This is a genomic window from Thioalkalivibrio versutus, from assembly GCF_001999325.1.
Lineage (GTDB): Bacteria > Pseudomonadota > Gammaproteobacteria > Ectothiorhodospirales > Ectothiorhodospiraceae > Thioalkalivibrio > Thioalkalivibrio versutus.
This window is the reverse complement of sequence record NZ_MVAR01000003.1, coordinates 14,377-70,684: the sequence shown is the minus strand read 5'-3', so window position 1 is coordinate 70,684 and position 56,308 is coordinate 14,377. Positions and strand designations below refer to the sequence as shown.

57 protein-coding genes and 2 tRNA genes (1 of these 59 cut by a window edge) are annotated in these 56,308 nt (G+C 65.5%); 26 read left to right on the top strand and 33 right to left on the bottom strand.

Annotated elements, in window-relative coordinates:
- The 6 genes from flgE to B0684_RS00805 all read right to left on the bottom strand — a co-directional run.
- A protein-coding gene (gene flgE / locus B0684_RS00835) for a flagellar hook protein FlgE (RefSeq protein WP_018650014.1) crosses the window boundary here: on the bottom strand, positions 1–997 show its 5' portion. It extends 254 nt beyond the left edge of the window; only the first 997 of its 1,251 coding nucleotides appear in the window; its start codon is at positions 995–997; its stop codon lies off the left edge, out of view.
- A 43-nt stretch (positions 998–1,040) separates the two neighbouring features.
- The gene (locus tag B0684_RS00830; RefSeq protein ID WP_018650013.1) at positions 1,041–1,715 is read right to left on the bottom strand and encodes a flagellar hook assembly protein FlgD; all 675 of its coding nucleotides are present in this window, start codon (positions 1,713–1,715) and stop codon (positions 1,041–1,043) included.
- Positions 1,716–1,725: 10 nt separating this feature from the next.
- Complete coding sequence (gene flgC / locus B0684_RS00825; RefSeq protein WP_018169962.1) at positions 1,726–2,145, bottom strand: flagellar basal body rod protein FlgC; 420 nt, start codon at positions 2,143–2,145, stop codon at positions 1,726–1,728.
- Positions 2,146–2,472: 327 nt separating this feature from the next.
- Positions 2,473–2,880, bottom strand: coding sequence for a flagellar basal body rod protein FlgB (flgB, locus tag B0684_RS00815; protein WP_018169963.1), 408 nt, complete (start codon positions 2,878–2,880; stop codon positions 2,473–2,475).
- A 216-nt stretch (positions 2,881–3,096) separates the two neighbouring features.
- Positions 3,097–3,912 carry a CheR family methyltransferase gene (locus tag B0684_RS00810; protein ID WP_018145462.1) on the bottom strand — a complete coding sequence of 272 codons (816 nt, stop codon included), beginning with the start codon at positions 3,910–3,912 and terminating at the stop codon, positions 3,097–3,099.
- Between the two features lie 203 nt (positions 3,913–4,115).
- Positions 4,116–5,054, bottom strand: a complete 939-nt coding sequence (locus tag B0684_RS00805; RefSeq protein WP_018169964.1) for a chemotaxis protein CheV — start codon at positions 5,052–5,054, stop codon at positions 4,116–4,118.
- Positions 5,055–5,576: 522 nt separating this feature from the next.
- Here B0684_RS00805 and flgA point away from each other — a divergent pair.
- From flgA to B0684_RS00785, 4 genes are all read left to right on the top strand, one after another.
- The gene (gene flgA / locus B0684_RS00800) at positions 5,577–6,254 is read left to right on the top strand and encodes a flagellar basal body P-ring formation chaperone FlgA (protein WP_018169965.1); all 678 of its coding nucleotides are present in this window, start codon (positions 5,577–5,579) and stop codon (positions 6,252–6,254) included.
- A 139-nt stretch (positions 6,255–6,393) separates the two neighbouring features.
- Positions 6,394–6,708 (top strand): flagellar biosynthesis anti-sigma factor FlgM, encoded by a 315-nt coding sequence (flgM, locus tag B0684_RS00795; protein ID WP_018176643.1) that lies wholly within the window; start codon positions 6,394–6,396, stop codon positions 6,706–6,708.
- A gap of 15 nt (positions 6,709–6,723) precedes the next feature.
- Entirely contained in the window at positions 6,724–7,209 is a 486-nt protein-coding gene (locus tag B0684_RS00790) for a flagella synthesis protein FlgN (RefSeq protein WP_018169967.1), read from the top strand.
- A gap of 82 nt (positions 7,210–7,291) precedes the next feature.
- Complete coding sequence (locus tag B0684_RS00785) at positions 7,292–8,008, top strand: flagellar brake protein (RefSeq protein WP_018176642.1); 717 nt, start codon at positions 7,292–7,294, stop codon at positions 8,006–8,008.
- An 83-nt stretch (positions 8,009–8,091) separates the two neighbouring features.
- On the opposite strand, the gene B0684_RS00780 is transcribed toward B0684_RS00785, so the two are convergent.
- From B0684_RS00780 to B0684_RS00730, 11 genes are all read right to left on the bottom strand, one after another.
- Positions 8,092–8,168, bottom strand: a tRNA-Pro gene (locus tag B0684_RS00780).
- Between the two features lie 242 nt (positions 8,169–8,410).
- Positions 8,411–8,767: a MerR family transcriptional regulator gene (locus B0684_RS00775; protein WP_018140933.1), complete on the bottom strand. Its 357-nt coding sequence runs from the start codon at positions 8,765–8,767 to the stop codon at positions 8,411–8,413.
- Complete coding sequence (locus tag B0684_RS00770) at positions 8,751–9,050, bottom strand: integration host factor subunit alpha (RefSeq protein WP_018140932.1); 300 nt, start codon at positions 9,048–9,050, stop codon at positions 8,751–8,753. The genes B0684_RS00775 and B0684_RS00770 overlap by 17 nt, the downstream gene beginning before the upstream one ends.
- A 3-nt stretch (positions 9,051–9,053) precedes the next feature.
- Entirely contained in the window at positions 9,054–11,414 is a 2,361-nt protein-coding gene (gene pheT, locus B0684_RS00765) for a phenylalanine--tRNA ligase subunit beta (protein ID WP_018650012.1), read from the bottom strand.
- Entirely contained in the window at positions 11,414–12,442 is a 1,029-nt protein-coding gene (gene pheS / locus B0684_RS00760; protein WP_018145455.1) for a phenylalanine--tRNA ligase subunit alpha, read from the bottom strand. The genes pheT and pheS overlap by 1 nt, the downstream gene beginning before the upstream one ends.
- Before the next feature lie 189 nt (positions 12,443–12,631).
- Positions 12,632–12,991, bottom strand: a complete 360-nt coding sequence (rplT, locus tag B0684_RS00755) for a 50S ribosomal protein L20 (protein WP_018145454.1) — start codon at positions 12,989–12,991, stop codon at positions 12,632–12,634.
- A gap of 20 nt (positions 12,992–13,011) precedes the next feature.
- Positions 13,012–13,209, bottom strand: coding sequence for a 50S ribosomal protein L35 (rpmI, locus tag B0684_RS00750; RefSeq protein ID WP_017942014.1), 198 nt, complete (start codon positions 13,207–13,209; stop codon positions 13,012–13,014).
- A 102-nt stretch (positions 13,210–13,311) separates the two neighbouring features.
- Positions 13,312–13,806, bottom strand: coding sequence for a translation initiation factor IF-3 (gene infC / locus B0684_RS00745; RefSeq protein WP_463606919.1), 495 nt, complete (start codon positions 13,804–13,806; stop codon positions 13,312–13,314).
- Positions 13,807–13,852: 46 nt separating this feature from the next.
- Positions 13,853–15,769, bottom strand: a complete 1,917-nt coding sequence (gene thrS, locus B0684_RS00740) for a threonine--tRNA ligase (protein ID WP_018145452.1) — start codon at positions 15,767–15,769, stop codon at positions 13,853–13,855.
- A 150-nt stretch (positions 15,770–15,919) separates the two neighbouring features.
- Positions 15,920–16,906 carry an MBL fold metallo-hydrolase gene (locus B0684_RS00735; RefSeq protein ID WP_018169973.1) on the bottom strand — a complete coding sequence of 329 codons (987 nt, stop codon included), beginning with the start codon at positions 16,904–16,906 and terminating at the stop codon, positions 15,920–15,922.
- Positions 16,907–17,068: 162 nt separating this feature from the next.
- A complete protein-coding gene (locus B0684_RS00730; protein WP_018176639.1) occupies positions 17,069–17,773 on the bottom strand; it encodes a TVP38/TMEM64 family protein in 705 nt (234 codons plus the stop codon).
- Between the two features lie 60 nt (positions 17,774–17,833).
- Between B0684_RS00730 and B0684_RS00725 the strand changes: the two genes are divergently transcribed.
- The gene (locus B0684_RS00725; RefSeq protein ID WP_018176638.1) at positions 17,834–18,820 is read left to right on the top strand and encodes a serine/threonine protein kinase; all 987 of its coding nucleotides are present in this window, start codon (positions 17,834–17,836) and stop codon (positions 18,818–18,820) included.
- Positions 18,821–19,055: 235 nt separating this feature from the next.
- Here the strand turns inward: B0684_RS00725 and B0684_RS00715 are convergent, their stop codons facing one another.
- The 4 genes from B0684_RS00715 to B0684_RS00700 all read right to left on the bottom strand — a co-directional run bounded on the left by B0684_RS00715 (position 19,056) and on the right by B0684_RS00700 (position 21,660).
- Complete coding sequence (locus tag B0684_RS00715) at positions 19,056–19,826, bottom strand: HvfC family RiPP maturation protein (RefSeq protein ID WP_018650010.1); 771 nt, start codon at positions 19,824–19,826, stop codon at positions 19,056–19,058.
- On the bottom strand, positions 19,819–20,703 hold the full coding sequence (locus tag B0684_RS00710; protein ID WP_018650009.1) for an HvfB family MNIO-type RiPP peptide maturase: 885 nt from the start codon (positions 20,701–20,703) through the stop codon (positions 19,819–19,821). The genes B0684_RS00715 and B0684_RS00710 overlap by 8 nt, the downstream gene beginning before the upstream one ends.
- Complete coding sequence (locus tag B0684_RS00705; RefSeq protein WP_018650008.1) at positions 20,693–20,989, bottom strand: HvfA family oxazolone/thioamide-modified RiPP metallophore; 297 nt, start codon at positions 20,987–20,989, stop codon at positions 20,693–20,695. The genes B0684_RS00710 and B0684_RS00705 overlap by 11 nt, the downstream gene beginning before the upstream one ends.
- 74 nt (positions 20,990–21,063) lie before the next feature.
- The gene (locus B0684_RS00700) at positions 21,064–21,660 is read right to left on the bottom strand and encodes an HvfX family Cu-binding RiPP maturation protein (protein WP_018650007.1); all 597 of its coding nucleotides are present in this window, start codon (positions 21,658–21,660) and stop codon (positions 21,064–21,066) included.
- Positions 21,661–21,864: 204 nt separating this feature from the next.
- Between B0684_RS00700 and B0684_RS00695 the strand changes: the two genes are divergently transcribed.
- The gene (locus tag B0684_RS00695) at positions 21,865–22,791 is read left to right on the top strand and encodes an AraC family transcriptional regulator (protein WP_018650006.1); all 927 of its coding nucleotides are present in this window, start codon (positions 21,865–21,867) and stop codon (positions 22,789–22,791) included.
- A 21-nt stretch (positions 22,792–22,812) separates the two neighbouring features.
- Here the strand turns inward: B0684_RS00695 and B0684_RS00690 are convergent, their stop codons facing one another.
- The 7 genes from B0684_RS00690 to sdhC form a co-directional block, all read right to left on the bottom strand.
- A complete protein-coding gene (locus B0684_RS00690) occupies positions 22,813–23,670 on the bottom strand; it encodes a NifU family protein (RefSeq protein WP_018176632.1) in 858 nt (285 codons plus the stop codon).
- A gap of 52 nt (positions 23,671–23,722) precedes the next feature.
- Positions 23,723–23,977, bottom strand: coding sequence for an FAD assembly factor SdhE (locus tag B0684_RS00685; RefSeq protein ID WP_018938539.1), 255 nt, complete (start codon positions 23,975–23,977; stop codon positions 23,723–23,725).
- A 64-nt stretch (positions 23,978–24,041) separates the two neighbouring features.
- Complete coding sequence (locus tag B0684_RS00680; protein ID WP_018169984.1) at positions 24,042–24,743, bottom strand: succinate dehydrogenase iron-sulfur subunit; 702 nt, start codon at positions 24,741–24,743, stop codon at positions 24,042–24,044.
- A 57-nt stretch (positions 24,744–24,800) separates the two neighbouring features.
- A complete protein-coding gene (locus B0684_RS00675) occupies positions 24,801–25,163 on the bottom strand; it encodes a TraR/DksA family transcriptional regulator (protein ID WP_018145439.1) in 363 nt (120 codons plus the stop codon).
- 106 nt (positions 25,164–25,269) lie between these two features.
- Positions 25,270–27,045, bottom strand: a complete 1,776-nt coding sequence (gene sdhA, locus B0684_RS00670) for a succinate dehydrogenase flavoprotein subunit (RefSeq protein WP_018650005.1) — start codon at positions 27,043–27,045, stop codon at positions 25,270–25,272.
- 10 nt (positions 27,046–27,055) lie between these two features.
- The gene (gene sdhD / locus B0684_RS00665; RefSeq protein WP_018169987.1) at positions 27,056–27,394 is read right to left on the bottom strand and encodes a succinate dehydrogenase, hydrophobic membrane anchor protein; all 339 of its coding nucleotides are present in this window, start codon (positions 27,392–27,394) and stop codon (positions 27,056–27,058) included.
- Entirely contained in the window at positions 27,391–27,771 is a 381-nt protein-coding gene (sdhC, locus tag B0684_RS00660) for a succinate dehydrogenase, cytochrome b556 subunit (protein WP_018650004.1), read from the bottom strand. Before sdhC ends, sdhD begins: the two co-directional genes overlap by 4 nt.
- Positions 27,772–27,949: 178 nt before the next feature.
- On the opposite strand from sdhC, the gene ygfZ reads away from it, so the two are divergent.
- The gene (ygfZ, locus tag B0684_RS00655) at positions 27,950–28,996 is read left to right on the top strand and encodes a CAF17-like 4Fe-4S cluster assembly/insertion protein YgfZ (RefSeq protein WP_018169989.1); all 1,047 of its coding nucleotides are present in this window, start codon (positions 27,950–27,952) and stop codon (positions 28,994–28,996) included.
- A gap of 3 nt (positions 28,997–28,999) precedes the next feature.
- Positions 29,000–29,164, top strand: coding sequence for a hypothetical protein (locus B0684_RS13845; RefSeq protein WP_018140916.1), 165 nt, complete (start codon positions 29,000–29,002; stop codon positions 29,162–29,164).
- A gap of 63 nt (positions 29,165–29,227) precedes the next feature.
- On the opposite strand, the gene B0684_RS00650 is transcribed toward B0684_RS13845, so the two are convergent.
- From B0684_RS00650 to B0684_RS00635, 4 genes are read right to left on the bottom strand one after another with little or no spacing between them, the layout of a single operon-like run.
- Positions 29,228–30,661: an FAD-dependent oxidoreductase gene (locus tag B0684_RS00650; protein WP_018650003.1), complete on the bottom strand. Its 1,434-nt coding sequence runs from the start codon at positions 30,659–30,661 to the stop codon at positions 29,228–29,230.
- Positions 30,661–31,041 (bottom strand): DUF302 domain-containing protein, encoded by a 381-nt coding sequence (locus B0684_RS00645; RefSeq protein WP_018176625.1) that lies wholly within the window; start codon positions 31,039–31,041, stop codon positions 30,661–30,663. Before B0684_RS00645 ends, B0684_RS00650 begins: the two co-directional genes overlap by 1 nt.
- Positions 31,042–31,096: 55 nt before the next feature.
- Positions 31,097–32,236, bottom strand: a complete 1,140-nt coding sequence (locus B0684_RS00640) for an acyl-CoA dehydrogenase family protein (RefSeq protein WP_018650002.1) — start codon at positions 32,234–32,236, stop codon at positions 31,097–31,099.
- Between the two features lie 34 nt (positions 32,237–32,270).
- Positions 32,271–32,819: an OsmC family protein gene (locus tag B0684_RS00635; RefSeq protein WP_018145431.1), complete on the bottom strand. Its 549-nt coding sequence runs from the start codon at positions 32,817–32,819 to the stop codon at positions 32,271–32,273.
- A 415-nt stretch (positions 32,820–33,234) separates the two neighbouring features.
- Here B0684_RS00635 and B0684_RS00625 point away from each other — a divergent pair, with 415 nt between their 5' ends.
- From B0684_RS00625 to B0684_RS00585, 9 genes are all read left to right on the top strand, one after another.
- Entirely contained in the window at positions 33,235–34,089 is an 855-nt protein-coding gene (locus B0684_RS00625) for an ABC transporter ATP-binding protein (protein WP_018650001.1), read from the top strand.
- 43 nt (positions 34,090–34,132) lie between these two features.
- Positions 34,133–35,416 carry an ABC transporter substrate-binding protein gene (locus B0684_RS00620; RefSeq protein ID WP_018650000.1) on the top strand — a complete coding sequence of 428 codons (1,284 nt, stop codon included), beginning with the start codon at positions 34,133–34,135 and terminating at the stop codon, positions 35,414–35,416.
- Complete coding sequence (locus tag B0684_RS00615) at positions 35,413–36,252, top strand: ABC transporter permease (RefSeq protein WP_018145428.1); 840 nt, start codon at positions 35,413–35,415, stop codon at positions 36,250–36,252. Before B0684_RS00620 ends, B0684_RS00615 begins: the two co-directional genes overlap by 4 nt.
- Before the next feature lie 198 nt (positions 36,253–36,450).
- Entirely contained in the window at positions 36,451–38,100 is a 1,650-nt protein-coding gene (locus tag B0684_RS00610; protein ID WP_018176621.1) for a sigma-54 interaction domain-containing protein, read from the top strand.
- Positions 38,101–38,288: 188 nt separating this feature from the next.
- On the top strand, positions 38,289–39,743 hold the full coding sequence (locus B0684_RS00605) for a CmpA/NrtA family ABC transporter substrate-binding protein (protein WP_018169997.1): 1,455 nt from the start codon (positions 38,289–38,291) through the stop codon (positions 39,741–39,743).
- Positions 39,744–39,746: 3 nt separating this feature from the next.
- Positions 39,747–40,595: a nitrate ABC transporter permease gene (gene ntrB / locus B0684_RS00600; RefSeq protein ID WP_018169998.1), complete on the top strand. Its 849-nt coding sequence runs from the start codon at positions 39,747–39,749 to the stop codon at positions 40,593–40,595.
- Positions 40,596–40,624: 29 nt separating this feature from the next.
- Positions 40,625–41,536 (top strand): ABC transporter ATP-binding protein, encoded by a 912-nt coding sequence (locus tag B0684_RS00595; RefSeq protein ID WP_018169999.1) that lies wholly within the window; start codon positions 40,625–40,627, stop codon positions 41,534–41,536.
- Between the two features lie 34 nt (positions 41,537–41,570).
- On the top strand, positions 41,571–42,017 hold the full coding sequence (gene cynS / locus B0684_RS00590) for a cyanase (protein WP_018170000.1): 447 nt from the start codon (positions 41,571–41,573) through the stop codon (positions 42,015–42,017).
- A gap of 126 nt (positions 42,018–42,143) precedes the next feature.
- Positions 42,144–44,609, top strand: a complete 2,466-nt coding sequence (locus B0684_RS00585) for a putative bifunctional diguanylate cyclase/phosphodiesterase (RefSeq protein ID WP_018170001.1) — start codon at positions 42,144–42,146, stop codon at positions 44,607–44,609.
- A 48-nt stretch (positions 44,610–44,657) separates the two neighbouring features.
- Here B0684_RS00585 and B0684_RS00580 read toward each other — a convergent pair.
- A tRNA-Ala gene (locus tag B0684_RS00580) sits at positions 44,658–44,733 on the bottom strand.
- 251 nt (positions 44,734–44,984) lie between these two features.
- Here B0684_RS00580 and B0684_RS00575 point away from each other — a divergent pair.
- From B0684_RS00575 to B0684_RS00535, 9 genes are all read left to right on the top strand, one after another.
- On the top strand, positions 44,985–45,770 hold the full coding sequence (locus B0684_RS00575; protein WP_018649999.1) for a 3',5'-cyclic-nucleotide phosphodiesterase: 786 nt from the start codon (positions 44,985–44,987) through the stop codon (positions 45,768–45,770).
- 162 nt (positions 45,771–45,932) lie between these two features.
- Complete coding sequence (gene phoB / locus B0684_RS00570; RefSeq protein ID WP_018145420.1) at positions 45,933–46,622, top strand: phosphate regulon transcriptional regulator PhoB; 690 nt, start codon at positions 45,933–45,935, stop codon at positions 46,620–46,622.
- Positions 46,623–46,637: 15 nt separating this feature from the next.
- A complete protein-coding gene (gene phoR / locus B0684_RS00565) occupies positions 46,638–47,960 on the top strand; it encodes a phosphate regulon sensor histidine kinase PhoR (protein WP_018649998.1) in 1,323 nt (440 codons plus the stop codon).
- Between the two features lie 300 nt (positions 47,961–48,260).
- On the top strand, positions 48,261–49,235 hold the full coding sequence (locus B0684_RS00560; RefSeq protein WP_018649997.1) for a PstS family phosphate ABC transporter substrate-binding protein: 975 nt from the start codon (positions 48,261–48,263) through the stop codon (positions 49,233–49,235).
- 212 nt (positions 49,236–49,447) lie between these two features.
- Positions 49,448–51,718 carry an ABC transporter permease subunit gene (locus B0684_RS00555; RefSeq protein ID WP_018649996.1) on the top strand — a complete coding sequence of 757 codons (2,271 nt, stop codon included), beginning with the start codon at positions 49,448–49,450 and terminating at the stop codon, positions 51,716–51,718.
- Positions 51,719–51,745: 27 nt separating this feature from the next.
- Entirely contained in the window at positions 51,746–53,413 is a 1,668-nt protein-coding gene (gene pstA / locus B0684_RS00550; RefSeq protein ID WP_018649995.1) for a phosphate ABC transporter permease PstA, read from the top strand.
- A 201-nt stretch (positions 53,414–53,614) separates the two neighbouring features.
- Positions 53,615–54,445: a phosphate ABC transporter ATP-binding protein PstB gene (gene pstB, locus B0684_RS00545; RefSeq protein WP_018649994.1), complete on the top strand. Its 831-nt coding sequence runs from the start codon at positions 53,615–53,617 to the stop codon at positions 54,443–54,445.
- Positions 54,446–54,456: 11 nt separating this feature from the next.
- The gene (gene phoU / locus B0684_RS00540) at positions 54,457–55,179 is read left to right on the top strand and encodes a phosphate signaling complex protein PhoU (protein WP_018145414.1); all 723 of its coding nucleotides are present in this window, start codon (positions 54,457–54,459) and stop codon (positions 55,177–55,179) included.
- A 99-nt stretch (positions 55,180–55,278) separates the two neighbouring features.
- On the top strand, positions 55,279–55,884 hold the full coding sequence (locus B0684_RS00535; protein ID WP_018649993.1) for a DsrE family protein: 606 nt from the start codon (positions 55,279–55,281) through the stop codon (positions 55,882–55,884).
- The last annotated feature ends 424 nt before the right edge of the window (positions 55,885–56,308 follow it).

Here is a 56,308-nt window from a genome sequence, read left to right as displayed (position 1 = left end):
AGCTGGCCATCGCCACCTGCCCCAGTACCGTCGACTGACCATTGGTGAAGCGGGCAAAAACCACCCCGGAGTCATCGATATCCACGCCCGTCAGGCGCCCGGAGGCGAAACCGTTCTGGTTCAGGTCATTGACCGCAAAGTCCCCACCGAACTGCGTGGTTCCGGAAAAATCAATGGTCGTGTTGAGTGCGTCCGCACCGTTTTCGAATTGTCGATCGGTCGCGAAGTCGAATTCTTCACCGCCGACCAATTGACCATTCGAATTGAACTGCAGAGTATGCGAATCGCTTTCGAAAAACTGCGCCCCCCCCGCACCGTCCAACCCATCACTCACACGGACATGGGTTTCCCACTCGAGGTCGTCGGTCTTAACAAAATAGATCGAGGCATCTCGGGCCGTGCCGAGAGAGTCGTAGACCGTCAGAGAGGTAGAGAAGTTATAGCTTTCCGGATCATCAAAGCTGAAATTATCAGCCACCAAATTTTCGGCATCCGAACGCAGGTTCACCAATGTTTCGATATCGGTGGTCGCGTTGGGTGGTGCCGCGCCGGTCTGCAAGCGGATATCCTCTAGCTGCCCGGTATTGAAATTCGGGTCGGCGGTGTTGGCATCCTGCGGTGGATAGCCCTGCAATTGCTGGCCCTGGTTGTTCACCAAAAAGCCGTCGCGATTGACCTGGAACTCCCCGGCGCGGGTATAGGCCGTGCTGCCCTGGTCGTTCAGGACGAAGAAGCCCTCGCCGTTGATGGCCAGGTCCAGGCCGTTCTCGGTGAACTCGGTCCGGCCCTGCGAGAACTGCTGGGTCACCGCCTGCAGGCGCGTGCCGGAGCCGATCGCCGTCTGACTGATGCCACCGAAGCTCTGGGCAAACACGTCACCGAATTCCGCCCGCGAGCGCTTGAAACCGGTGGTCCCCGAGTTCGAGACGTTATTGCCGGTGGTCTGCAGGTCGGCCTGGGCCGCGTTCAGTCCGCTCAATCCGATATTGAAGGGCATGGGGTGTTTCCTCCGTTAGGGTTCGTTCGACGCGCGCCGGCCGTTAGCCGCCAATCCGCCGTACATCCGAAAAGCTGATCTCGCCCAGGCCTTGCACGGTCAGTGCCAGCCCGGAATCGTTACCCACCGCGACGCTCTCCACGCGGGCATCCAGGAAGGTATCCACGGCCTCGGACTGGGTACCGGAGCGGGCCGTGGCCTTGAACTCGTAGACGCCCGGGGGTGCGAAGGTCCCGTCGTCGCGCATGCCGTTCCAGCTGAACTCCTGCAGGCCGCTGCCGGCGGCGCCCAGGTTCATGCGGCGGATGCGCTCGCCGTTCGGGCTGTAGACGTCGATCTGCAGCTCCTCCGTGGAGCGATCCAGGTCCACCGCACCCTTGATCAGGCCGTCCGGACCCAGCTCGCCGAATTCGACGGGAACCAGCACGTCCTTGCCTACCAGGGATGCCGCCTGCAGCGTCTGGTTCTGCCCCAGCGACTGCGCCAGCTGCTGGAACGACTTGGACAGCTCCTCGATGCCGGTTACGGTCGAGAACTGCGCCATCTGGCCCAGGAAGTCGCCGTTGTCCATCGGCTCCATCGGGTCCTGATTCTCCAGCTGGGTCGTCATCAGCTTGAGGAAGTCGGACTGGCCCAGGCGGTCCATGTCCTTGTCCTGTTTCTGCTCGGGGCGCGAGAGGCCCAGGCGATCCAGCAATTCGGGGGATATCTGTGTCATCGATGGCTCCCTAGCCTTGACCGATCTGCAATGTGCGCTGGAGCAGCTGACGCGAGGTCTCCATCACCTCCACGTTGGCTTCGTAGTTGCGCGAGGCGGACATCATGTTGGCCATCTCCTCCACCACGCTGATGGCCGGACGGAAGATGTAGCCCTCCTCGTTGGCCTGCGGGTGATGGGGTTCGTAATGCGCATGCGGCGCCGCCTGCGACTCGGTCACGCCGGCCACCCGCACGGAGGTCGACGAACCGTTCGGGTTGGCCTGGTCCATCACGCTCTGGAACAGCACCTGCTTGGCGCGATAGGCCTCGTCGGGGTTGGTCGCGGCGGTGTTCGCGTTGGCCAGGTTCGAGGCCACGGTGTTCAGGCGCACCGACTGCGCCGACAGCGCCGAGGCGGAGGTATTGAACAGGCTGAAAAGGTTGCTCACGACATCGATCTCCCGATCAGGTCCGCGTTAAGGAAACACTGATTGATGTACACGCTCGCGCTCGAGTCCCTTTTGCGTGCGAACAAGGCGCGGTGACTGCCGTGCAGTCATTCTGCACAAAGGAACCGCAACGCCGTTCCCGCGCCCGTTTTTGATAACAACGGGCGGCCGCCCCCCTACTTTCCATGACTTGCGGGGGTTGGCACCCCAGGTTCCCCGATCCTGCGTTGCGGCACTTGCCGGTAGAACCACTACCGGCTGCGCACCGCGCCTTGGCTCGGAAAACCTGGGGTACCAACGCGAGTGTGTACATTAATCAGTGTTTCCTTAACGATCGCCCCGCAGGGCTTCGCGGATGCCGGAGACCCGGCGATTGAGGAATTCCAGACTGCTCTGGTACTGCACCGCGTTCTCGGCAAATGCGGCCCGCTCCATCTGCGGGTCCACCGTGTTGCCATCCAGCGACGCCTGCGAGGGGACGCGGTAAAGCGCCTCGACCTGCCCGTTCATCGCGCCGGCGTTGGGGTCGAGATGCGCCGCCTGACTGCGCGCCATGGGCAAGGTGTTGCCGCCGCCGGCCGCGGATTCGAGCACCGCACGAAAATCGATATCCCGCGCCTTGTAGTTCGGGGTATCCGCGTTGGCGATGTTGGAGGCCAGCAGCTCCATGCGCTGCGCCCGCACATTCACCGCCTGCGGAGAAATACCCATCGCCTTGTCGAGAGAGAGACTCATCGCTTCCGTCCTGTCCGCCCGTGGCGGACCCTCGCTTGGAGAACGGGGCGCACCGATTGCGACCCTTCGCAGGGGGACTGAAGCAATCGTTATGCCATTCTCGAGCGGCGTGCCTTAGGGGCGCAGGCACAGCGGGCAGCCAGGGGAAGGGATGGAACGACTCGCCGCCCGCATTGCACGGGCGTTCCCGGGAATCAGCCCCGGGGCTGGATTACGTCAGGACTTCAGACGAAGTACCGAGCCGTACTCGGTTCGTACGGTCTCGAAAGCCTGGGTATAGGGCCCTGCGGTCTCGGAAGCGCCAAGAAACAGATACCCGCCCGGATTCATCTGCCGGGCGATAGCGTCAAGAACCTGTCGCTTGGTGTCGCCCGAGAAATAGATCAGCACGTTGCGGCAGAACACCAGGTCGAACTTGCCCAGCGCCGCATAGCTGTCGATCAGGTTGAGCTTCTGAAAGCGACAGCGCCGCTGCACATCCGGGATCACCTTGTGGCCATCCGCGACGGTCTCGAAGAAGCGCGCGCGCCGGCTCTCGCTGAGCCCGCGCACGATGCTCAAGCCGTCGTACACGGCCCGCCGCGCATCGTCCAGGATCTTCTCTGACAGGTCCGTGCCCAGAATGGAGACCGGCACCTTCCGAGCCGGCCGCGACTCCTCCCATTCCGAGACCACCATCGAGATCGTATAGGCCTCCTGCCCACTGGAGCATCCCGCGGACCAGACCTTGATGCTGCCTCCCTTCGCCGCCAGTTCCGGCAGCAGCACGTGGCGCAGGATCTCGAACGGAAAGCCATCGCGGAACCAGGACGTCTCGTTGGTCGTCATCGCATCGATCACGCGGGTGCGCAGGCGCGGATTCGGGGCCTGCCGCATCGCATGCAGCAGTTCCGGGACGCTCTTGAAGTCGAACTCGTCGAGCAGCCGCGACAGACGACTGGAAACCAGGTACTGGCGGCTGTCACCCAACACCAAGCCGCAGCAGTCCTGCAGGAAGCGGGAGAACTCCTCGTAGTCGCGGGAATCGATCACCGAGTCATCCCTGAGCGCTGTCCATCGTGATTAGGCATCCTGATGACGAATCCTTGACCGAGGCCGCTTGGCCGAAAACCGGGGTGATCCCGAAGATCGGATCGAGTATACGGCGTCGCGCGCATGGCACCATACACACCGACTTCCGGCCACCCGTCGCCGCTCCGGGCTTGCCGAGCGGCAACGCGGTTCCGCCCGACCGGTCATTCGGCCTGCTGACTCTCGCGCCCGGTCTGATCCAGTACGGCATTGGCCAGCTCATCGGGATTGAACTTGGAGAGAAAGGCATCCGCGCCCGCGCGCTTGACCATGTCGGTATTGAACTCACCGCTCAGCGAGGAGTGCAGCAGCACCTTCAGGTCCTTCAGCGCGGTGTTGTCCCGGATGCGCGCGGTCAGGGTGTAGCCGTCCATGCGTGGCATCTCGATATCCGAGATCACCATCTCGATCTGGTCACCCACCGGCCCTTCCGCGGCCTTCTGTTCAAGGAAATCCAGTGCCTCCTGGCCATCCTTGAAGACGTCGTATTCGAAACCGAGGCCCTTGATCGCGCCCTCGATCTGCTTGCGCGCCACCACCGAGTCATCGACGATCACGACCTTGCGCCCGCTGGCCTCGCGGGCGTTCTCGCGGATGGATGGCGAGACCTCGCTGGGCAGCGGATTGACGATGGAGAGCACCCGTTCGACGTCGATGATCTCGACCAGCTTGTTGTCGATCTCCGTGACGGCCACGAGGAAGGATTCGCGCCCGGTTCCGCGCGGGGGCGATTTCACATCCTGCCAGTTCACGTTGACGATGCGATCCACCGCCGACACCCAGAAGCCCTGCACCGAACGATTGAACTCGGTGACCACCACTTTCTGCTCCCCGTTGTCGACCGCCCCGACGGCGCCACGCAGGCCCATCGCTCGCGCCAGGTCAATGATCGGCACGGTACCGCCACGCAGCGACGCCACCCCGCGCACCACGCTCATGGAGCCGGGAATCTGACGCAGCGGTGGCGACGGAATCACCTCGCGGACCTTGAAGACATTGATCCCGAAGGTCTGCGACCCGCCCAGATGGAACAGCAGCAGCTCCATGCGGTTCTGCCCCACCAACTGGGTTCGCTGATTCACATCGTCAATGAATTGACTCATCGTGCCGCTCTCCTTGCCCCGATTGCTCTAGGCACCGGACAGGCCTCAAAGGCCAAGTGTGCACCGCGCAACCCCGGCCTGTCATTTGCATTCGCGCGCATGCGCCTGCTGGCGCTGCCTCATGGTGATAACGGCCGCCCGCGACGGGCCTTGAATGCACGCGTGGCGCCGGATGATCAGTCATTGGCACGACATCTGCATGTTTTTGCGTACTGAAACCGCACGCGATTCGCTCGACAACGACGCAAGATCCGTCAAACCCGAGCCATTCGCGCACAGTCCGACGCCCGCACCGACCTGGCTGCGCAGGACAGGACCAAACAGGACCGCAACATGAACCAGCGCCGACACATTTCAGAATTTTCTTCCGCTTCCAGGGAGACGCTGATCCGTTCGCTCGTTCGCGTTGGGGCCCTCTTCGTTCCGGAAAAAGGCGGCCGGTCCGGTGCCTCGCCAGCGAGCGCAATCGACTCGAGCGCAAACGTGCGAACCCTTCCGCGTCTCCTTGCCGGAGTCGCCCTCTTGTTCACCCTGGTGCTGCTGTCTACCAGCGTCCGGGCCGAAGTGCACCCGGTTGACGACATCCGTCACGCCGCCGAGCAGTTCCTGATTCAGGAACTGGGCGTTACCGATAGCGAGGAGGATGTTTCCATCGAGATTGGCCAGCTCGACAAGCGTCTGCGCCTCGTCCCCTGCACGGACGGCCTGGAAGCGCGTTTCCCACCCGGCGGGCGGCGTGACGGCAACACCGCTGTCCATATCCAGTGTGCCGGCCCGGTGACCTGGCAGTTATACGTGCCGGCAACCGTCGAACGGTACGCCGAAGTGCTGGTTGCGAACCGCACCCTGCCGCGCCAGCACACCCTCTCGGCGGGCGACCTGCGTTTCCAGCGAATCGAGACCTCGCGCCATGCCGGCAGTTATCATGAGGAAAAGAATGCCCTGATCGGCCAACAGACCCGCCGCAGCATCCGCCCGGGTCAGATCATCGGCACCCAGCACGTGAGCCCGCGCGAGATCATCAGTCGCGGCCAGCGGGTTACCATCCTGGCAGAGAACGGCTCCATCGCCATCCGCATGCAGGGCGAAGCGCTGGAGAACGGGACGCTCGGCGAGCGAATCCGCGTCAAGAACGCATCCTCCGGGCGCGTCGTCGAAGGCGAAATCCAGGCCTCCGGCCACATCCGGGTAGCGCTTTGAGGCCTCGCCACACCAGGCACGCCGATGATTTTCGAAGCGGACTGTGAAGCCCGTTACACTTTTCCGCCCCCGAGGCCTACAGTTTCAGCACCGCTGGCCGTAAACAATTGCAGCACAGTTACAACGACAGGAAGGCATCATGGATATCAAGGGCCTCAACACGAACAGCCTGCGCCCCGACAGCCAGAATCCCGGGGTAAAGGGTCGCGACGAGTCCGGCAACACGGCGAGCCGTGCCCCGGCCTCCGGTAACGCATCGGCGCCAAACAATGATTCGGTCACGCTCACCGGGGCCGCCCAGGCGATGAATGCCGCGGCCGGCGCGGGTGACACCGCACCCTTCGACGCCGCCCGCGTTGCCGAACTGCGCGAGGCGATCTCCAGCGGCAATTATCCGGTGGACAACCAGCAGCTGGCCGATCGCATGATCGACCTCGAAAGCCTGCTGCGCTAACCCGGTCTATCGCCCATGAATGCCGACGCGCACCACAAACTGCAACGCTCGCTCGAGACCTCAATCCGGCTGGCTCATCAGCTGGAAGAGAGCCTGCTACAGGAGACGCGCGCAGTCGAAGCGCGCCAACCCGATACGCTGCAGGACGTGGTGACCGGCAAGCAGACCCTGCTGCATGAGCTGGAAACCGAGACCCGCAACCAGCAAGGCCTGGTCGAGGCCGCCGGCGAGGCCTTCAGCCCCGAGGGCGTCGCGCGCCTGTTCTCGAAGATGGACGATGGCGTCGTACTGAACGACCTGTGGCAAGCCCTGCGCCAGTCCATCGAACGCTGCGACACTCTGAATCAGGGCAATGCGCGCCTGATCGACCGTGACCGCCAGCGCGTGGAACTCTCCATGCAGATCCTCCGCGGCGAGGAAACCGGCCCCGCGGCCACCTACGACCCCTATGGCCGCGCCCGCCCCGGAAGCCGCGGCGGACGCCAGATCACCCAGGCCTGAGAGCCCGGTCCTGGTGGAGGCTGGCTTTTCGCGGCATCCACCAGTACCTTGCGTCCTCACACTTTCCTAACACTTCGGACGCATGGACGACACCGACTATACCGTCGACAAGCCGGACCGGATTGCCGGCATCCTCAAGGACCTCGACCACAAGCTCACCGTCGTGAGCGTTCGCGTGGATACCGACGGCCCCCTGTACACCTCGGCCCTGGTCCGTCTGGACCCAGCCGCCAAGGAACTCTTTCTCGACGAGCTGACCCCGCCTCGGGCGCACCAGCAGGTCCGTGCCGGCATGGACTTGCGCGTATTCGCGGCGCTGCGCGGGGTCGCAGTGCGATTCGGCACGCATGTAACACGCATCGAGCAGGAGCAAAAAGGCGCGCTCTACGTCTGCACCTATCCGGAGACTTTGCACTACCTGCAACGCCGCGAAACATTCCGCGTGCACATTCCGATGGCACAGCGCCCTCAGATCGAACTCCATGCGAAGGCCTGGAGGGATCCCGTGATCGGCGAGGTTGCCGACCTCTCTGCCCAGGGCATGTGCATCGAGCTGCCCACCACCCTCCTGGATGCGCTTGAGGAGCAGGCGAACCTGGCCTTCGAGAACCTCTTGCTCCCCGATGTCAGGGAACGCCTTTCCGGGAACCTGCGTCTGGCCAACCGTCGCCGCAGCACACGTGATGGCTTCGAGTTTGCGGGCTTCGAGATCGTCGGCATGACCCAGTGGATGGAACGCCAGACCAACATCGCCCTGCTCCATTACCAGCGCGAGGCACGCCGCCGCTCGATGGATTGAGCCTGAGCCCAGGCGACGCCGCAACCTGCAACCCCGAACACAAAAAAGGCCGCTTGAAGCGGCCTTTTTTGATCGTTCCTGTTTGGTCGGGACGGCAGGATTTGAACCTGCGACCCTCTGCACCCCATGCAGATGCGCTACCAGACTGCGCCACGCCCCGAAGCCGCGAACTATATCCGATTCCCCGCCTTCACGAAAGCGTCGGCCAGCCATTGCAGCGAGATCCGTGCAGACCATTCGTGTCACGTACACCGAGAATGGCGCATTGATGCGACTCGCTGCGCTCGTCGCATCCTACAGAGCGGAAATTTCGAACTGGAGTTGGGTTCAGAAGGACACCGCAGGATGCGACGAGCGCAGCGAATCGCATCAATACGACGTCTGGGCGTCCCCTAGGGAGCCTCAGGCGCGCAGAACGCGCAGAACCGACTCGAGCTCGGAGATGGTGTCTTGGATGATCTGCTGGGCCTGCTGACGATCACCCTTGGCCTCGTCGCCGGAGAGCTTCTGACGGGCACCATTGATGGTGTAGCCCTCTTCGTACAGCAATGCGCGAATCTGACGGATCAGGATCACGTCCTGACGCTGGTAGTAGCGGCGGTTGCCGCGCCGCTTGACCGGCTCCAGCATCGGGAATTCCTGCTCCCAGTACCGCAGCACATGCGGCTTGACTTGGCACAGCTCCGCGACTTCGCCGATGGTGAAGTAGCGCTTGCCCGGGATGGCGGGCAGTTCCTGGTGGTTACTCGCCTCCAGCATAGCTCTCTACCCGCTCGCGCAGTTTCTGTCCCGGCCGGAAGGTCACCACACGACGCGCGGAGACCGGAATCTCTTCGCCCGTCTTCGGATTGCGCCCTGGCCGCTGGTTCTTGTCGCGCAGGATGAAATTCCCGAACCCGGAAAGCTTCACGCCCTCGCCGGTCTCCAGCGACTGCCGCATCTCCTCGAAGAACATCTCGACGAATTCCTTGGCCTCGCGCTTGTTGAGACCCAGTTCCTCGTTTAGCGCGGCGGCGAGATCCGCCTTGGTTACAGCTGCCATCGGCTATTGTCTCAAGGTTGCGTTGAACCGGGCCTGGAGATGCTGCACCACCGCGTCGGTGACGCCAGCCACGTCCTGTTCGCCTAGGGTGCGATCAAAAGCCCGTAAAATCAAGCCCAAAGCCAGGCTTTTTTCGTCCGGATTCAAGCCTTTGCCCTGGTACACATCGAACAGGCGAACATCCTGAAGGATCTCCAGGCCAAGCTCGTCGATGGCCGCCAGCACATCGCCCGCCGCCACCGACTCGGCCACCACCAGCGCCAGATCCCGACGGATGGACGGGTACGGCGACAACGGCGAGAACTGCGCCACCGGGGCTTGCACCACGGCAGTCGCGTCCAGATCGAACAGGTAGACCGGCTCCACGTCGAAGCGCTCGCACAACGCCGGGTGCAGGCGCCCGACCCAGCCGATCGGCTGCCCGTCGACCAGTACCCGTGCGGATTGCCCGTCATGCAGCGCCGGATGACGTTCTGCGCGAAAGCCGAGCGCGCCGGCGACGCGTTCGCACAGGCCTTCCACGGTGCCCTTGGCGTCGAAGAAATCGACCTTCTTCGCCTCGCCTTCCCAGGCTTCCGGAGCCACCCTCCCACCAAGCAGGCCGGCCAGTCGCGGCTCCTGCCGCAGACCGGACGCATCCGGAACAAAGCGCAGGCCATGCTCGAACAGGCGCAGGTCCGATTGCTGGCGCGCCTGGTTGTAGGCGGCAGTGGTCACCAACCCGGACCACAGTCCCGGGCGCATCACCGCCAGATCGGACGAAATGGGATTCGCCAGCGCCAGGGGCTCCACGTCCGGGTAGAACGCACTGGCGGCCTCGCGAGCGATAAAACTGAAGCTGATCACCTCATGGAAGCCCTGGCGGGCAAGCCCGTTGCGCAGTGACCGCAGACCCGACTCCGGCGTCACCGGCGCAACCGGCTTCGGGAGTGTCTGCGGCAGGGCGTCATAGCCGTGCACCCGGGCCAGCTCTTCGATCAGATCCTCCTCGCGTTCGAGGTCGAATCGGGCCCGCGGCGCGCGTACCGACCAGCCGCTCTCGCTTGTCTCGATGCGGCAGTCCAGTGCCTCCAGGATCCGCTCGACCTCGGAAGCCTCTAGGGTCACCCCGAGCAAGCGCTGGACACGATCCGGGCGCAGGACGATCGCCTGTTCCGCATGGGAGGCCGGCGTCGCGCCCACTTGCTCGACCGGGCCACACTGCCCGCCGCAGAGTTCCAGCAGCAGCTGGGTCGCGCGTTCCATCGCCTGCGGGACCAGGGTCGGGTCGACACCCCGCTCGAAACGGTGGGAGGCATCGGTATGCAGGCCGTGGGCCCGCGCCCGACCGGCCAGGGCGCGCGGTGCGAAATGCGCACATTCGAGGATCACGCGGGTGGTGCTGGCATCGACCGCGCTGGCGGCGCCGCCCATCACTCCGGCCAGCGCCAGGGGGCCGTCATCACCCGCAATGACCAGATCCTGCGGCGACAATTTCACCGTCTGGTCGCCTCCGAGCAGCGTCAGAGTTTCCCCCTGTTTGCCCTGGCGCACCTGGATCGGGGCGCCCGTGCGATCGGCATCAAAGGCATGCAGTGGCTGGCCCAGTTCCAGCATCACGTAATTGGTCACATCCACGATCGCGCTCAGCGGGCGCACCCCGGCACGGCGCAGGCGTTCGGTCATCCACAGCGGCGTCGCGGCCTTGGCGTCCAGGCCCTCCAGCACCCGTGCGGCATACAAGGGGCAGGCCTCCGGATTCTCGATGACGACGCTCACCCGGGCATCGCTGGCGACGTCCACGCCCGGCATCGCCGGGGCATGCAGCGGCCGGTCCAGCAATGCCGAGCACTCCCGCGCAATCCCGCGCATGCCCAGGCAATCGGCCCGGTTCGGCGTCAGGTCCACTTCCAGGATGGTGTCGTCCAGCCCCAGCGCCTCACGCAGGTCCTGGCCGGCCTCCAACGTCGTCGGCAGCGACATCAGGCCTTCGGCATCATCCGCCAGGCCAAGCTCGCGAGCGGAGCAGAGCATGCCCTCGGAAGCCACGCCGCGCAGCTTGGAGCGCTTGATACGGAAATCGCCGGGCAATACCGCACCGATCACCGCCACCGGCGCCCGCATGCCTTCATGCACGTTGGGCGCGCCACAGACGATGATCAGCGGCTCCGTCTCTCCGGCCTCGACCCGGCACACGCGCAGGCGATCCGCGTCCGGGTGCGGATCGACTGCCACCACATGGCCCACCCGCACCCCACTGAACGCGGGCGCCGCCGCTTCCATCGCATCCAGTTCCAGACCCGCCATGGTCAGGCGATGGCCCAGTTGTTCCGGGGTCTCGTCGATCTGCAGCCATTCCTGCAGCCACTGCACACTGATACGCATTAGCCTGTCTGCCCGAATTGCCCGATGAAGCGGATATCGTTGTCGAAGAACAGCCGGAGGTCGTTCACGCCATGGCGCAGCATCGCCATGCGTTCGACGCCCAGGCCAAAGGCAAAGCCGGTGTACTGCTCGGCGTCGATCCCCACGTGACCCAGCACGTTGGGGTGCACCATCCCGCAGCCCATCACCTCCAGCCAGCCGGTATGGCTGCAAACGCGGCAGCCGTCACCGCCGCAGTGCACGCACTGGATGTCGACCTCGGCCGACGGCTCGGTGAACGGGAAGTACGACGGCCGAAAGCGCGTGGCCAGATCGTCCCGATCAAAGAAGGCCTGAAGAAATGCACTCAACACGCCGCGCAGATCCGCGAACGTGATGTCCGTATCCACGCAAAGCCCTTCCACCTGGTGGAACATCGGGCTATGCGTCAGATCCGAATCGCAGCGATACACGCGCCCTGGCGCGATCACGCGCAGCGGCGGGCGCTCCTGTTCCATGGTGCGGATCTGCACCGGCGAGGTATGCGTGCGCAGCACGCGGTGGGCATCAAAGTAGAAGGTGTCGTGCATCGCCCGCGCCGGGTGATGCTCGGGGATGTTCAGGGCCTCGAAGTTGTGGAAGTCATCTTCCACCTCGGGGCCCTCGGCCACGCGAAAGCCCAACCCGGCAAAGAAGGTCTCGATGCGTTCCAGGGTTTGTGTAATGGGGTGCAGCGCGCCATCGGCCTGACGCCGCCCCGGCAAGGTCACGTCGACCTGTTCGCCCGCCAGCTGTTCCGCCAGTGCGCTCTGCGCCAGGGCCTCCTTGCGAGACTCGATCAGGCCGGCGACCTCGGTCTTGGCCTCGTTCACTTTCTGCCCCGCCGCCGGCCGTTCCTCCGCCGGTAGCTTGCCCAGCTCCTTGAGCTGTGCCGTGAGTGCGCCCTTCTTGCCGAGATAGTGCACCCGGACCTCGTCCAGCGCCTTCAGGTCCGTGGCCCCTTCGACGCGCTCGCGCGCCTCGGCGACCAGCTGTTGCAGTTGTTCCACGACTTCCCCCGACTGGTACGGGCCTCCCCGGCCCCCTATTCGCCTGCAAGGCAGCGGCCCCCGAGTGCGGGCCGCTGCCTTGCAGGCGCCTCGTTTCCTGTTCCCGAAACAAAAAAGGGAGGGCATCGACCCTCCCTTCTCGGGACCCGCCGACACACCGCCGGCGGGCAGTCCTTCAGGCCCTGCGGCTCAGGCCGGCAGTGCAGCCTTGGCCTTCTCCGCGATCTTGCCGAACGCGGTCAGGTCGTGCACGGCCAGATCGGCCAGGGTCTTGCGGTCGATATCGATCTCGGCCTTGTTCAAACCGTTCATCAAACGGCTGTAGGAGAGATCGAACTGACGGGCCGCCGCATTGATGCGGACGATCCACAGCGACCGGAACTGACGCTTCTTCTGGCGACGGTCACGGTAGGCATACTGACCGGCCTTGATGACGGCCTGGTTGGCAACGCGGAAGACGTTCTTCCGGGCGCCGTAGTAGCCCTTGGCTTGCTTCAGGACTTTCTTGTGACGGGCGTGAGCGGTTACACCGCGCTTGACTCGTGGCATGTCTCGATTCCTCGGTCAGTTCAACGGTACGGCAGCAGCTTGCGCACGGCCGGGGCATCCGACTCGTGCACCATCGCCGGACTGCGCAGGTGACGCTTACGCTTGGTAGGCTTCTTGGTCAGGATGTGGCTGCGGTGCGACTGGAACCGCTTGAACTTCCCCGACCCGGTACGGGTGAAGCGCTTGGCCGCACCCCGATTGGTCTTGATCTTCGGCATTACTCTCTCCGGCATTTTGGGCCGTACCCACTGCGGGCCGACCGTTTATGAAAAAGCGATGCGGGTATGCGGAAACCCGATCGCCCTTGTCGTCTGACGGACTTACTTCTTCTTGCCCGTCAGCACCATGATCATCTGGCGTCCTTCCATCTTCGGCCGCTGTTCCACGATCGCGATGTCGGCCATGTCTTTCTCGACCTTGTCGAGCAGCTCGCCACCCAGTTCCTGGTGGCGCATCTCGCGCCCGCGGAAGCGGATGGTCACCTTGCCCTTGTCACCGGCCTCGATGAAGCGGCGCAGGTTGCGAAGCTTGACGTTGTAGTCGCCCTCGTCCGTACCCGGACGAAACTTCACTTCCTTGATCTGGATCTGCTTCTGCTTCTTCTTGGCTTCCTGCGCCTTCTTCGCCTGCTCGAACTTGAACTTCCCGTAATCCATGATCCGGGCCACGGGCGGCTCGGCATTCGGCGAGATCTCGACCAGGTCCAGACCACCTTCCTGGGCCATTTCCAGGGCCTCTGCAGTGCTGCAGACACCGCGATTCTCGCCTTCGGCGTCGATCAGTCGGATCTGCGGACTCGTGATCTGATCGTTCAGGCGGACCGTTTTCGCTGCGCTAATAGCCTTCTCTCCAGTTCAGGGTTCAGTGTTGGCGACTGCCGACCTCCTCCCGGAGGCGTTCGCCGAAGTCCTCGAGGCGCATCACGCCGAGGTCTTCCCCACTCCGCGTACGCACCGCCACCTGCCCATTTTCCATCTCCTTGTCTCCAAGGACCAGCAGGTACGGCACGCGCTTGAGCGTGTGCTCGCGAATCTTAAAGCCGATCTTCTCGTTTCTCAAGTCGGCCTCGACCCGGAACCCCATCGCGCGCAGTGTCTTCGTGACCTCGCGGGCGTATTCATCCTGCCTTTCGGTAATGGTCAGCACCTCGGCCTGCACCGGGGCCAGCCACGCCGGGAAGTGTCCGGCATAGTGTTCGATCAGCACGCCGAAGAAGCGTTCCACCGAGCCTAGCAGCGCGCGGTGGATCATGATCGGACGGCGTCGCTCGTTGTCCTCGGCGACGTATTCCATGTCGAAACGCTCGGGCAGATTGAAGTCCAGCTGTACCGTGGAGCACTGCCATTCGCGGCCGATCGCATCGTGGATCTTGATATCGATCTTCGGACCGTAGAAGGCACCGCCGCCCTCGTCCACCGAATAATCCAGGCCCTTCTTCTCGATCGCCGAGCGCAGCGAAGCGGTCGCGTGTTCCCAGATTTCATCCGAGCCGACCGCATCCTCGGGCTTGGTCGACAGGTTCACGTCGAACTTCTCGAAGCCGAAGGTCTGCAGGACTTCGAGGGTCAGATCGATCACGCCCATGACCTCGGCCTCGATCTGGTCCTCGCGGCAGAAGATGTGGGCATCGTCCTGGGTGAAGCCGCGCACGCGCATCAGCCCGTGCAGCGCACCGGACATCTCGCGGCGGTACACCGTGCCCATCTCCGCCCAGCGCAGCGGCAGGTCGCGGTAGGAATGCAGCCGGTCCTTGTACATCAGCACATGAAACGGGCAGTTCATCGGCTTGAGCTGGAAGGACTGGTGTTCGTCCTCCATCGGCTCGTACATGGACTCGGCGTAGAAATCCGCGTGGCCGGAGGTCTTCCACAGCTCCAGGTTCGCGATATGCGGCGAGACCACGAAGTCGTAACCGGCCTTCTCGTGCATGTCGTACCAGTACTTCTCGATCTCGCGGCGGATGCGCGCGCCCTTCGGGTGCCAGAACACCAGGCCACCACCGGCCTCGTCCTGGATCGAGAACAGATCCAGCTCCTGACCGATCTTGCGATGATCGCGGCGCTCGGCTTCCTTCAGCCGATCCAGATGCTCCTTCAGCTGATCCTTGTTCGGCCAGGCGGTACCGTAGATACGCGTCAGCATCTCGTTGTCGGAGTCACCGCGCCAGTAGGCACCGGCCACCTTGGTCAGCTTGAAGGCCTTCAGCTTGCCGGTGGACGGGATATGCGGGCCCCGGCAGAGATCGACAAAGTCGCCCTGCTTGTACAGCGAGATGTTCTCGCCCTGCGGGATGCTCGCGATGATCTCGGCCTTGTACGCCTCGCCCATGTCGCGGAAGTACTTCACCGCCTCGTCGCGATCCATCAGCGAGCGCTCCACCGGCAGGTCCTGCTTGGCCAGTTCCTTCATGCGCTTCTCGATCTTCTCCAGATCCTCCGGCGTAAAGCCGCGGTCATAGGCGAAGTCGTAGTAGAAGCCGTTCTCGATGGTCGGGCCGATGGTCACCTGCGCGTCGGGAAACAGCTGCTTGACCGCCTGCGCCATCAGGTGCGCGGTCGAATGCCGGATGATCTCCACCCCTTCCGGGTCGCGGTCGGTCACGATCGCCAGCGCGGCGTCTGTGTCGATCTCGTGGCGGGCATCGACCAGTTCGCCATCGACCTTGCCGGCCAGGGTGGCCTTGGCCAGGCCGGGACCGATGTCCTTCGCCACGTCCAGCACGGTGACCGGGTGATCGAACTCGCGGCGGCTGCCGTCGGGGAGGGTTATTGCGGGCATTGCGAGGCTCCTTCGCCGACCCATACGCGGGGTCGAACGTCGCGTATCAGAAATTTGGAGTTGCCGGAAACGACAACGGCGCGAAGCATACCATGTGCCCCGCGCCGTCGGCAGATCTCCCGGGCTGTGGCCGGGATTACCGTGCGGTTGTTACATGTTGCCTTCGATGAACAGGTAGGTCCGGTTCACGTTCGGGCGGTGCCAGTCATCGTAGTGGCGCAGGTGCTTGAACTGTTCCAGATCCGCCAGGCGGTCGACCACCTCGCCCAGCGATTCCCAGTCCTCGATGCCTGCCGTCACCTCGCGCACCAGGAGTTCCAGGTAATCCCCCGTATCCTGGCGTGCCTCGGCCATGTCGGTCGCGCGGCCGTGCCCCGGCACGACGATCTCCGGATCGATGGATTCCAGGTGCCGGAAGGCCTCGAGCTTCTCCACCGGGTTGCTGAAGGGATGGATGCCCAGCATGCGCTCGGTGTAGACGATGTCACCGGTAAAGACGACGTCCTCGCCCGGAAGGTGAACCATGATGTCGCCCGGGAAGTGGGCATCCCCGGCATAGATCAGCTCGAAGTCCACACCGCCCACGGTCAGGGTGTATTCATCGGCATCGATGGGGTTCGGTGCCGGAACCGGCTGGGTGCCCTCCATCGCCTCTTCGCCCACGGAATTGGCCAGCGAGGCGATCTGCCCCTCCCCGCGATCGGCCTGGGTGCTCGCGGTCCGCTGCAGCGCAACCAGCTCCGCCCCCTGCTCGTGGAAGTAGCCGTTGCCCAGCCAGCGGTGGTCCTGGCTGCCCACCGAAATCACGTGCGTGATCGGCTTGTCGGTGACCCCGGCAATCGCCTTCTCCATGCGCTGGGCGACCTGGTAGCTCGGCCCCGAATCGATCAGCACCACGCCTTCGTCGGTCACCACGAAGCCGGTGTTATTGGTGAAACCGAGATTGGTCGGCGTGCGGTTCTCGAGCGAGCCGTAAAAGTAATGAACCCGGTCGGTCAGCTGAATCGGCTCCAGCACCTTCTCGATCGGACGATCCAGCGACTCTTCCTCCGCCTGCACGGCGGCCATGCCGAAGCCCATCAGGCCCAGCGCGAGGAAGGCCACCTGACCCTGGCGCAACAAAACATTCAATGTCATGGAAAACTCCTTGTGTCGTTCGCGCCCCGAGTCGGACAGCGCACGCAATATGTGACGGGATCGTTCGTTGAACTTCGAGATTGTATCCAGCGGTGCGCGCTCCACGGCCGCCTCCCAACGGTAAACCCTATTATATACGCGATGGCAGATACTGCGTGCGTGTTAGTCCGCGCCCGGGTTCTCCAATCGACCCCGCCTGCGGCGCACGGCATTCACCAGCCAGCGCGCCAGGAGCGGAAAAAGCCCCGTGGCAACCAGGGACAGGACCAGCACCGGCGAGAGAATGCCCTCGATGCCATCAAGCCGCCCCAACTGCGTCCCGGCATTCGCGAACACCGCCGTGGCCGGCAGCATCCCCACGAGTGATACCCAGAAATATGTCCAGATCCGGATCGGCAACAGGCCCATCCCGGCGTTGATCAACAGGAACGGGAACACCGGAATCATCCGCAGCGCGAACAGGTAGAACGCGCCCTCGCGCTCAAAGCCGGCATTGATGCGCCCAAGTTGGTGCTTGTAACGACGCTGAACAGCATCGCGCGCCAGCGCCCGCGCCACCACAAAGGTCAGGGTCGCCCCCAGCGTCGAAGCCAGCGACGACAGCACGGTGCCCCAGACCACGCCAAACAGGGCACCGCCGGCCAGGGTCATCACCACGATCCCCGGCACCGAAAAGGCGGCCACCACCATGTACAACAGGAAGAACACCCAGGCCGTGACGAACGGGTGCGCGACCCGCCAGTCCTCCACCTGCAGGCGCGCGACCTGCAGGGTCTCCAGATCCAGACCCGGCCCCATCGCAACCACCAGCCAGACGGCGACGAGACCCACCAGGGCGACAACCAACCCCCAGTAATAGCGATTCAAGCGCGACTCCTCGCGGTCACTTTGCCGGAACGATGCGCGGCAAACCCGTACACTGCAAGCATGCATGCACATCCGTACGACGAACTGAAACCCGGTGTCATCCTCGACGCGGTGGAAACGACCGGTCTGCGCTGCGACGGGCGCCTGCTGGCCCTCAACAGCTACGAGAACCGCGTCTACCAGGTCGGCATCGAGGACACCACACCGGTCATCGCCAAGTTCTATCGTCCGCAACGCTGGACACCCGCCGCCATCCGCGAGGAACACGGCTTCAGCCAGGAACTTGCAAGCCGCGAGATCCCGGTAGTCGCCCCTCTGGCCGATCCTGAAGGCGAAACCCTGCACGATCACGCCGGGTTCATGTTCGCCGTCTACCCGCGCTGCGGCGGTCGCGCACCGGATCTGGAGCAGCGCGAAACCCTGGTCCGCATCGGCCGCTTCATCGCCCGCATCCACGAGGTCGGACGCGCCGCCCGCTTTCACGAGCGGCCCGTGCTCGATCCCGTCCCGCGTGGCGAGGAGGCACGCCAGGCTGTGCTTGACTCCGGCTATCTCCCCCTGGAGCTGGAATCCGTGTACCGCGATCTCAGCGCCGACCTCCTGGGGCGAATCCAGCGGGACCTCGACACGATCGGCCCGGTCCCGCAGCTGCGCCTGCACGGCGACACCCACCCCGGCAACATCCTGTGGACCGACGACGGCCCGCACTTTGTCGATCTGGACGACGCCTGTACCGGCCCCGCCATGCAGGACCTGTGGATGTTCCTGTCCGGCGAACCGCCCGAGATGGCCTGGCAGATGCAGGCCCTGCTGGAAGGCTACGAGACCTTCGTACCACTGGATCGTCGCCAGCTCGGGCTGATCGCCCCACTACGCACCCTGCGCATCCTGCGCCACGCCGCCTGGCTGGCCCGGCGCGCCGACGACCCCGCCTTTGTCGACGGCTTCCCGATCTTCTACACGCCGCGCTTCTGGGAGGATCACATCCTCACCCTGCGCGAGCAGGCCGCCGCCCTCGACGAACCCGCCCTCGACCTGGGTTACTGAGGCCCCGTCTCACCGCAGGTTCCGGATCCGCTCCAGCACCGAGTCACGGGTGTCATCGAGGCACGAGAGCGCCATCAGCAAAGAGACAATGGCACCGCTGTACCGAGGCAACTGCGCCCATATCCGGTGGCGCCTGGGGGACAGCGACTTCCTGCTTCCCTTGCGGCTGCCCTGGACGTTCGTTTCCCATGCCCGGGCGTCCGGGACTGCGACGTGCGCGTCCGGTCCCTCCGCCTCAGGCGGATGCGCGGTCAGTCCGGGTCCCCACGATGGCGCCCAGCCCGCGGTAGTGCTCCAGCAACTGGCGCCCACTGGCCACCAGCTCGTCCGAGAGTTCCAGCCCGAAATCGTCGGCCACCCGGCGGATGTGTTCATCGCCGGTCGCCGGTGTCTCGATCACCCGCCACAGCAGCCGGGCGCCCAGCGGATTCAGCTCGGCAAACCGCACCCGTTCCTCCCCGGTGCGGTACGCCAGCAGGTAGGTCGGCACCTCTCCCGGTTGATCGGGCTGGAAGTCGGCCCCGATCCGGTGCACCGGGTACTCGTAGGCCAGCAGCCGCGCGGCGGCCGAAAACACCGGAACCTGAACCATAAGGTCACCGTCCGGCGTCACATCCGGAGGTTGCGTGGTATCCGCATAGACCAGTTCGGTCTCCACCCGCTCGTAGTGGGCCAACTCGGCCAGGAAGGGCAGATCGCCGGGCTGCGCCGGGCGTTCTTCCGCCAGGTAGCGCACGAACTCCGCCGCCAACTGCGGAAAATACGGCGTTTCGCTGCCATGATCGCGATAGAAGTCGCGCACCAGCTGTTCCCAGGCGGCCGCCTCCAGCAGTCCCCGCAGGACCGGGAACCCCCGGGCCAGCAGGTTGGCCACGTTGTTGAAGAACAGACGCCGGTAGATCGCCAGGCGCCGGCTCTCGATCCCCTCCGGGGCCGGATAGCGCTCCGGGTCACGCAAGTGCCGCGCGAATGCCTCCTGCACCTGCTGGAAATCCGCCTCAGGCATGCAGGAGCCGCTCTTCCTGGCCGGCGCGCGCCCGCAACTGCAGATCCCGAATCCGGTCGGTCTCCGCCAGCAGTTCCTCCAGCGGCGGAAAGTTGAAGTCGCGCTCGAGCAGGGTCGGCACCGGCCCGATGCGGGCATAGGTGGCCTCCAGCAGCGCCCAGACATCGGAACAGATCGGCTGGCCATGGGTATCGACCCGCAGGTCCGGGGCCTCCTCCTCGTGCCCGGCAATGTGCAGGTAGCGCACTCGCTCCAGCGGCATTGCATCCAGGAACTCGGTCGGCTCGTAGCCGTGATTGATGCTGTTGACGACGATGTTGTTCACGTCGAGCAGGAGGTCGCAGTCGGCCTCCTCCAGCACGGCCCGCACGAAGGTGATCTCGTCCAGTTCGGCCCCCACCGGGGTGTAATAGGAGACATTCTCCAGCGCCACCCGGCGCCCGAGGATGTCCTGCACCTGGCGCACGCGATCGGCAACGTAGCGCACCGCCTCCTCGGTGAACGGGATCGGCATCAGGTCGTACAGATGCCCCTGGCCGTCGCCACAGGCGGAGAGATGCTCGCTGTAATCCTCGATCCCGTGGGTATCCAGGAAAGTGCGCAGGTCCTGCAGGAAGGTCTTGTCCAGCGGGCGCGGCCCGCCGATGTCGAGAGACAGCCCGTGACAGACGAAGGGCTGGGCCTCGGTGTATTCGCGAAAGATGCGGCCCAGACGTCCACCCAGGTGCATCCAGTTCTCCGGTGCCGCCTCGAAAAACCCCAGACGTTCCGTCGCCTCCGGGGCCTCGGCCAGCGGGCCCAGCAGGGCCCGCCGCAAGCCGAGCCCGGCGCCGCTGACGCGGGCCGGGTTGGCAGGGTGGACGACCTTAGCCGCCACAGGTCCCCTCGCCACAGGCGCCTTCGGAATCCTTCTCGTCGCCGTCCGAGCCACCGCAGGTGCCCTCGCCGCAGCTGCCTTCACTGTCCTTGGTATCGCTCGCGCCACCACAAGTGCCTTCGCCACAGGAACCCTCGGCCAGCATCAGCGGCGACTGGCCGCCCTGCTGATAGCCGTGGTTCAGGTCGGCCGAGGCAAACACCGGGCTGGTGGCCATGGCCATGCCGATCGCCGCCGTGCCGACGGCACCGGCCAGGGCCTTGGTGGAAAACAGATCGTTCTTCATGGTCGTACTCCTCGTCTTTCGATGATGGATCCGCTAGACCCGTTGTGAAATGGCTGCTGAAACAGCTCTTGGAGTTATCCCCTGCTCATCATCCTCCGACGGATGTAATAGTCGATGCTGACATAGCGTCCCGCTCCCCAGAAGAACAGGACCAGCAGCATCACGAAGAAGGTCGCGGCCATCTCGATCCCATTGTTCACGATCGCGAAGTTTCCGGTCTCGGTCAGCCAATTGTAGTTGCCATGCTCCTGCAAAATGGACTTGGCGCGATCCAGACGCATCTGCGCCTGTTCGACCCCGGAACAGTTGAACAGGCACATCATCGGATCGGAGATCCGCTGCCACCCGTGTTCCAGATGCACGGTCACGGCCGCCACGACCATCGTGATCATCAGCGGGATCGAGAACCAGCGCGTCGCCAGACCGAGCAGCAACGCAAGCGCGCCCAGAACCTCGGCATACGCCGACAGCATCACCATCAGATAGGGGAAGGGCATGCCCAGCCCCCAGTCCGCGTTGCCGTACCACATCACCACGTTCTCTTTCGGCAGGATGCCGTCCAGCTTGTTGGTCCCCGCCATCCAGAACACCGGGGCGAGGTAGAGCCGCAACAGCAAAGGCGCCAGGAAGTCCGCACCTCGCGTCCAGTCCAGCCAAGCCTGCAAGCGCACTGCCAAGGTTCCAGTCGCAGCCATCGTCCTGATCTCCTTTTCCCCTTCTACTGGGTATAAAGCCTAGACCGCGGGCTCACGCTGTACGCGGGGTGATCCGCCGGCTTTTATGTCCGATCGTCCGGGACCACGGGGAGAGGCCCGTGACGCCCGGCAACCGGGCGCCCAAAGGTCTAAGGTGAAGAAAGGCAAAAGGAAGGTTTGATGGACATCAGCCCCCACGAAGACGTGCTGTCGACGGTTCTGGCCGCCTACAACTTGCGTGCCCGCATCGACACCAACCCGCGCCTGTGCGGGGAGTGGCAGCTCAGCACGGCGGGTTCGGGGAATGCCAGCTTTCACCTGGTGGGGGAAGGCGGATGCTATCTGCACATGGAGGCGATGGCCCCCGTCTGGATGGAGGCCGGCGATCTTCTCCTGCTGCCGCATGACGACTGGCACCTGATGTCCAGCCGCGACACCGTGCCCGACCGCGACAACCACCTGACGCTGGTGGAAGGCGAGGATCCGCCGGATATCCCGGTCACACAGCTCCTGTGCGGCCACTTCGAGTTCGATTCCGGCCGCCGCAACCCGATCCTGGCCGCGCTCCCCGATCACATCATCATCCGCCGCCGCGAATCCGGCGACCGGCTGTCACACCTGGCGGACCTGATGAACATCGAACTCGCGGAGCGTTCCTCGGGCTACCGGCCCGTGCTGGACCGCCTGGCGGACACCCTGTTCGTGATGGCCGTGCGCCATCACATCTGCTCGCAACGCGAACACTCGGAGGGATCGCTGATCGCCGCCCTGGCGGACGACCGCATCCGCCGGGCACTGGATGCCCTGCACGCCCACCCGGAGGCGGCCTGGACCCTGGAGGGGCTGGCCAGCGAGGCCGCCATGTCGCGCAGCAGCTTCGCGGAGCGCTTTCATGCGCTGGTCGGACAGACGCCCATCGACTACCTGACCCAGTGGCGGATGGTCCTGGCGGAACGCCAGCTACGCGACGGGCGGGAGTCGGTCGCGGGCGTGATGGACGCGGTGGGCTATACCTCGGAGGCGGCCTTTCGCAAGGCCTTCAAGCGGGTGCACGGGTTCGGGCCGGGGCGCATCCGGCAGCTACTGCGCCGGCTCGGTGCCGGCTAGGCTTGACTGCCAAAGAGCGGATCAGAAGGTGTTGGCGACGCTGGCCACGCCCGGCGCACGCGACCGAACCAGGCGTTCGACCACATTCTTGAGATCCAGCGTGGAGCGCGGACAGCCCACACAGGCCCCCTTGAGTCGGACCCGTACGGTGCGGCCATCGAGCTCCACGAACTCGATATCGCCCCCGTCCTGCATCATGATCCGCCGTGCCTCCTCGATCGCGGCGCGCACCGCGTCCACGTCGATCGGGCCATCGGCCGGCACGTCGGCCGCCTCGCGTTGCGCATGGGTCTGGGCTCGGTCCAGGCGCAGCGCGAGCTCCGGATCGAGTTCCTCGATCGCGTCCAGTTCATCCTCGCTGTACACGTGATCGGGCTCGTCACTCAGCAGGTGTGACACGTCCACCATCACCTGCGCATTGTCGGGTCCAGCCATGTTCGGGCCTCCGGGTACTCGGCTTTTCGCCAGTATAGCAACGCCGCGCTCCACCCCCGCGCGAAGCCGCACCCGCCAGCCGGGATCCACCACCTCGCGCGCGGGCGACCAGCGCAACCGCACGCGCAGACGGCGCAGGTCCTCCGGATGCATGCGCCCGGCGTGCAGCCACAGGCGCCATACCCGGCCGGTCGCGGGCACCCGAACGACGAGGATGACGACCCGACGCAACACTCGTGTATCGGGCAGCACCTCGACCCAGTCCACCTGCTCCTGGCGCAGGCCCTCGGCGGTGGCCAGCCAGGTTGCACCCTCGGGCGTCTGCCCCAGCCAGTCCCAGGCCGGCGGTTGCGAGCGCCCTTGCCACCACCACCCGGCGATGGCCAGCCCGAAGACCGGGGCCAGCGTCCACAACGGGCTGTACACCAGCACATAGGCGGCCACAGCCAGGAGCAGGAGGATCTGGCCCGCGAACGCGAGCCGGGGAAGAACCGGGTCAGGCCGGAGCCGAAGCCTGAGTGGCGGCGCGGATCGCCGGGACAAGACGGGCTATCCCCTCGTCCACCGTGGTCTGGCGACCCATGACCACGTCCAGCAGCACGTTGTCGGGGTAATCGAGCAGGCGCTCGAAGGCATCGCGACCCTCCTGGTCCAGTTGCGCATATCCCTGCGCGAGAAAGTGGCCGAGCAGCCAGTCGTTCTCCAGCATGCCGCGGCGACAGCGCCAGCGTGTCCGGTTATCCGGTTCCATCACCCAAACACCCGTCCAGGCCAGGCTCCCACAGGGGTGGAACAACCGTTGGGGGTCGCGCCGATCACAGCGACTTCTTCAGCATGGTGCGGCGGATGTCGCTGATCGCGCGGCTCGGGTTCAGGCCCTTCGGGCACACCTGGGTGCAGTTCATGATGGTGTGGCAGCGGTAAAGCTTCCAGGCATCATCCAGCTGTTCGAGACGGTGCTCGGTGGCCTCGTCGCGGCTGTCGTGGATGAAGCGCGCGGCCTGCAAAAGCGCCGCCGGCCCCAGGAACTTGTCCGGGTTCCACCAGTAGGATGGGCAGGCAGCGGAGCAGCAGCCGCACAGGATGCACTCGTAGAGCCCGTCCAGTTGTTCGCGGTCTTCGGGGCTTTGCTTGCGCTCCACCTCGGGCTCCGGGCTGTCGTTGACCAGCCAGGGCTCGGCCTTGCGGTATTGCTCCCAGAAGTTGTCCATGTCCACGATCAGGTCGCGGATCACCGGCATGCCCGGGAACGGGCGCAGGGTCACGGGTGAGTCCAGCTCCGCCAGCGGGGTGATGCAGGCCAGGCCATTGGTGCCGTTGATGTTCATGCCGTCGGAGCCACACACCCCGTGCTGACAGGAGCGGCGAAAGCCCAGGGAGTCGTCCTGTTCCTTCAGCAGAAGCAAGGCATCCAGCAGCATCATCCCGGGCTCGACCTGGTCATCGGGCAGGCTGAAGCGCTGCATCTTCGGCAGCGTGTCCGTTTCCGGGTTGAAGCGGTAGATCGAGAACTCCATCGGTATCTCCTGTCGGTGACCGCGGCCACCGTTGTCACACGCTGCGGTAAGCCCCAATCAATCCTGTTCCTGCGCTTCGGCACAGGCGATGCATCGCTCGGCCGACGGATCGATCTCCAGCCGCGAGCGCGCAATCGGCTCCAGGCAGTCGATGCACAGTCCGCCCTCGCCCTCCTCCAGCCGCTTCAGCGCCCGGCGGGCGCGAACACGCTGGGCCTCGCGCCGCTGCTGGCTCGCCTTGGCCATGGCCTGGCCCTGCAGCGCGTCCATCCGCGAGAGTCGTCCGGTGCGCTGCTGGTCCAGCTCCACGGTCGCGCCGCTGTCGGCGGCGCCCGCGAGTGCGGCATCCAGCTCCGTCAGCAGCACCTCGAGCTGCTCGTGCAGCCACGCCTCGGGTACCGGTTCGGCAGGGTTGCTCATTGCTCATCTCCCATTGGGCGCAATGCCCATGGTTGAACGCGCGGGCTGCCATGCCCCCTGATGCGATTCGCTACGCTCATCGGCATCCTACGGTCGAGTCGACCCATCAATAGACGCGTTCCTTCGGCGGGAACGAGGCCACGGTATTTGGCTGCGTCCGCACCGGCTTGTAGTCCAGGCTGTCATCCGCCAGCGAGTACAGGCTGTGCTTGAGCCAGTGCTGATCGTCGCGCTCGGGGAAATCGATCCGCGAGTGGGCGCCGCGGCTTTCCTCGCGCCCCAGCGCGGAGCGGATGGTCGCGATCGCGCAGTCCATCAGGTTCTCCAGCTCCATCGCCTCCACCCGCGCGGTATTGAAGGTGCTGGAGTGATCCGCGATCACCGCGTGGTTCAGGCGCTCGCGGAGCGCGCGGACCTTCTCCACGCCCTCGCGCATCACCTCGTCGGTGCGGAATACCGAGCAGTGGTCTTCCATCACCTTGCGCAGTTCGCGCTTGAGCGGCTCGACCTGCTCGGCGGTGCCATCGCCCGGGTCCTTGCGATCCCAGCGCGTGAGCCGCGCCATCGCCTGTTCCACGGCCGACTCGTCCAGCGGCCGGTGGTAACGGTTCTCGGCCAGGTACTCAAGGATGTGATTGGCCGCCGCGCGGCCGAACACCAGGATGTCGAGCAGTGAATTGCCACCCAGGCGGTTGGCCCCGTGCACCGAGACACAGGCCGTCTCGCCGGCCGCGTACAGTCCCGGGACCGGGTCCTCCGGCGTGTCCTTCTCCGGCGTCACCACCTGCCCGAAGCGATTGGTCGGGATGCCGCCCATGCTGTAGTGACAGGTCGGGAAGATCGGGATCGGCGCCTCGATCGGATCGACCCCGAGAAAGGTCATGCTCGTCTCGCGAATCCCCGGCAGGCGCTGCATGATCGTATCGGCCCCCAGATGGCGCAGGTCGAGCAATACGTGATCCGCATTGCGCCCGCAGCCGCGTCCCTCGCGCACCTCGGTGGCAATGGAGCGGCTCACCACGTCGCGCGAGGCCAGGTCCTTCGCCCGCGGGGCGTAGCGCTCCATGAAGCGCTCGCCCTCGGAGTTGATCAGGAACCCGCCCTCCCCGCGGGCACCCTCGGTAATCAGCATCCCGCGCCCGGCGATCCCGGTCGGGTGGAACTGCACGAACTCCATGTCCTCCAGCGGCACCCCGGCGCGCAGGGCCATCGCCATGCCGTCACCGGTGTTGATCAGCGCATTGGTCGTGGTGCGAAACAGCTGTCCCGCCCCGCCGGTCGCGATCAGGGTGGTCTTGGCCTCGATCACGATCGGCTCGCCGGTCAGGATCTCGAACGCCAGCACGCCCAGCACGTAGCCCTGCGCGTCGCGCAGCAGGTCCACCGCGAAGTACTCGTCGAAGAAGTGCGTGCGCGCGCGCAGGTTCTGCTGGTACAGCGAGTGCAGGATCGCGTGCCCGGTGCGATCCGCCGCCGCGCAGGTGCGCGCGGCTTGATCCTGGCCGAAGTTCTGGCTCTGGCCGCCGAACGCGCGCTGGTAGATGGTCCCGTTGTCCAGGCGCGAGAACGGCACGCCGAAGTGGTCCAGCTCGTAGACCACCTTAGGTGCGGCGCGACACATGTATTCGATCGCGTCCTGGTCGCCCAGATAGTCCGAGCCCTTCACCGTGTCGAACATGTGCCAGTGCCAGGAGTCCGGCAGGACGTTGGCCAGGGCGGCGTTCACCCCGCCCTGCGCCGCCACCGTGTGCGAGCGCGTGGGAAACACCTTGGAGACCACCGCGACCTTGGCATCGCCATTGGACAGCTGTAGCGCCGCGCGCAGGCCGGCCCCGCCGGCCCCGATGATCAGGGCGTCGAACTTGCGTCGCGCCACGTTCATGCCAGTCCCTTCATGCGAGTCCCGCCCGAATCAGAATGAAAAATGCCCACAGCCCCGTCAGGAGCAACCCGCCGGCGGCCAGCACGAACACCAGGAGCCGCGTGCCGGGCGCATGCACGTAGTCCATCACCACGTCGCGCAGCCCGATCCACGCATGCAGCAGCAACAGCAGCACGAACACCGCCGTCAGCAACCCAATCACCGGGTGCCCGACCACACCCAGCCATGCGGCATGATCCGCCGGCGCGGCCAGCACGAAGAATCCGAGGGCCAGGATCACGTACACGCCCACATACACCGCCGTGATGCGTTGCAGCAGCCAGGCGCGCTGTCCGCTCAGGAGCCTCATAGCACCAGCCCCAGCCACACCAGCACGGTGCCGAGGATGCCCGCGTACAGCGCATCGCGCGCCGTGCGCAGCGAGCCCGCGCGATCCTCGCCGATGCCGAATTCCATCAGCAGGTAGCGAATCCCGGCAAACAGGTGATGCAGAAGCCACCAAAGCCCCAGTGCCAGCGCCACCAGGCCGATCGGGTGATGAATGATCGCCACGGCCTGGGCGAAGCCCTCGGGGCTGGCCAACGAGCGGTCCAGCAGCCAAAGCAGCACGGGAATCGACAGAATCAGGAAGACACCGGTGATCCGGTGCAGAATGGAGACCACGGCATTCAGCGGCAGTCGGATCTTGCGCAAATCCAGAAAGACGGGACGTCCCTGCCGAGTCATGCCAACCCCTAATAGCCGGAAGAAAAGGACCGTCAGGCTGACACCCCGCGTGGGGTTCGTCTACCATCGATCCACCGAATCAGCTTACCACTCCATGCTGCCGTCGTGACCCCGTATCGCCGCCTCCCGCGCGGTACGCCCGGCGATGGCATGGGCAGCAGTCCACTGGAGATCCTCGATGCGCGAAGACTGGAAAGACCACATCACCGATGCGGGTGCCGAGTTCGAGGAGGACGACCTCCTGCACTACGGCAACCCGGAACGTGAACGCCGCATGGCCATCAACGGCGAGGTGATCTGCGACCTCTCCCATCGCGGCCTGCTGGAGGTTCGCGGCGACGACGCCACCGACTTCCTGCAGGGCCAGTTCGGCAACGACATCCGCGCGGTGGACGCGCAACACAGCCAGCTGTCCAGCTACTCCAGTCCCAAGGGCCGCGCCTACGCCGTGTTCCGCGTGCTGCGTACCCGCGACGGCTACCTGCTGGAGATGCCCGCAGACCGGATCGAGCCGGTGGCCAAGCGCCTGCAGATGTTCGTGCTGCGCGCGAACGTGATCATCGAACAGGCCGGGGATTCGCGGATCCACTTCGGCTGCTCCGGGCCGGATGCCGAGAAGGAGGTGCAAAGCGCGCTGGGTGTCTGTCCCGCCGAGGTCGAGGAGGTCGTCGAGAAGGACGGCGTCACCGTGGTCCGGGTACCCGGGGTCCACCCGCGCTTCGAGCTGTTCGGCGAGTTCGACGCCATGCGCAAGGCGTGGGACGGCCTGAACGTCCACGCGGCCCCGGTGGGCCCGCGCGACTGGGCACTGCTGGACATCCTGGCCGGGGTCCCCACCGTGGTGGAGGAAACCAGCGAGAAGTTCGTGCCGCAGATGCTCAACCTGCATGCCCTGGGCGCGGTCAGCTTCGAAAAGGGCTGTTATCCGGGCCAGGAGGTCGTGGCACGCATGCACTACCTGGGCAAGCTCAAGCGGCGCATGTTCCGCCTGGCGATCCATACTCAGACTCCACCCCAACCCGGCTCGCCTGTGTTCCAGGCCGGCGGCAACCCGGACCAGTCGGACGGCGAGATCGTCGCAGCCGAATTGCACCCGGACGGGCTGTACTCCGCCCTGGCGGTACTGCAGGTCGCGGCCGCCAAGGGCGAACTGCGCTGGGACGCACCCGACGGCGCCAAGGCCGAGGTCGTCGAACTGCCCTACGCAGTCCCCGAAGGAGCCTGACGCATGCGCTTTTTGTTCTTCTTTTTCGTCCTGATCCTGCTGGCACTGTGGGCGGCCTTCTTCAGCCGCCCCGACAACCCCACATTATCCAACTGGCTCTACGCCCTGGCCGGTGTATTGGCAGTGCTGTTCCTGATCGGCTATTTGCGCCTCGACGGGGTCATATGACCCGAACCCTCTGATCCGCATCGCCGCACCCCCGCGGGCCCGGCACCGGCCGGGCCACGCGGCTCAGGACGCCAGCCGGGTTCGGGTATCCGCCACTGGCTCGCCCAGGCGCGTCTCCAGGTCCCGCGCCTGGCGTGCATGACAACCCGACAAGGCAAACCCCTCGAGCCGTGCATCGGCGTGATACTCCAGGTGACGCCCTTCGCCGTCGCCCGAGATCTCCACCCACTCGCCCCCGTCCGTCTGCGGCGGGCAGACGTTCAACGGCAGGCTCCCGGTCTTGACCTGCACGATCCCGGCATCCGGCCGGTACACCGTCGGCTCGCCGGACAGCGTGCGCGCCAGCGCAGCTGCTTGCCCGCGCAGGGTCTCCACGTAGGGGCGTAACTGGCCGTCGAACTCGCAACCATCGCCCAGGGCGAAGACCGCCGGGTCGGTGGTGCGCAAGAGTGCGTCCACCTCGATCCCCGCGTGGCAGGCCAGACCGATCCGCTCGGCCAGCTCGCGGTTGGGCACCAGCCCGAGCGCGCTGATGACCACCTCGGCCTCTACCGATTCGCCGCTGGCAAGGACGAGACGGGTCGTTCCCTCCGCCACCGGTTCGATGCGCTCGACGGTCGCCTCGGTGTGCCACTGCACGCCGCGGTCGGCCAGCGCCTTCTCCAGATCGACGCTCAGCGGCTCGGGCAGCAGATTCGGCAGCGGCCGTGACGCACACTCGATCAAAGACACCGGATGGCCACCCGCCGCCAGGTCGTCCGCCAGCTCGCAGCCCACCAGGCCGGCGCCGATGATGGCCACACGGGTATGGGCCGGTGACCCGGCTTGCGCCTCGAGGGCCGCACGCAGCGCGCGGTAGTCCCCCAGCGTGTTCACCGACAGCGGCGCCCTGGCCCCACCCGGGAACGCCATTTGCCGCGGACGCGCCCCGGTGGCCAGCACCAGCTGGCCGTACGGCACGCCGCCACGGGCGGTGATGATTCTTTGCTGCGCCCGCTGGACATCGAGCACGCGGACAAACGGCATCAGGTCAATGCCGAGCCGGGCCGCTCGCGCCACGCCAGTCTCCTCCACCAGATCCGCGACCGCGACGCCCCGGGCAAAGGCATTGGAGATCCGCGGCTTGGTGTAGTAATCACCGGAATCGGCGGTCAGCAGGCGGATCGTGCGCCGCGGATCCCGCTCGCGCAGGGCCTCGGCCAGGGCCCAGCCCGCCATGCCGCCCCCGACGATCACCACCGCGTCCGGATCGGCCGCGCCGGCCCCGGCACTCCAGGCCATCGCGGCGGCACCGGCGTCCGCGGTGTCGGCGCGCGGCTCCAGGGCGGTGAAATCCGCCTTGGTGACATTACAGTCAGGGCAGTACCAGTCGTCGGGGATATCCTCGAAGCGGGTCCCAGGGGCCAGACCGGAATCCGGGTCGCCCTTGGCCTCGTCGTAGATATACCCGCAGACCTTGCAGATATAGCGCTTGAACTCGTCGGTTTCGGTGCTCATCACGCGGCCTCCACGGCATCGAGAATGGCCTTCAGTTTCGGGTCCAGTTCGGACCCGATGGCGTCCAGATCGGGGTTGGCCCACGGCGCGAACACGTCCCGTGCGGAGCGCGCGCTGACGCGCAGCATCTCGCCATCGCCGGAGACGTGGATGCGCAAAGGGATGTCGATGCCGGCCGGCTTGCAAGCCTCCCAGACACGCACCGCGTAGCTCGGGTGAAAGATCTCCAGGATCTGGTCGGTCGGGACCTCGACCCCGATCTTCGCGGCATTGGCCTGGCCATTGATGTGCGAGACCAGCTTCAGCCCCTGGGCGTCAATCGCCTCCTTCAGGGTCGCGACCGCGGTCTCGGGGTCCAGTCGGGTAGTGGTTTCCAGCATGACGATTCCTTCGTTCGGTGCGGGGCCCCGGTAGGCCCCGACCGTGGGTGGTGGACTAGTGCGCGTGGATCCGCGCCAGCTCCTTGCGCAGGTGCTTGATGGCCGGGGTCACGATGGCCACGAAGTACGACTCGCGCAGCTTGCGCTGGGCGGCAGCGTTCGCCAGATACCCGCGGGCCCCGGTATGCAGCAATGCCGACTGCGACGCGCGCAGTGACAGCTCGGAACCGGTCAGGCGCATCTGCAGCACATCGGCAAAGAAGCCTTCGGACTCGTCGAAGGGCGTTTCCGAAAGCGCATAGCAGGCTGCACGGCCATCCTCCAGCGCCTCTTCCAGTTCGCCCACCTGGTCATCCAGATAGCCATTCACGTGGGACAGCGTCTCGTTGGCGTCACGCATGGTCTGGATGCAGCCATCGATCAGCCCCAGCCCCATCCCCATCTGCAGCAGCACGAACCCCGGTCGGATCCGGCGGATGTACTCGGGCAGGGCGTCGGCCAGCACGTGCTCATCGGGCACGAACACGCGATCGAAATGGCAACCGAAGGTGCGCGAACCCTCCAGCGCGGTGAACTCGGGACAGGCCGTCAGGCTGAACCCGGGGTCGGAGCAGTTGATCAGCGCCATCACCGGCCGCGGGTTCGCGCCGGTGGTGCGGAAGATCGCGCCGAAGTAGTGGTCCTCGCCCAGGTTGGATACCCAGGGCAGCGCACCGGAGACCACATAGCCCCCGTCCACACGTTCGGCGGAGAGCTTGAGGTCCTCGATATTGGCAAACCACTTCATCGGGTTGGACAGCGCGGTGGCGCCCAGTGCCTCGGCATTCGCCAGCCTCGGCAGGGCCTCGCGCTTCAGGGTGTCCGAGGCACTGTTCTCCACGTACCAGGCACAGGCGTTCTGGCACCAGGCGACAAAGCCGGTGGTCATGCACTCGGCCGAGATCACCTCGGTCGCGCGGATGGCACTGGCAATATCCGTGGTGCCGCTGGCGTTCTGGCTGGCCAGGTGGCGGTTAAAGGCGCCGAGGCGACCGGCCTCGCGCAGGAAGTCTTCGGGGTACAGGCCTTCGCGGTCGATACGGGCGGTCAGCGGAGCCAGATCGCGCTCCACCAGCGCCTGCAGCGCGGCATCGGCATCCGCCGGCCCTGCGGCCGGCGACACCCCCGTCACGTCGTGAGTGCGGGTTTCAAGCATTGGGGTTTACTCCCGTTGGGCAGCAGGACCGGAATCAGGCCAGCTCGACACTGAGCTTGACCGGGTTGCGCATGGTGTTGGCTACCGGCGACCAGAAGTCGGCATGGGCGACCAGCTCCTTCAGCTGTTCCTCGCTGGCATCCCCTTCCAGGTTCGCCTTCACCCGGATATCGGAGAAGCCGAGGTGCTTGTTCACGTCGGTATCCCCGACGCCCCATACGGCGGTCACGTTGATGTCGCCCTCCAGGGTCAGCTCGAGCTTGGTCAGGGTGATACCGCGATCGATCGCGTTGGCGTGCATCCCCACGGACAGGCAGGCACCCAAACTGGCCAACGCGGCCTCGGAGGGGTTCGGCGCGGTGTCGTCGCCCAGCAGGTGCGGCGGCTCGTCGATCACGTGGGCCTCGAGGTCGCGCACGAAGGTCAGGTTGCGGAACTTGCCTTCGCAGACCGTGGTGGCCTTCAGCGTCACGATGTTCTCGGGGTTGGCCTTGCCCTTGGCGGCGAGGTTATTGAGGCCATCCTGGTCGATCGGCTCCAGGGCGTTGATGGACAGGGAGGTAGTGGCTTCGGCTGCAGACATGGTGGTGCTCCTGATAGTTGGGATTCGTGGATCCCCGGCATTCGACCGGGTCGTCCATCCCGGTGCAGAAGCCGTGCCAAAACCGTGCGGACCGCACCACAAAGCCATTTCCAGCCGGGCCACCCGAATCCAACCCATCCCCCCGTCGGACAATCCGTCCGCTTTGTCCACCCGAACTGGTCCGCATTGTCCGGATTGTCCACTTCTCGCCCCCCGCGCCGGATCCCCCCGCTTCTGCGATGCCTCGTTCGCCGCTCCCTGTATTGCGCACCAGCGCGCCGTTTCGCCCCCGGTCCGGACGAAATTCCCGGGCAACACGACGGGTTTGGCACGCCCCTTGTAAGGAACCCCCTTGAACGCGCCGCCGATCCGATCCATCCGGCGGCTCATGAACGAAGGTCAAGAGGGAAACGCCATGGGCGCCGCCATCTCCATCGACTACATCACCCACCACTATCCCGGGCAGGAAGCCCCCACGCTCAAGGACATCCAGGTCACCGTCGCACCGGGCGAGACCGTCGCCCTGATCGGCCAGAGTGGCTGCGGCAAGTCCACCCTGCTGCACATGCTCGCGGGCCTGCTGCTGCCCAGCGAAGGCTGTGTACGCATCAACGGCCACCAGGTCATCAAGCCGAGCCCGCGCTGGAACATGATGTTCCAGAAGCCCTCGCTCTACCCCTGGATGACGGTGCGCAAGAACGCCTCGCTGGGCCTGATCTTCCAGGGCCGCAAGACCGACATGCGCGAACGCATCGACCAGCTGCTGGAGACCGTGGGTCTGAGTGAGAAGGCCGAGGTCAACGTGCAGTCGCTCTCCGGCGGCCAGCAACAGCGCGTCGCCCTGGCCCGCAGCCTGGCCACCGACCCCGAGCTGCTCCTGCTGGACGAACCGTTCTCGGCCCTGGACGCCTTTACCCGCGTCGCCCTGCAGGACGAAGTCACCCGCCTGGCCCGGGAGCGCGGGATCTCGGTGGTGTTCGTCACCCACGACATCGAAGAGGCCGTCGCCATGGCCGACCGCGTGCTGGTCATGGGCTCCAACCCGGGGACCATCACCGCCGAACTGCCGATCGACATTGCCCACCCACGCGATCGCAACAGCCAGGCCTTCGTCGACCGCAAGGCCGAACTGATGGGCTACTTCGGCGCCACCCGCACCCTGGCCGCTGACAAGGGTTCAGCGGAGGCCGAAGCCCCGACGCCCGATACCGAAAGCGAACAAGACGAGTCTTCTTCATCCGAATCCCGAGCGCGCGTACGCGCCGCCTGATCCACCACCCCACTGCCCCGAACCCGAGCGAGGAACCGCCACCATGTGCAACTGCGACAACCACCATGACATCGACAGCGAACTGGACCGGCTGCTGGATCGCAGCTTCTCCCGTCGCAACTTCCTGCGTACCGCCGCCGTCGGCGGCCTGGCCGGGAGCGGGCTTGCCCTGCCCGGTTCCCTGTTTGGGGCCGAACCCGGGAACCTCGAAGAGCCCGAAGGCGTCGTCAGCGACTTCGACGGCGTCGTGCGCATCGGCTACATCCCGATCACCGACGCCGCCGCCCTGCTGGTCGCCCACTCCGAGGGCTATTTCGAGGACGAAGGACTGGAAGTCGCCGATCCCCAGCTGATCCGCGGCTGGTCGCCGCTGATCGAGTCCTTTGCCGCCAACCGATTCAACCTGGTGCACCTGCTGAAGCCGATCCCGCTGTGGATGCGCTACCAGAATGACTTCCCGGTGAAGATCATGTCCTGGGCCCACACCAACGGCTCGGCCGTAGTAACCGGCCGCCATGTCGACGTGCAGAGCTTCGCCGACCTCGGCGGCAAGAGCGTGGCCGTACCTTACTGGTATTCCATGCACAACGTAGTCATGCAGATGGCCCTGCGCGATGCCGGCCTGACGCCGGTGATCCGCGATCAGGGCGACGCGCTGGAGGCGCACGAGGTCAACCTGATGCTCATGCCACCGCCGGACATGCCGCCGGCCCTGGCCGCGCGCTCCATTGATGCCTACATCGTCGCCGAGCCGTTCAACGCCGCCGGCGAACTGCTGGCGCGCGGCAACGTGCTGCGCTTCACCGGCGATATCTGGAAGAACCACCCCTGCTGCGTGGTCTGCATGAACGAGCGCCTGACCGACCGCGAGCCGGAGTGGACCCAGAAGGTGATGAACGCCGTGGTCCGCGCCCAGGGCACGATCCAGGAAGACAAGAAGAGTGTCGCCACCATGCTCTCGCGCGATGGCAAGGGGTATCTCCCGATGCCCGCCAACGTGGTGGAACGCGCGATGACGAACTACCACGACGACAGCACCTACGCCGACAACGGCGCGATCCGTCACCCCGAATGGGAGAACGGCCGCATCGACTTCTCGCCCTGGCCCTACCCGTCCGCGACCAAGATGCTGGTCGGCGCCATGAACGAGACCCTGGTCGGCGGCGACACCACCTTCCTCGAAGGCCTGGACCCGGACTTCGTCACCGACGACCTGGTGAACTACGACTTCGTGCGCAAGGCGATGGAAAAACACACCGCCTGGCAGGGCGCCCCGGGCGTGGACATGGATTCGCCCTATGCCCGCGAGGAGGTGGTGGTCCTATGAACCGCGAAGCCACACTCTCCGTCGACACCGCGACCGTGGAGCGGCTCATGCCGGTGCTGCGGTTCGCGGACCAAGCGCGCCGGGCGCTGCAGTACCCGGCGCTGGGCATCGCCGGCCTGTTCGCCCTGTGGTACTGGGGCGGCTGGGCCATCGGCAACAACGAGGACACGATGGCCTTCGCCAGCTTCGCCCCCGGGCCCACGCTGGCGGCCTTCTGGGACATCGTCAGCTCCGGGGCCGTGTGGTCGCCGATCGAGTCCAGCCTGTACCGCGTGGGCTGGGGCCTGGCCTACGCCATTGCCATCGGCGTGCCACTGGGCGTAATGATCGGCTACTTCCTGACGCTGAAGCAGGTCACCCACGTCCCGTTCCAGTTCCTGCGGATGATCTCGCCACTGGCCTGGATGCCGGTCGCGGTACTGGCCTTCGCCACCTGGGATGCGGCCATCATCTTCCTGATCGCCATCGCGGCCGTCTGGCCCATTACCTACGCCACCGCGCACGGGGTGCAACGCATCGATCCGATGTGGCTCAAGGTGGGCAACAACCTGGGCGCCAATCCGTACCACACCCTGCGCTACATCGTGATGCCCGCGATCGCCCAGGATGTGTTCGCCGGGATCCGCCTGGCGGTGGGTGTGGCCTGGATCGTACTGGTGCCGGCCGAGTACCTGGGCGTCACCTCGGGGCTGGGCTACGCCATCAACGATGCCCGCGACACCCTGGAGTACGACAAACTGGCCGCATTTGTCCTGGTCATCGGCATTATCGGCTACATGCTCGACGCCATCTGCGTACGCCTGATCAAGCGCAGCAGCTATCACGCGGAGGGCTGATCCCCTCGGGCAATACCCGGGCCCGGCCATTCATGGCCGGGCCTTTTTGTGCGCCCGCAAAGCGGGCAAGCGCAACCCAACAGTGCAAGGCCCTGCCCCGCCTCGAGGCAACCGCGTCATCCCGACCCGGCCAGACGCCCCCGAACGCCCACCAACACGTCGTTTTCGCACTGGCAGGCTTTCTGCATAACCCACGGCATGGCACTCCACCGCATATCCGATTCGACCCCACCGGACCTGGCCACCCGGGAGCAGGAGATCACCCTGCTGCTGGAGGTTGCCAAGCTCATGGGCCGCTCCGGCGACCCGGATGCCGCGATCTACCGCATCCTCGGGATGATGTCCCAGCTACTGGGGCTCAACCGCGGCCGGGTCCTGTTGCCGGATCCGAACAGCGGCCAGCTGCGCATCCGCCACGCCTACGGCCTGACCGATGCCGAGCGCGACCGCGGCAGCTACAGCCTCGGCGAGGGTGTCACCGGGCGCGTCATGAAGACCGGCCAGATCGCCCTGATCCAGGACATCGACAACGAGCCCGAATACCTCGCGCGCGCCATCGACCGTTCCACCCTGCCGCAGGAGACCGTCGCCTACATCGCCGTGCCCATCGTCCAGGACGAACACGCCATCGGCGTGCTGGGCGTCCACCGGCTGCGACGCCGCTCGCGCCAGTTCCAGGACGACCTGAACCTGCTGCGGGTGATCGCGAGCATGATCGGCCAGGTGCTGCGCATCCACCAGCTGATCGCCGAGCGCACCGCCGAGCTGGTCTCGGAGAACCGCTACCTCAAGAGCGCCCTGGATACCCAGGGCGGGCAGTACGGCATCCTCGGCGAGAGTCCGGCCCTGCGCCATGTCCTCAAGCAGGTCCACCGCATCGCGGACACCCAGGCCACGGTGCTGGTGACCGGGGCCTCCGGCACCGGCAAGGAGAAGATCGCGCGCATGATCCACCGGATCAGCCAGCGCAACGCGAAGCCGTTCATCTCCATCAACTGCGCCGCCATCCCGGCCGACCTGCTGGAATCCGAACTGTTCGGCCACGAAAAGGGGGCCTTCACCGGCGCGTCCAGCGCCAAGACCGGCAAGATCGCCCTGGCCGACGGCGGCACGCTGTTTCTGGACGAGATCGGCGACATGCCGGAGGCGTTGCAGTCGAAGATCCTGCGTGTATTGCAGGAACGGGTGGTCCAGCCCATTGGCGGCAACCGCGATCTCCCGGTGGACGTACGCATCATCGCCGCAACCCACCAGAACCTGCAGGCCGCGGTGAACGCCGGGAACTTCCGGCTCGACCTGTTCTACCGCCTGAACGTGATCCCGCTGCACATGCCGGCCCTGCGCGACCGCGCCAGCGACATCCGCCTGCTCACCCGCCACTTCCTCGACCGCTACACCCACCTGCACGGCTGGAACGTGGTCGTCGACGAGGGCGTGCTGGAACGCCTGGAGGCCTTCGACTGGCCCGGCAACATCCGCCAGTTGGAGAACGTGCTGGAGCGCGCCGTGCTGCTATCCACGGATGGCCGCATCGGCACGCCGCTGATCGACGAGATCCTGCACGAGGAATCCCGCATCAGCCCGTTCGAGAGCGAGAGGCACGGCCTCCGCGACGAGCATGCACCGGCACCATCGCGGCACAACGAGCCCCGAACCCTGCCCTCTTCCGGCGCGTCCTGCACCAGCGCGGTGCGCCCATATCAGCGCGTGCACGCCACCGAGGCGGAGCGCCTGAAGCGCGCGATCGAGCAAACCGGGGGCAACAAGACCCGCGCCGCGATGGACCTGGGCCTGACCCCGCGGCAATTGCGCTATCGCCTGAAAAAGCTCGGCATAGAAACCACTTAGGCCCACCGCTCAGACACCAGCGGACCTTTTGTCCCCTTCGTCGACAATGTCGACGAAGGGTCCGATCTCCCGGCACTCGCGCGCCGCCCTGGCGGCCCATTCCCCACGCTTGGCATGGCACCTGCAATGACCCTCGACATGCGCGGCAACGATGCCCGCATCGATTCGATCCACGAGGAGAGCCGACCATGCCGACCAAGAGTCTTCACGATCCCTTTGACGCCAATGCCGACCTGCGCCACGGCTCCAGCTGCCGCCACGGGCACACCGGCCCGGGCAGCTGCAGCTGCTTCGACACCGCGTCCCCGGACCTGGAAGAGAAACTGGAACGACGCGCCACCCATGAGCCCGTACAGGCCGATGCCCACGCCACCGGCGAGGACCTGAGTGACGAGGCCATGGTCGATCGCGCGGTGGAGAGCGCCATCGTCCGCGGCATGTTCGGCCACAACGAGATCAACCGCCGCCGCTTCCTGCAGATGATCGGGGGCGGCACGGTGGCCGCCGCTCTGGGCTCCATCCTGCCGCTGGACAAGGTCAAGGCCGCAATCAAGGACGGCGGGCCTCTGGAAAAGACCAAGCTGCGCGTCGGCTTCGTCCCGATCACCTGCGCCACGCCGATCATCATGGCCCACCCCATGGGCTTCTACGAGCGCCACGGCTTGGATGTCGACGTGATCAAGACCGCCGGCTGGGCGGTGGCCCGCGACATGTCGCTGTCCGGTGAGTACGACGCCTCGCACATGCTCTCGCCGATGCCGCTGTCGATGACCCTGGGCTCCGGCTCCTCGCGCGAGCACTACATCATGCCGGCGGTTGAGAACATCAACGGCCAGGCCATCACACTGCACAACAAGCACAAGGACAAGCGCGATCCCAAGGACTGGAAGGGTTTCACCTTCGCCGTGCCCTTCGAGTACTCCATGCACAACTTCCTGCTGCGTTACTACGTCGCGGAGCACGGGCTGGATCCCGATCGCGACATCAGCATCCGCGTCGTCCCGCCGCCGGAGATGGTCGCCAACCTGCGTGCCGAGAACGTCGACGGCTACCTGGCCCCCGACCCCTTCAACCAGCGCGCGGTCTGGGACGGCATCGGCTTCATTCACATGCTGACCAAGGAGATCTGGGACGGCCACCCGTGCTGCGCCTTCGCCTGCTCGGCCGCCTTCGCCGACGAGCATCCGAACACCTTCGGTGCCCTGTTCCGCGCGTTGATCGAGGCCACCCAGTACAGCTCGGATATCAACAATCGCGCCGAGATTGCCGAGGCCATCTCCCCGCGTGCCTATCTGAACCAGCCGCAATCGGTGGTCGAGCAGGTGCTGACCGGGCGCTATGCCGACGGCCTGGGCGAGGTCAAGAACGACCCGCACCGGATCGACTTCGACCCCTTCCCCTGGCACTCGATGGCCACCTGGATCCTTACCCAGATGAAGCGCTGGGGCTATGTGGATCGCGACTTCGACTACAACCGCCTGGCGGAAGACGTCTTCCTCGCCAGCGAGTGCGCCGAAGTGATGACCGAGCTGGGCTACGAAGCGCCCAGTGACACCTACAAGAACTTCGAGATCATGGGGAAGGTGTTCGACTACACCGACCCGGAAGGCTATCTCGACAGCTTCGATATCCGCAGGAGCTAAGCCATGTTGAGCAATCTCAACTTCCGGGCGACCGTTCTCTCGCTGGTGATGCTCGTGGTCTTCCTGGGCGTGTGGCAGCTGGCCACCGCCCCGGAGGTCATCGCGCCACAACAGGGCGAGCTGAGCGAATACGAACAGCTGATGGGGGGCGGGGCCGATCGCAGTTCCAGCAGCGGCATCCCGGCCCCCACCCAGGTGTTCAGCCACGCCTTCGGCGAACTGAGCAACCCATTCTACGACGCGGGCCCGAACGACAAGGGGATCGGCATCCAGCTGGCCTACTCGATCTACCGGGTCCTGCTGGGCTTTGCCCTGGCCGCGCTGATCGCCATTCCGCTCGGCTTCGTGATTGGCATGTCGCCGCTACTGAACAAGGCGTTCGATCCGTACATCCAGATCCTCAAGCCGATCTCGCCACTGGCCTGGATGCCGCTCGCCCTGTTCGTGATCCGCGACTCGAACATGTCGGCGATCTTCGTGATCTTCATCTGCTCGATCTGGCCGATGCTCGTGAACACCGCCTACGGCGTCGCCTCGGTGCGCAATGACTGGCTGAACGTCGCCAAGACCCACCAGCTGTCGAACCTGCGCACCGCGTTCACGGTCATCCTGCCCGCCGCGGCGCCGACCATCCTCACCGGCATGCGCATCTCCATCGGCATCGCCTGGCTGGTCATCGTCGCCGCAGAGATGCTCGTGGGCGGCACCGGCATCGGCTACTACATCTGGAACGAGTGGAACAACCTCGACCTCGCCAGCGTGATCTTCGCGATCATCATGATCGGCATCGTCGGCTTCCTGCTGGATGCCTCCCTCGCCCAGGCCACCAAATTCGTGCGCTACGCCGACTGAGTCAGCGTGGCCCCAAAAGGAGACCAAACATGAGCAAGGGATTCCTCGAGATCGAGAACCTGAGCCAGCGCTTCCCGCAGCCCGATTCCAGCGACCTGATGACCGTGTTCGAGGGCGTGGACGTGACCATCAACAAGGGCGAGTTCGTCTGCCTGATCGGTCACTCCGGCTGCGGCAAGTCCACCATCCTGAACGTTCTCGCCGGCCTGGCCACACCCACCGACGGCAACGTGATCATGGACAATAAGGAGATCACCGGACCCAGCCTCGACCAGGGCGTGATCTTCCAGAACCACAGCCTGCTGCCGTGGCTGTCGGCGCGCGACAACGTGATGTTCGCGGTGCGCGCCCGCTGGCCGAACTGGAGCAAGGCGAAACGCCTGGAACACGCCGAGCGCTACCTGCACATGGTCGGGCTGGATCACGCCATGGACCGCAAGCCCGCGCAGCTCTCCGGCGGCATGCGCCAGCGCGTCGGCATCGCCCGGGCCTTCGCCATCGAACCCAAGCTGCTGCTGATGGACGAGCCCTTCGGGGCCCTGGACGCCCTGACCCGCGGGGTCATCCAGGAGGAGCTGCTGAAGATCTGGTCGGAGACCCACCAGACCGTGTTCATGATCACCCACGACGTCGACGAGGCGATCTTGCTCGCCGACCGCGTGCTGCTGATGACCAACGGGCCGCATGCCCAGGTCGCCGAGTCGGTGAAGATCGACATCCCGCGGCCGCGGGAACGCGCCACTTTGCACCAGAACGACGCCTACTACCCGATCCGCAACCACCTGGTCGACTTCCTCGTGAACGGCGCCAAGGAGATGTCGGCCAAGGCCCAGGCGGCCGCCGCCCGCGGCGACAACCCGCGCCACAGCCCGCGCATCGTCAACCCGGCCAAGCCCGAGGCCAGTCCGGAACCCGGCCCGCGCATGGTTCGCGCGGTCTGACCCCAGTCCATCCATCGCATTCAAGGAGCACATGATGAGTCTCAGCAAGAGCGCCATGACCACCACCATCCTCGAGGCCAAGGAGAACCGCGGAACTACCTGGGCCGCGATCGCCGAGGCCACCGGACTGCACGAGGTCTACGTGACCTCCGCCTGCTACGGCATGAACCACCTGGAGGGCGACCAGGCCGACAAGCTGGCCACCTTCATCGGGCTCGGCCCGGAGGTCTCGCAGGCGCTTCAGGCCTTCCCGCACAAGACCTGGGACAAGACCATCCCCACCGACCCGGTGATCTATCGCTTCTACGAGGCGATCAACGTCTACGGCGACACCATGAAGGCGCTGATTCACGAAAAGTTCGGTGACGGCATCATGAGCGCCATCGACTTCAGCATGGACATCGACAAGGTCGAGGACCCGAAGGGCGACCGCGTGAAGATCACCTGGAACGGCAAGTTCCTGCCCTACAAGAGCTGGTAGCGTCCCCATCGGTCACGCGGCGGCCGGGCACGCCGCGTGACCGCCCTTTCCCGCGAGCCGGTACCCCAGCGCCCGTTCGCGCCCGAACGTGTACGGCAAGTCCCTTCGCATAGTAGGCTCTTGCCGATGCGCCATCCATCCACCCTGCCCCGTCTGCTGATCCTGCTGATCAGCCTGTCCGTTGCTGCCTCCGCAATGGCGGAAAATAGTGACGACGCCAGCGTATACACCATCGGCGTGCTGGCCTTTCGCGATGCCGAAGAGACCACGGCCCAGTGGCAACCCACAGCCGACTACCTGAGCACGCAGGTCGACGCGGCCGAATTTCGCATTCAGGCACTTAACTATCCGGACCTGGAGCAGGCCGTCGCCACCGGAGGTGTTGATTTCGTCCTCACCAACACCGGCCATTACGTGCGCCTGGAGGCGCAACAAGGCATCACCCGCCTGGCCACCCTCATCGCCGAGGAGCAAGGCCAGCCCATTCGTCAGTTCGGAGGGACGATCCTGGTCCTCGACGAACGCAATGACCTCCAGTCACTGGACGACCTTCGTGGGCAGCGGTTGCTGGCGGTGGAAGAAGACTCTCTGGGCGGTTGGCTGGCCGGTTACGGGGCCCTGCGCAACGCTGGCGTGGATCCGTTCGAGGACCTGGCGTCGGTTCACTACACGGGCATGCCCCACTACCGGGTGATCGAGGGCTTGCTAACCGGCGAGGCCGACGCCGGCATGGTGCGCACCGGCGTGCTGGAGGAACGGCTGCAATCGGGCGACCTGCCCGCCGACACACTGCGCGTACTGGCGCCCCGCAAGACAGCGGGGTTTCCATTTGCCCACTCCACCCGGCTTTACCCTGAATGGCCGTTCTCGCGTCTTGGACACACCCCTGACCAACTGGCCGAAGCAGTCACGATCGCCCTGCTGAGCCTGCCCGCGGATCACCCCGCGGCGCGTGAAGGCGGCTACCACGGCTGGTCGGCCCCGTTGTCCTACGGGGCGGTACACAAACTCCTGGAAGAACTCGGCTACCCGCCCTACGACCGCACCGTGGCAATCAGCCTGCGCGCCTACTGGGAGGCCCGGCCGGAGGTCCTGCTCGGCTTCATGGCGGGGCTATTGCTGCTGAGCGGGTTGGCTGCGCTCTACTACCGGCGTCTGACGCGGCGGCTTTCACTGGAGGTCGAGCAACGCCGCGCGGCGGAGGGCCGCCTGCGCGCACACGAAGCTCGCCTGGCGTACCAGGCCGGGCATGACCCGCTGACCGGACTGCCCAACCGCACGCTGCTGCAGGAGCACCTTGACGAGGCCATGCAACAGGCTCGCCAGCGGCAAGGCCTGGTGGCCATCCTGTTCGTGGATCTGGACCGCTTCAAAAACATCAATGACAGCCTCGGCCACCGCGTCGGCGATGACCTCCTGCAAATCCTGGGCGAGCGCCTGAAGACGCGCTTCGAGGCCCGCACCGTGGCCCGGATTGGGGGCGACGAATTCATCGCGGTAATCGACGACGCCGCAGAGCATCAAGAGCTCGAGGCCCGCGCCCGCCAGCTTCTGGAGCTCATAGCCGAACCCTTTGCCGTCGGCGGCTGGACCAACTTGCAGGTAGGCGCGAGCATCGGTATTGCACTGTTCCCGGAGGACGCCACCGAAGCCGGTGAGCTTCTCACTCAGGCCGATGCGGCGATGTACGAGGCCAAGGACGCCGGGCGCAACACCTTCCGCTTTTACCGTACCGCCCTCACCGATGCCGCCAACCAGCGCCTGGAGATCGAGAACCGGCTGCGGCACGCCCTGGCCCAGAACGAACTGGAGGTGTTCTACCAGCCTCAGGTACACATGACGTCCGGGAAGATCACCGGGATCGAGGCACTGGTGCGCTGGCGTGACCCCGAACGCGGCCTGATCGCGCCGGACGTGTTCATACCGCTGGCCGAGGAAACGGGCCTGATCGCCGCCGTCGGGGATTTTGTTCTGCGCGAGGCCTGCCGCCAGGTCGTGGAATGGGATCGTCAGGGCCTGCCGCCGCTGGAAGTCTCGGTCAACCTGTCGGCGCGCCAGGTCGCCGCACCGGGCCTGCTCCATCAGCTCCGCCAGGTCCTGCACGAATCCGGACTCCCCGCACAACGCCTGACCCTGGAGCTCACCGAAAGCACCCTGATGGAACAGGCCGACACGACCCGTGGCACCCTGCAGCAGATCAAGGGCCTGGGCATCGCGCTGGCCATCGACGACTTCGGCACCGGGTATTCGTCGCTGGCCTACCTGAAGGAATTCGCGATCGACATCCTGAAGATCGACCAGACCTTCGTGCGCGACCTGCCGGAGGACCGCAACGATGCCGAGCTGGCCATGACCATCATCGACATGGCCCACAACCTGGGGCTGGATGTGCTCGCCGAGGGGGTTGAAACCGAGGATCAGCTCGGATTTCTGGCCGCAGAGGGCTGTGATGCCTGGCAGGGCTATTTGTGCAGCCGCCCCCTGCCCGCCGCATCCCTGGCCGAGCTCGTGAGCCACCACGAACCCGAACCGTTCGCGCGCCGGGCCCCGGTAAAGGCCGCCATGGCCCCACGGGGCCACCTGCGCAGCTGAACCTGAAAAAGGAAAAGGCCTGCGAAAGCAGGCCTTTTCCTTGGTGTTTGGTGGAGCGGAGGAGGATCGAACTCCCGACCTTCGCATTGCGAACGCGACGCTCTCCCAGCTGAGCTACCGCCCCAAACAGGACGCGCATTCTAGCAACTCCGCCGGGTGGCGGGAAGCCCCGCCCGCACAAGATTCGCGAGACGCCCCGCCGTGCCTCGGGATCACCTTTTCGCGCCGCACGTCACGGAACTTGGGCCTGGACCCGGTCTAGCATTAGGGCATGTCCGTCACCCACCTCCAACGACCCGGGGCGACCGACCCCAGCCTCCGGCTCGCGGGTCTGGCCACACGACGGCCCGCTGCTCGCTCGATATACTGTCCGACATGAGTCTGTCCGTTCGCATCCTTGGCGCCAGTGGCGGGATTGGCCCGGGCCGGCGCACCACATCCATCCTCATCGATGACGACATCCTTATCGACGCGGGCAGTGGCGTGGGCGATCTGACCCTGGAGGAGCTGCGGCGCATTCGCCATGTCTTCCTGACCCACTCGCACCTGGACCATATCGCCTTCCTCCCGATGCTGGCGGATATGGTCTACAGCCCGGATGCCCCGCCCGTCCACGTCCACGGCCTCCCGGCAACACTCAAGGCCCTGTGCGATCACGTCTTCAACTGGGTGATCTGGCCGGACTTCACCCGTCTGCCACGGCCCGATCAGCCCTTGATCCGCTTGGAGTCGCTGCAACCCGGTCACAGCATCGCGGTGGAACATCGCGAGATCCAGGTGCTGCCCGCCCGCCATACCGTGCCCGCGGTCGGCTACAGCGTCACCAACAGCGACGGCGCCGCCTTCGCCTTCAGCGGCGACACGACCTCCTCGCACCTGCTCTGGCCCGCGCTGAACGCCCTGCCCCACCTCGATCTGCTGATGATCGAGACCGGCCTCCCAGACGAGATGGAGGGCATGGCGGACCTGGCCAAGCACTACACCCCGCAGCACCTGGGCGAGGACCTGGCACAACTGCAGCACCGCCCGCGCATTGCCATTACCCATCTCAAGCCCGGCCACGAACAGGCCATCCGCCAGCAGCTCGCCCGCTCGCCGCATCACGACGGCATGATCTTCCTGCACGGCGACGAACGCTTCGAACTCGGCGCCCACCCTTAGCGGCTACTCATCGCTCGTCATCACGAGGCCCGCAGGGCCGCGCCGATCGGTCGTGAGCCGCCCGGACACGCCACAGGCTGGTTGCCGCCGCACCACCTCCCGTTCACACGCCTGTAACATCCCTGTTATCTAATGCGGACCAGGTAATCACGAGACGGGGCCATGGCCACTCGAATTCTGCTGGTGGAAGATGATGCAGCGATCCGCGAGATGCTGCAGGTGCCGTTCCAGAAGGCGGGCTACGAGGTCCGCGAGGCCGGAGATGTCCGCTCGGCAAAATCCCTCCTGCTGGAAGACCCGCCGGATCTGATCCTGCTGGACTGGATGCTGCCGGACATCAGCGGCATCGACTGGGCGCGTACGCTCAAGACCAGCCCGGTCACCAAGGACATCCCGCTGATCATGCTGACTGCCCGCGGCGAGGAAGAAGACCGCGTGCGCGGCCTGGATGTCGGCGCCGACGACTACGTAACCAAACCGTTCTCGCCGCGCGAGCTGGTCGCGCGCATGAAGGCCGTGCTGCGCCGCACCTCGCCCACCACCAGCGAGGAACCGATCGAGATCGAGGGCCTGCGTCTGGATCCCGTCTCGCATCGCATCACCGGCAACGGCGCGGCCATCAGCATGGGCCCGACCGAGTACAACTTGCTGCACTTCTTCATGACCCATCAGGATCGGGTGTTCAGCCGCGAACAGCTGCTGGACAAGGTCTGGGGCACCAACGTCTATGTGGAGGAACGCACGGTGGATGTTCACATCCGCCGCCTGCGCAAGGCGCTGGCCGACACCGGGCATGACCACCTGGTGCAAACCGTGCGTGGTTCAGGGTACCGTTTCTCGCAACTTCCCTGACCTTCGGCGGTCCCCGTGCAGCCCCGCAAGACCTGGCCCGACATCCTCATTACCAGCCTGCTGATCGCGCTGCCGCTCCTGGCGCTTGGCTGGGCGACCGGCCAGTTCTGGCCCACCCTCGCGTTTCTGCTTGGGGCTGCACTGGCCTGGAACATCGCCAACCTGCTGTGGCTGGAGACCTGGCTGCGCCGGGGCGGCCGTGCCGACCCACCGGACGTGCGCGGCCTGTGGGGCGTGATCTTCGACCACCTCTACCGCCGCCGCAGACGCCACGAGAACCGCGTGCATCGGTTGCGCCAGCTGCTGGAGCGCTACCGGGACTCGGCGAAGGCCATGCCCGACGCGGTAGTGGTCCTGAACGATGACCTGCGCATCGAGTGGCTGAACGACATGTCCTGCCAGCTGCTCGGGCTCCACTGGCCGCGCGACGAGGGCCAGCGCATTACCCACCTCCTGCGCCACCCGGAGTTCCTGACGTTCATGGAGCGCGCCCGCGAGTCCCTCGCGCGGGTGACCGTGCCCTCCCCGCTGGACAGCGAGCGCCAACTGGAGATGCGCATGCTCCCCTATGGCGACGCGCAGTACCTGCTGCTGGCCCGGGACACCACCCACCTGCACCGCCTGGAGGTCATGCGCCGCGACTTCATCGCCAACGTCTCGCACGAGCTGCGCACGCCGCTGACCGTACTCTACGGCGTCACCGAGAGCCTGGAAGACGAACTGGAGGACCAGCCTCAGCTCGCGCGTTCGGTCCAGATGCTGCGCGAACAGTCCGAGCGCATGAAACTGCTGGTGGACGACCTGCTGCTGCTCTCACGCCTGGAGACCGGCGAAACCACCGGCCCGCAGGACTGGTTCAACCCGTTCCCACTGTTCCAGAAGCTGACGGACGAGGCGCGCATCCTTTCGGGCACGGAAGCGCACGAGATCGTGCTGGACGCCGACCCCAAACTGGAGTTCCAGGGCAACCCGGACGAACTGCGCTCCGCCTGCGCCAACCTGCTGTTCAATGCCGTGAAGTACACCCCTGGCGGGACTACCATCAGCCTGCGCTGGCGCGCCGACGACGACGGCGCACGCCTGAGCGTCGAGGACACCGGGCCGGGTATTGCCAGCCATCACCTCGGGCGCCTGACCGAACGTTTCTATCGCGTGGATGCCGGACGCACCCAGTCGCGCGGCGGGACAGGCCTGGGCCTGGCCATCGTCAAACATGTCCTCGCCCGCCATGAAGGCCACCTCGCGATCGAAAGCCAGGTCGGCCGCGGCAGCCACTTCAGCTGCCTGTTCCCGTTGAGCCGCATCCGCCGCGCCGAAACCTCCCGCCAGTCCAACTAGCGTCATTGCGAGGGCCCGGAAGGCCCGTGGCAATCGTCCGCCAAGTCCCCGAGTCCAGGGGCCTTTCGGACCGATTGCCGCGTCGCTTCGCTCCTCGCAATGACCTGTACCAATACCCGTCATTGCAAGCGCAACGAAGTAATCACCCCCCACGAACCCGGCCCCATCCCTACCGGGCCAGATGTCACGAGGCTGTCACATGCGCGTCACGCAACTGCAAGCACCGCTCCCGATAATTCGTCATCAAGGACCGAGCCACTCGGCCTTGAAAACCTCAAGCAAGCCCAAGGGAGCACACCCATGTTGTTGAAGCGAAGCATCCTCGCGCTGGCCACGGCCACAGCCCTCGCCATCGCCCCGCTGACCGCCTCGGCCGAAGTCGATGCCGACATCCCGACCTACAAGACGGTCTCCGGCATCTCCGGCAACCTGTCGAGCATCGGTTCCGACACCCTGAACAACCTCATGACCCTGTGGGCGGAAGAATTCCAGGGCTTCTACCCGAACGTGAACGTCCAGATCCAGGGTGCCGGCACCTCCACCGCCCCGCCCGCCCTGACCGAAGGCACCGCCGACTTCGGCCCGATGTCGCGCATGCCGCGTGACAGCGAACACGCCGAGTTCGAACAGCGTCACGGCTACGAGATGACCGCCGTGCCGGTCGCCATCGACACCATCGCCGTGTTCGTGAACCGCGACAACCCGATCGAAGGCATGAGCATCGATCAGGTCGACGCCGTCTTCTCCTCCACCCGCCGCTGTGGCGGTGCCGAGGACATCACCCGCTGGGGTCAGCTCGGGCTGGAAGGCTCGTGGGCCAACCGTGACATCACCCTGTACAGCCGTAACGCCGTCTCCGGCACCTACGGGTACTTCCGCCAGAACGCCCTGTGCGATGGCGACTTCAAGAACGCCATCAACGAACAGCCGGGTTCCGCCTCGGTGGTTCAGGGCGTCTCCGAGTCCCTGAACGGCATCGGCTACTCCGGCATCGGGTACTCCACCTCCGGCGTGCGCGCCATCCCGCTGGGCACCGAAGAAGGCAACTACTTCGAGCCGAACGGCGAGAACGCCGCCTCCGGTGACTACCCGCTGGCCCGCTTCCTCTACGTGATGGTCAACAAGCACCCGGAAGACGGCCTGACCCCGCGCGCCGCCGAGTTCCTGAAGATGGTGCTGTCGAAGGAAGGCCAGGAGGTCGTGGTGCGTGACGGCTTCATCCCGCTGCCGGCCACGGTCGCCGAGCGCGAGCGCAAGAACCTCGGTCTGGAATAAACCGGGCGCAGTACCCGCGCCCAGGGAATGGGTGCAAAGGCCGGGACCCAAGGGTTCCGGCCTTTTTTGTGTGTTGCGCGCAGGCCTTCCTCGCCCACCGGTCAACCAGCCGTCACATGGATGTCACGTCCCTGTCACATAGCGGCCGTAGCATCACGCCCCGACATCCAATGGTTTTGCACGCCCTTCGCGGCGGCTCTCAGGGGAACTTCATGTCCACCGCCACCATCGCCCCGCGTCTCGCCGGTTTCCAGCGCTGGCGCCGCACCAAGGATCGCTCCGCGCGCTACATGATCGGGTTTTTCGGGATCGCCGTGGTCGGTGCCCTCACCCTCATGTTCGTCTACCTCCTGAGCGAAACCCTGCCGATGTTCCAGGGCGCCAAGCTCGACCCCCTGACCGAGTACGACGCCCCCGGCGGCGCCGATACCCGCACCGTGCACCTGGCGGTGAATCGCCACCGCGAAATGGCCGTGCGCATCACCGACGACCGGCGTGCCGTGTTCTTCCGCCCGAATACCGGCGAAATCGTGCGCGAACAGACCTTGCCGATTCCCGATGACGTCCGGGTCACAAGTTTCACCGCGGCCGAGCCGCGTACCCGCCTGGTGGCGCTTGGCCTCGACAACGGGCAGGTCCTCGCCATCGAGTACGAATACAACGAGCGCTTCACCCCCGAGGGCCGCGAATATGACCCGCGCGTGATCTACCCGCTGGGTGACGAAGACTCCGCACTGCTGGATATCGACGGCGATGGCCCCGCCATCAGCGTGGTCGGGATCCAGCGCGGGTCCAGCGGTATTCGTGTCGCCGCCACCACCGAAGACGGCCACATCCGTCTGGTCCAGTTCGAGGAGACCACCTCGATGATGACCGGCGAGACCCAGGTGCGCCGCAGTGCCTACGACATGCCCGCCCTGCCCGAAGGCAGCACGCCCACCCGCATCCTGCTCGACATCACCGGCCGCATCATGCTCGTGGGCGACGACCAGGGCCGCCTGCACTCCTACGACATCCGTCGTCCGGCCAGCGCAACCCTGGAAGACAGCAAACGCGTGATTCGCGGAGACGAGGCCGAGGTCACCTCGCTCGAGTACCTCCTGGGCACGGTGTCGATCGTCGTGGGCGGCTCGGACGGATCGGTCACCCAGTACATGCTGGTGCGCGACGCCGACAACGTGAACCGCATCACCCGCGTGCGCGAATTCCCCGCGCACGCGGGGCCGGTCACCAACACCCAGCCCGAATACATCCGCAAGGGCTTCCTGACCGCCGACGAAACCGGCCAGATCAAGATCCACTACCCCACCTCGCAGCGCACCCTGGTGGAACGCCAGATTACCGATCAGGCGCTGCATCGAGTGTACGTGGACCCGCGCAACCGCCTGCTGATCGCCATCGACGAGGCCGAGAACTGGCACCTGCAGCGCCTGGAGAACCGTCATCCGGAGGTCTCCTTCCACGTGCTGTGGCAGAAGGTCTGGTACGAGGGCCGCTCGGGTGGCGACTACGTCTGGCAGTCCTCCTCGGCCACCGACGAGTTCGAACCCAAGTTCTCGCTGATCCCCCTGACCATCGGCACCATCAAGGCCGCCTTCTACGCCATGCTGTTCGCCACCCCGCTGGCGATCATGGGGGCGATCTACAGCGCCTACTTCATGTCGGCGCGCATGCGCACGCTCACCAAGCCCTCGATCGAGCTGATGGAAGCGCTGCCCACGGTCATCCTTGGCTTCCTCGCAGGGCTGTGGCTGGCCCCGTTCATCGAGGCGAACCTGCCCGCCGTCGCGAGCATCCTGATTCTGCTGCCGCTGTCCATGCTGCTGATGGCCTTCGTCTGGACCCGTGTGCTCCCCGAGCAGGTCCGCGCATTCATACCGGCGGGCTGGGAGGCCGCGATCTTGATCCCGGTGATCCTGCTGGTGGGCTGGTTCGCGGTGACGCTGAGCCCCTTGATCGAGATCTGGATGTTCGGCGGCGACGCGCGCCAGTGGCTGACCGACAACGGCATCACCTACGACCAGCGCAACGCCCTCGTGATCGGCATCGCCATGGGCTTCGCGGTGATCCCGACCATCTACTCGATTTCCGAGGATGCCGTGTTCAACGTGCCCAAGCACCTGACCCAGGGTTCGCTGGCGCTGGGGGCCACACCCTGGCAGACCGTGCTGCGCGTGGTTCTGCTGACCGCCAGCCCGGGGATCTTCTCGGCGGTCATGATCGGCTTCGGCCGCGCCGTCGGCGAGACCATGATCGTGCTGATGGCGACCGGGAACTCGCCGGTGGTCAATTTCAACATCTTCGAAGGCATGCGCACGCTCTCCGCCAACATCGCGGTCGAGATGCCCGAGGCCGCGGTCGGCGGCAGCCACTTCCGCATCCTGTTCCTCGCTGCACTGGTGCTGTTCGCGCTCACGTTCTTCGTGAACACGGTCGCCGAGATCGTGCGCCAGCGCCTGCGCAACAAGTACGCCTCCCTTTAAAACGCATTCCAGACAGGTCTCGATCCGATGAATAAATGGTTCAAATCCGGCACCCCCTGGATCTGGCTGAATGCGGGCGCGGTGGCCACCTCGCTGGTGATGGTCTTCGGGCTGATCCTGATGATCGCGGTCAACGGCCTGTCGTTCTTCTGGCCGTCCAGCGTGGCCCAGTTCGAATACCAGACGGCGCAGCAAAGCGAGCCTACCCAGGTCATGGGCGAGTTCCAGCGCTCCGAGACAATGACCGCCCAGGCCATGCGCGACGCCGGCTTCGACGTGCCCGAAGGCCAGGAAATCGTGGTACGGCACCTGGTCAAGCGCGGCAATCGTGACCTCGACTCGCGAGACTTCCGCTGGTATCTGGACGACTTCATGGGCGAGCGCGAGATGCCTCGCGATGCGGTGGTGCTGGAACGCCTGCAGTGGGGCAACTTCTACGGCTTTGTTCGCGAGTTCCGCGTGGACGGCGAGGCCGTGGCCACCGGCAACGAGGCCCGCGTGCGTTTCGAGGCGGTTATCCCCGAGACCCGCGGCCTGGTCCGCCAGATCGAACGCATCGAACGCGTGGACATCGGCGCGATCAATTTCCAGATCGAGCAGATCCGCATTGCCCTGCGCGGTATCGAGCGTGCCACCGAGCTGTCGATCGAGGAGCGCGCCGAGCGCGAGGCCGAACTGCAGGCCGAACGCGCGGAACTCGAGGAGCAGTACGCGGAGCTGGAAAACGAGCGTAACGAGCTGCGCCGCGAACTGCGCCGCTACGCCATCCTGATGGAGACCGCCGACGGCGCCGAATCCGTGATCGCACTGGCGGATGTCGTGAACGCCTGGTGGCCGAACGACATGAGCATCCCGCAGAAGCTCGGGCACTACGTGCACACCTTCTGGGAGTTCATGACCGGCTATCCGCGCGAGGCCAACACCGAAGGCGGCATCCTGCCGGCGATCTTCGGGACCGTGCTGATGGTCCTGATCATGTCGATCGTCGTAACCCCGTTCGGCGTGCTGGCCGCGATCTACCTGCGCGAGTACGCGAAGCAGGGCCCGCTGGTGCGCATCATCCGCATCTCGGTGAACAACCTCGCGGGCGTCCCCTCCATCGTATTTGGTGTATTCGGCCTCGGGTTCTTCGTCTACCTGGTCGGCGGCAACATCGACCAGATGTTCTTCCGGGACGCCCTGCCCTCGCCCACCTTCGGCTCGCCGGCGATCGTCTGGGCCTCGCTCACGCTCGCGCTGTTGACCCTGCCGGTGGTAATCGTCTCCACCGAGGAAGGCCTGACCCGCATCGGCGCCAGCATCCGCCACGGCTCGCTGGCCCTGGGCGCGACCAAGGCGGAGACCCTGTGGCGCCTGATCGTGCCGCTTTCGGCGCCGGCGATGATGACCGGGTTGATCCTGGCCGTCGCGCGCGCGGCCGGCGAGGTGGCCCCGCTGATGCTGGTCGGGGTGGTCAAGCTGGCCCCCAGCCTGCCGGTGGACGGCAACTTCCCGTACCTGCACCTGGATCGCGCCTTCATGCACCTGGGCTTCCACATCTACGACGTCGGCTTTCAGAGCCCGAACGTCGAGGCCGGCCGGCCGCTGGTCTACGCGACCGCCCTGATCCTGGTGATGCTGATCATCGTGCTCAACCTGACCGCCATCTCGATCCGCAACTACCTGCGCGAGAAGTACCGCGCCGACAGTGACTGAGATACGACATGCACAACGTCTCTCGCATACATCGTCATTGCGAGGCCCCGCAGGGGCCATGGCAATCGGCTTCCGGTACCCCACACGCCGGAGGCACCCAAACCGATTGCCACGTCGCTGCGCGCCTCGCAATGACGGTGCTTTTCCGCCCCCTCGCGGTGCCGGGATGCGTCGAACCCCATTCCCCATGGAGTACCCGAAATGAGTGACACCCAGACCCACGCCGTCAACGTGGCCCAGAATAACCAGGCCCCGCGCGGCCTCAACCTCGACCGTGAGGACATCTGCCTGACCGCGGAGGGCCTCAAACTTTTCTACGGCGAGGACCAGGCGCTCAAGGGCATCGACATCCGCATCCCGAAGAACCGCATCACGGCATTCATCGGGCCTTCCGGTTGCGGAAAGTCCACGTTCCTGCGCTGTTTCAACCGCATGAACGACCTGATCGATTCCGTACGCATCGAGGGCACCATCCGCCTGGACGGCGCGGACATCAACGACAAGTCCGTGGATGTCCCCGAATTGCGCCGCCGTGTGGGTATGGTCTTCCAGAAGCCGAACCCGTTCCCCAAGTCGATCTACGAGAACGTGGCCTACGGCCTGCGCCTGCAGGGCGTGAAGAACCGCCGCAAGCTGGACGAGGTGGTGGAGAAGTCGCTCAAGCGCGCCGCGCTGTGGGATGAGGTGAAAGACCGCCTGCACGAGAACGCCTTCGGCCTGTCCGGCGGCCAGCAGCAGCGCCTGGTCATTGCCCGCGCCATCGCGATCGACCCCGAGGTCCTGCTGCTGGACGAGCCCTGCTCGGCGCTGGATCCGCTGGCCACGCTGAAGATCGAGGAGTTGATGATCGAGCTGAAGAAGGATTACACGCTGGTCATCGTCACCCACAACATGCAGCAGGCCGCGCGCGTCTCCGACTACACCGCCTTCATGTACATGGGCGAACTGATCGAATACGCGGATACCGACACCCTGTTCACCTCGCCTGCCAAGAAGCAGACCGAGGACTACATCACCGGCCGCTTCGGCTGAGGAACGACGACATGGACAAGAGCTTCTTCAAGCAACACATCTCGCAGCAATTCAACGCCGAGCTGGAAGACATCATCAAGCAGGTGATGGCCATGGGCGGCCTGGTCGAGCAGCAGCTCGCCGATGCCGTCCACGCGATGGTCGAGGGCGATGCCGAACTCGCCGAGAAGGTCATGACCTCCGACTACGAGGTCAACGCCAAGGAGGTCGAGATCGACGAGGAGTGCACCCACATCCTCGCCCGACGCCAGCCGACCGCCTCCGACCTGCGGCTGGTGATCGCGGTCATCAAGACCATCACCGACCTGGAACGCATGGGCGACGAGGCCGAGCGGGTCGGCCGCATGGGCCTGCACCTGCTGGATGAAGACCGCAACAGCGCCCCGATGTCGGATATCGCCAGCATGGGCGAACATGTCCGCGAGATGACCCGCGGGGCCCTGGATGCCTTCGCCCGTATGGACGTGGAACAGGCCGTGCGCGTTGCCCAGCTCGATATCCAGATCGACAGCCTGTACGAGACCGTCACCCACAAACTGATGCGGCAAATGACCGCCGCCCCGGACTCCGTCCCGCGCCTGATGGACATCGTCTGGGCCACCCGCTCCCTGGAACGTATCGGCGACCGCGCGCGCAACATCTGCGAATACGTCGTCTATTTCGTCAAGGGCAAGGACGTGCGCCACACCAGCTACGAGCAAATGGCCGAGCAGGCCACCGGGGACCGCCACTGACCCCGGCGGCTCGACTCTGCCCACGCGCGGGAGCCCCGATTCTGCTGCCCCCGTGCGCGGGTGTTTGCGTGGTTCGGCGATCCTCGCTTGAATAGGGCCATGTGGATTACCCGCTCACGCCCTCGACCATTTCTGCTTCCCGCCTGGCTGTTCGTGGGCGGCCTCATTGCCATGCTGGCCATGCCCAGCCTGCACGCGGGCCCCGTGACCTCCTCTGACCCGCTGCCCCCGGGCGAACCCTCCGCGGCCGTCCTCGAACTCCTGGAACGCGACAAGCTTCCCGAAGGCGTGGTCTTCGAGATCATCGAGAACGACCGCGCAGCGCTATCCGCGCTTCTTCCCGAGATTCGGGCCAGTGTCACCCGCCTGCGCGAACGCGACCCCGACTACCCCGTGGCCGTCGTCTCCCACGGTGCGGAACAATTCACCCTGAGGCGTAGCGAGGCGACGCAGTACCCCAGCCTGCACGACGAGGTGGAGGCCCTGGTCCGCGACGAAGGTGTGAACGTGGCAGTCTGCGGCACCTTTGCCGGCTGGCGCGGCCTGGACGCGGAGGCATTTGCCGACTTCGTCGAGGTCGCCGACCGCGCCCCGGACCGCCTCGATGACTATCGCGAACTGGGCTTCGAAGTGATCCGCCTGCGTCCGTCACTACTCGACGCGCCCCCGGAAGACCCTTGGGAGTTCGACTTCGGCACCCCCTGAGCTTGCCGATTCACAAAGATACGCGCCACGAAGACGCAAAGACGGTCGAGAGCCTGTAACCATGGAGGCCACAGCGGACACCGAGAACGCCAGGATGGTTGACGGGATCGGAGCTGTGATGCGGGCTGAGCAGCACGGATCGGTGTACCGATACCCATTTCTGCGCACCCTTGGACCCCTTCACGCCGCGCCCTCTGTATACGCCGTGGAAAGACCGCCCTTGATCTTCTTCGTGCCTTCATGCGGTTTGTGGAAAAGCGCTCTCCTGATTAGCAACGAGCGTCCGCCAGGCTCAAGGCCCGTGCGGGCCCGGGTCTCCAGGCGCCTCCTACATCGTCATCCCGGAAACCGCGCAGCGGTTATCCGGGATCTCCACGGTATGAGTGACGCGTACGTTGGGGCTGGAACGGCGTGTGGAGATCCC

Bases quoted from the DNA above. Each gene is read 5' to 3' on its own strand.
- rplT (WP_018145454.1), bottom strand. From the start codon at position 12,991: ATGCCACGAGTCAAGCGCGGTGTAACCGCTCACGCCCGTCACAAGAAA.
- B0684_RS00725 (WP_018176638.1), top strand. From the start codon at position 17,834: ATGCATGCACATCCGTACGACGAACTGAAACCCGGTGTCATCCTCGAC.
- B0684_RS00535 (WP_018649993.1), top strand. From the start codon at position 55,279: ATGTGGATTACCCGCTCACGCCCTCGACCATTTCTGCTTCCCGCCTGG.
- B0684_RS00575 (WP_018649999.1), top strand. From the start codon at position 44,985: ATGAGTCTGTCCGTTCGCATCCTTGGCGCCAGTGGCGGGATTGGCCCG.
- B0684_RS00685 (WP_018938539.1), bottom strand. From the start codon at position 23,977: ATGGAACCGGATAACCGGACACGCTGGCGCTGTCGCCGCGGCATGCTG.
- B0684_RS00650 (WP_018650003.1), bottom strand. From the start codon at position 30,661: ATGAGCACCGAAACCGACGAGTTCAAGCGCTATATCTGCAAGGTCTGC.
- sdhD (WP_018169987.1), bottom strand. From the start codon at position 27,394: ATGAGGCTCCTGAGCGGACAGCGCGCCTGGCTGCTGCAACGCATCACG.
- phoB (WP_018145420.1), top strand. From the start codon at position 45,933: ATGGCCACTCGAATTCTGCTGGTGGAAGATGATGCAGCGATCCGCGAG.
- B0684_RS13845 (WP_018140916.1), top strand. From the start codon at position 29,000: ATGCGCTTTTTGTTCTTCTTTTTCGTCCTGATCCTGCTGGCACTGTGG.
- B0684_RS00775 (WP_018140933.1), bottom strand. From the start codon at position 8,767: ATGCTGGAGGCGAGTAACCACCAGGAACTGCCCGCCATCCCGGGCAAG.
- B0684_RS00610 (WP_018176621.1), top strand. From the start codon at position 36,451: ATGGCACTCCACCGCATATCCGATTCGACCCCACCGGACCTGGCCACC.
- B0684_RS00560 (WP_018649997.1), top strand. From the start codon at position 48,261: ATGTTGTTGAAGCGAAGCATCCTCGCGCTGGCCACGGCCACAGCCCTC.
- B0684_RS00645 (WP_018176625.1), bottom strand. From the start codon at position 31,041: ATGCTGGAAACCACTACCCGACTGGACCCCGAGACCGCGGTCGCGACC.
- B0684_RS00675 (WP_018145439.1), bottom strand. From the start codon at position 25,163: ATGAGCAACCCTGCCGAACCGGTACCCGAGGCGTGGCTGCACGAGCAG.
- B0684_RS00615 (WP_018145428.1), top strand. From the start codon at position 35,413: ATGAACCGCGAAGCCACACTCTCCGTCGACACCGCGACCGTGGAGCGG.
- B0684_RS00555 (WP_018649996.1), top strand. From the start codon at position 49,448: ATGTCCACCGCCACCATCGCCCCGCGTCTCGCCGGTTTCCAGCGCTGG.
- flgM (WP_018176643.1), top strand. From the start codon at position 6,394: ATGGATATCAAGGGCCTCAACACGAACAGCCTGCGCCCCGACAGCCAG.
- B0684_RS00680 (WP_018169984.1), bottom strand. From the start codon at position 24,743: ATGGAGTTCTCGATCTACCGCTTCAACCCGGAAACGGACACGCTGCCG.
- B0684_RS00715 (WP_018650010.1), bottom strand. From the start codon at position 19,826: ATGCCTGAGGCGGATTTCCAGCAGGTGCAGGAGGCATTCGCGCGGCAC.
- B0684_RS00785 (WP_018176642.1), top strand. From the start codon at position 7,292: ATGGACGACACCGACTATACCGTCGACAAGCCGGACCGGATTGCCGGC.
- ntrB (WP_018169998.1), top strand. From the start codon at position 39,747: ATGTTGAGCAATCTCAACTTCCGGGCGACCGTTCTCTCGCTGGTGATG.
- phoU (WP_018145414.1), top strand. From the start codon at position 54,457: ATGGACAAGAGCTTCTTCAAGCAACACATCTCGCAGCAATTCAACGCC.
- pheT (WP_018650012.1), bottom strand. From the start codon at position 11,414: ATGCGTATCAGTGTGCAGTGGCTGCAGGAATGGCTGCAGATCGACGAG.
- pstA (WP_018649995.1), top strand. From the start codon at position 51,746: ATGAATAAATGGTTCAAATCCGGCACCCCCTGGATCTGGCTGAATGCG.
- cynS (WP_018170000.1), top strand. From the start codon at position 41,571: ATGAGTCTCAGCAAGAGCGCCATGACCACCACCATCCTCGAGGCCAAG.
- thrS (WP_018145452.1), bottom strand. From the start codon at position 15,769: ATGCCCGCAATAACCCTCCCCGACGGCAGCCGCCGCGAGTTCGATCAC.
- sdhA (WP_018650005.1), bottom strand. From the start codon at position 27,045: ATGAACGTGGCGCGACGCAAGTTCGACGCCCTGATCATCGGGGCCGGC.
- B0684_RS00625 (WP_018650001.1), top strand. From the start codon at position 33,235: ATGGGCGCCGCCATCTCCATCGACTACATCACCCACCACTATCCCGGG.
- B0684_RS00790 (WP_018169967.1), top strand. From the start codon at position 6,724: ATGAATGCCGACGCGCACCACAAACTGCAACGCTCGCTCGAGACCTCA.
- B0684_RS00830 (WP_018650013.1), bottom strand. From the start codon at position 1,715: ATGACACAGATATCCCCCGAATTGCTGGATCGCCTGGGCCTCTCGCGC.
- B0684_RS00640 (WP_018650002.1), bottom strand. From the start codon at position 32,236: ATGCTTGAAACCCGCACTCACGACGTGACGGGGGTGTCGCCGGCCGCA.
- rpmI (WP_017942014.1), bottom strand. From the start codon at position 13,209: ATGCCGAAGATCAAGACCAATCGGGGTGCGGCCAAGCGCTTCACCCGT.
- B0684_RS00605 (WP_018169997.1), top strand. From the start codon at position 38,289: ATGCCGACCAAGAGTCTTCACGATCCCTTTGACGCCAATGCCGACCTG.
- sdhC (WP_018650004.1), bottom strand. From the start codon at position 27,771: ATGACTCGGCAGGGACGTCCCGTCTTTCTGGATTTGCGCAAGATCCGA.
- B0684_RS00705 (WP_018650008.1), bottom strand. From the start codon at position 20,989: ATGAAGAACGATCTGTTTTCCACCAAGGCCCTGGCCGGTGCCGTCGGC.
- B0684_RS00595 (WP_018169999.1), top strand. From the start codon at position 40,625: ATGAGCAAGGGATTCCTCGAGATCGAGAACCTGAGCCAGCGCTTCCCG.
- flgB (WP_018169963.1), bottom strand. From the start codon at position 2,880: ATGAGTCTCTCTCTCGACAAGGCGATGGGTATTTCTCCGCAGGCGGTG.
- B0684_RS00635 (WP_018145431.1), bottom strand. From the start codon at position 32,819: ATGTCTGCAGCCGAAGCCACTACCTCCCTGTCCATCAACGCCCTGGAG.
- B0684_RS00620 (WP_018650000.1), top strand. From the start codon at position 34,133: ATGTGCAACTGCGACAACCACCATGACATCGACAGCGAACTGGACCGG.
- pstB (WP_018649994.1), top strand. From the start codon at position 53,615: ATGAGTGACACCCAGACCCACGCCGTCAACGTGGCCCAGAATAACCAG.
- B0684_RS00805 (WP_018169964.1), bottom strand. From the start codon at position 5,054: ATGAGTCAATTCATTGACGATGTGAATCAGCGAACCCAGTTGGTGGGG.
- B0684_RS00695 (WP_018650006.1), top strand. From the start codon at position 21,865: ATGGACATCAGCCCCCACGAAGACGTGCTGTCGACGGTTCTGGCCGCC.
- B0684_RS00585 (WP_018170001.1), top strand. From the start codon at position 42,144: ATGCGCCATCCATCCACCCTGCCCCGTCTGCTGATCCTGCTGATCAGC.
- ygfZ (WP_018169989.1), top strand. From the start codon at position 27,950: ATGCGCGAAGACTGGAAAGACCACATCACCGATGCGGGTGCCGAGTTC.
- B0684_RS00735 (WP_018169973.1), bottom strand. From the start codon at position 16,906: ATGACATTGAATGTTTTGTTGCGCCAGGGTCAGGTGGCCTTCCTCGCG.
- B0684_RS00770 (WP_018140932.1), bottom strand. From the start codon at position 9,050: ATGGCAGCTGTAACCAAGGCGGATCTCGCCGCCGCGCTAAACGAGGAA.